51 protein-coding genes (1 of these 51 cut by a window edge) are annotated in these 54,425 nt (G+C 60.4%); 18 read left to right on the forward strand and 33 right to left on the reverse strand.

The features are described 5' to 3' along the window. On the reverse strand, positions 1 to 796 hold the 5' portion of the coding sequence (gene rluD / locus HX815_RS03645; RefSeq protein ID WP_003215899.1) for a 23S rRNA pseudouridine(1911/1915/1917) synthase RluD. Its footprint begins 167 nt before the window's first position; only the first 796 of its 963 coding nucleotides appear in the window; it begins with the start codon at positions 794 to 796; its stop codon lies off the left edge, out of view. Between the two features lie 149 nt (positions 797 to 945). On the opposite strand from rluD, the gene HX815_RS03650 reads away from it, so the two are divergent. After that, positions 946 to 1,971, forward strand: a complete 1,026-nt coding sequence (locus tag HX815_RS03650) for an outer membrane protein assembly factor BamD (protein ID WP_102369923.1) — start codon at positions 946 to 948, stop codon at positions 1,969 to 1,971. A gap of 126 nt (positions 1,972 to 2,097) precedes the next feature. Continuing rightward, complete coding sequence (locus HX815_RS03655) at positions 2,098 to 2,331, forward strand: PP0621 family protein (protein ID WP_026078011.1); 234 nt, start codon at positions 2,098 to 2,100, stop codon at positions 2,329 to 2,331. On the opposite strand, the gene thiO is transcribed toward HX815_RS03655, so the two are convergent. The 5 genes from thiO to pilV form a co-directional block, all read right to left on the reverse strand. Further along, on the reverse strand, positions 2,318 to 3,427 hold the full coding sequence (thiO, locus tag HX815_RS03660) for a glycine oxidase ThiO (RefSeq protein ID WP_003215894.1): 1,110 nt from the start codon (positions 3,425 to 3,427) through the stop codon (positions 2,318 to 2,320). The genes HX815_RS03655 and thiO overlap by 14 nt on opposite strands. A gap of 62 nt (positions 3,428 to 3,489) precedes the next feature. Further along, positions 3,490 to 3,891 (reverse strand): type IV pilin protein, encoded by a 402-nt coding sequence (locus HX815_RS03665; protein WP_003215892.1) that lies wholly within the window; start codon positions 3,889 to 3,891, stop codon positions 3,490 to 3,492. Positions 3,892 to 3,903: 12 nt separating this feature from the next. Then, the gene (locus HX815_RS03670) at positions 3,904 to 4,431 is read right to left on the reverse strand and encodes a PilX N-terminal domain-containing pilus assembly protein (RefSeq protein WP_003215890.1); all 528 of its coding nucleotides are present in this window, start codon (positions 4,429 to 4,431) and stop codon (positions 3,904 to 3,906) included. 7 nt (positions 4,432 to 4,438) lie between these two features. After that, entirely contained in the window at positions 4,439 to 5,146 is a 708-nt protein-coding gene (locus tag HX815_RS03675; RefSeq protein ID WP_177027817.1) for a PilW family protein, read from the reverse strand. Beyond that, positions 5,143 to 5,619, reverse strand: a complete 477-nt coding sequence (gene pilV / locus HX815_RS03680; protein WP_177027818.1) for a type IV pilus modification protein PilV — start codon at positions 5,617 to 5,619, stop codon at positions 5,143 to 5,145. The genes HX815_RS03675 and pilV overlap by 4 nt, the downstream gene beginning before the upstream one ends. A gap of 218 nt (positions 5,620 to 5,837) precedes the next feature. Between pilV and HX815_RS03685 the strand changes: the two genes are divergently transcribed. Continuing rightward, positions 5,838 to 6,419, forward strand: a complete 582-nt coding sequence (locus tag HX815_RS03685; RefSeq protein ID WP_008432843.1) for a GspH/FimT family pseudopilin — start codon at positions 5,838 to 5,840, stop codon at positions 6,417 to 6,419. Here HX815_RS03685 and ispH read toward each other — a convergent pair. From ispH to murJ, 6 genes are all read right to left on the reverse strand, one after another. After that, the gene (gene ispH, locus HX815_RS03690) at positions 6,373 to 7,320 is read right to left on the reverse strand and encodes a 4-hydroxy-3-methylbut-2-enyl diphosphate reductase (protein WP_003215881.1); all 948 of its coding nucleotides are present in this window, start codon (positions 7,318 to 7,320) and stop codon (positions 6,373 to 6,375) included. The two genes, HX815_RS03685 and ispH, sit on opposite strands and share 47 nt — an antisense overlap. Positions 7,321 to 7,436: 116 nt before the next feature. Then, positions 7,437 to 7,874 carry an FKBP-type peptidyl-prolyl cis-trans isomerase gene (fkpB, locus tag HX815_RS03695; protein ID WP_003215879.1) on the reverse strand — a complete coding sequence of 146 codons (438 nt, stop codon included), beginning with the start codon at positions 7,872 to 7,874 and terminating at the stop codon, positions 7,437 to 7,439. A 7-nt stretch (positions 7,875 to 7,881) separates the two neighbouring features. Then, positions 7,882 to 8,391 (reverse strand): signal peptidase II, encoded by a 510-nt coding sequence (gene lspA / locus HX815_RS03700; protein ID WP_003215877.1) that lies wholly within the window; start codon positions 8,389 to 8,391, stop codon positions 7,882 to 7,884. Beyond that, on the reverse strand, positions 8,384 to 11,215 hold the full coding sequence (gene ileS / locus HX815_RS03705; RefSeq protein ID WP_008432838.1) for an isoleucine--tRNA ligase: 2,832 nt from the start codon (positions 11,213 to 11,215) through the stop codon (positions 8,384 to 8,386). Before ileS ends, lspA begins: the two co-directional genes overlap by 8 nt. 13 nt (positions 11,216 to 11,228) lie before the next feature. Continuing rightward, complete coding sequence (ribF, locus tag HX815_RS03710) at positions 11,229 to 12,167, reverse strand: bifunctional riboflavin kinase/FAD synthetase (RefSeq protein WP_003215874.1); 939 nt, start codon at positions 12,165 to 12,167, stop codon at positions 11,229 to 11,231. A 118-nt stretch (positions 12,168 to 12,285) separates the two neighbouring features. Next, positions 12,286 to 13,824: a murein biosynthesis integral membrane protein MurJ gene (gene murJ, locus HX815_RS03715; protein ID WP_008432837.1), complete on the reverse strand. Its 1,539-nt coding sequence runs from the start codon at positions 13,822 to 13,824 to the stop codon at positions 12,286 to 12,288. A 254-nt stretch (positions 13,825 to 14,078) separates the two neighbouring features. On the opposite strand from murJ, the gene rpsT reads away from it, so the two are divergent. Continuing rightward, the gene (rpsT, locus tag HX815_RS03720) at positions 14,079 to 14,357 is read left to right on the forward strand and encodes a 30S ribosomal protein S20 (RefSeq protein ID WP_003215870.1); all 279 of its coding nucleotides are present in this window, start codon (positions 14,079 to 14,081) and stop codon (positions 14,355 to 14,357) included. Between the two features lie 100 nt (positions 14,358 to 14,457). On the opposite strand, the gene HX815_RS03725 is transcribed toward rpsT, so the two are convergent. The 5 genes from HX815_RS03725 to rplU all read right to left on the reverse strand — a co-directional run bounded on the left by HX815_RS03725 (position 14,458) and on the right by rplU (position 18,223). Further along, positions 14,458 to 14,922, reverse strand: a complete 465-nt coding sequence (locus tag HX815_RS03725; RefSeq protein WP_008432835.1) for a CreA family protein — start codon at positions 14,920 to 14,922, stop codon at positions 14,458 to 14,460. Positions 14,923 to 14,939: 17 nt separating this feature from the next. Further along, positions 14,940 to 16,058, reverse strand: a complete 1,119-nt coding sequence (gene proB, locus HX815_RS03730; RefSeq protein ID WP_003215866.1) for a glutamate 5-kinase — start codon at positions 16,056 to 16,058, stop codon at positions 14,940 to 14,942. 123 nt (positions 16,059 to 16,181) lie between these two features. Next, positions 16,182 to 17,405: an Obg family GTPase CgtA gene (gene cgtA / locus HX815_RS03735; protein ID WP_003215864.1), complete on the reverse strand. Its 1,224-nt coding sequence runs from the start codon at positions 17,403 to 17,405 to the stop codon at positions 16,182 to 16,184. A gap of 193 nt (positions 17,406 to 17,598) precedes the next feature. Further along, positions 17,599 to 17,874 carry a 50S ribosomal protein L27 gene (gene rpmA / locus HX815_RS03740; RefSeq protein ID WP_003215862.1) on the reverse strand — a complete coding sequence of 92 codons (276 nt, stop codon included), beginning with the start codon at positions 17,872 to 17,874 and terminating at the stop codon, positions 17,599 to 17,601. Positions 17,875 to 17,908: 34 nt separating this feature from the next. Next, positions 17,909 to 18,223, reverse strand: coding sequence for a 50S ribosomal protein L21 (rplU, locus tag HX815_RS03745; protein ID WP_003176051.1), 315 nt, complete (start codon positions 18,221 to 18,223; stop codon positions 17,909 to 17,911). A gap of 239 nt (positions 18,224 to 18,462) precedes the next feature. Between rplU and HX815_RS03750 the strand changes: the two genes are divergently transcribed. The 3 genes from HX815_RS03750 (at position 18,463) to HX815_RS03760 (ending at position 20,416) form a co-directional block, all read left to right on the forward strand. After that, positions 18,463 to 19,431 carry a polyprenyl synthetase family protein gene (locus tag HX815_RS03750; protein ID WP_003215860.1) on the forward strand — a complete coding sequence of 323 codons (969 nt, stop codon included), beginning with the start codon at positions 18,463 to 18,465 and terminating at the stop codon, positions 19,429 to 19,431. Positions 19,432 to 19,619: 188 nt separating this feature from the next. Beyond that, positions 19,620 to 19,961, forward strand: a complete 342-nt coding sequence (locus tag HX815_RS03755) for a zinc ribbon domain-containing protein YjdM (RefSeq protein WP_177027819.1) — start codon at positions 19,620 to 19,622, stop codon at positions 19,959 to 19,961. A gap of 197 nt (positions 19,962 to 20,158) precedes the next feature. After that, positions 20,159 to 20,416, forward strand: coding sequence for a hypothetical protein (locus tag HX815_RS03760; protein WP_003215856.1), 258 nt, complete (start codon positions 20,159 to 20,161; stop codon positions 20,414 to 20,416). A gap of 54 nt (positions 20,417 to 20,470) precedes the next feature. Here HX815_RS03760 and HX815_RS03765 read toward each other — a convergent pair whose 3' ends face one another. Together HX815_RS03765 and HX815_RS03770 are read right to left on the reverse strand one after the other, a co-directional pair. Next, positions 20,471 to 21,088, reverse strand: coding sequence for an FKBP-type peptidyl-prolyl cis-trans isomerase (locus HX815_RS03765; protein ID WP_003215854.1), 618 nt, complete (start codon positions 21,086 to 21,088; stop codon positions 20,471 to 20,473). 113 nt (positions 21,089 to 21,201) lie between these two features. Continuing rightward, positions 21,202 to 21,690 carry a TIGR00645 family protein gene (locus HX815_RS03770; protein ID WP_003215853.1) on the reverse strand — a complete coding sequence of 163 codons (489 nt, stop codon included), beginning with the start codon at positions 21,688 to 21,690 and terminating at the stop codon, positions 21,202 to 21,204. Between the two features lie 166 nt (positions 21,691 to 21,856). On the opposite strand from HX815_RS03770, the gene HX815_RS03775 reads away from it, so the two are divergent. Then, positions 21,857 to 23,692 (forward strand): hypothetical protein, encoded by a 1,836-nt coding sequence (locus HX815_RS03775; RefSeq protein ID WP_003215851.1) that lies wholly within the window; start codon positions 21,857 to 21,859, stop codon positions 23,690 to 23,692. A gap of 51 nt (positions 23,693 to 23,743) precedes the next feature. Here HX815_RS03775 and HX815_RS03780 read toward each other — a convergent pair whose 3' ends face one another. Together HX815_RS03780 and HX815_RS03785 are read right to left on the reverse strand one after the other, a co-directional pair. Beyond that, positions 23,744 to 24,070 (reverse strand): hypothetical protein, encoded by a 327-nt coding sequence (locus HX815_RS03780; RefSeq protein ID WP_003215849.1) that lies wholly within the window; start codon positions 24,068 to 24,070, stop codon positions 23,744 to 23,746. Positions 24,071 to 24,270: 200 nt separating this feature from the next. Then, a complete protein-coding gene (locus HX815_RS03785; RefSeq protein ID WP_003215847.1) occupies positions 24,271 to 26,709 on the reverse strand; it encodes a Lon protease family protein in 2,439 nt (812 codons plus the stop codon). 267 nt (positions 26,710 to 26,976) lie between these two features. Here HX815_RS03785 and HX815_RS03790 point away from each other — a divergent pair, with 267 nt between their 5' ends. The 4 genes from HX815_RS03790 to HX815_RS03805 all read left to right on the forward strand — a co-directional run bounded on the left by HX815_RS03790 (position 26,977) and on the right by HX815_RS03805 (position 30,726). Next, positions 26,977 to 27,465 carry a DUF3015 domain-containing protein gene (locus tag HX815_RS03790; protein WP_003215845.1) on the forward strand — a complete coding sequence of 163 codons (489 nt, stop codon included), beginning with the start codon at positions 26,977 to 26,979 and terminating at the stop codon, positions 27,463 to 27,465. A 93-nt stretch (positions 27,466 to 27,558) separates the two neighbouring features. After that, positions 27,559 to 29,412: a DUF4105 domain-containing protein gene (locus tag HX815_RS03795; protein WP_177020432.1), complete on the forward strand. Its 1,854-nt coding sequence runs from the start codon at positions 27,559 to 27,561 to the stop codon at positions 29,410 to 29,412. Positions 29,413 to 29,801: 389 nt separating this feature from the next. Continuing rightward, the gene (locus tag HX815_RS03800) at positions 29,802 to 30,158 is read left to right on the forward strand and encodes a hypothetical protein (RefSeq protein ID WP_003215838.1); all 357 of its coding nucleotides are present in this window, start codon (positions 29,802 to 29,804) and stop codon (positions 30,156 to 30,158) included. A 70-nt stretch (positions 30,159 to 30,228) separates the two neighbouring features. Beyond that, the gene (locus HX815_RS03805) at positions 30,229 to 30,726 is read left to right on the forward strand and encodes a GreA/GreB family elongation factor (RefSeq protein WP_003215837.1); all 498 of its coding nucleotides are present in this window, start codon (positions 30,229 to 30,231) and stop codon (positions 30,724 to 30,726) included. Here HX815_RS03805 and gdhA read toward each other — a convergent pair. Further along, a complete protein-coding gene (gene gdhA / locus HX815_RS03810; protein WP_003215835.1) occupies positions 30,723 to 32,060 on the reverse strand; it encodes an NADP-specific glutamate dehydrogenase in 1,338 nt (445 codons plus the stop codon). The genes HX815_RS03805 and gdhA overlap by 4 nt on opposite strands. Before the next feature lie 349 nt (positions 32,061 to 32,409). Continuing rightward, positions 32,410 to 34,074: an energy-dependent translational throttle protein EttA gene (gene ettA / locus HX815_RS03815; RefSeq protein ID WP_003215833.1), complete on the reverse strand. Its 1,665-nt coding sequence runs from the start codon at positions 34,072 to 34,074 to the stop codon at positions 32,410 to 32,412. A 285-nt stretch (positions 34,075 to 34,359) separates the two neighbouring features. Here ettA and HX815_RS03820 point away from each other — a divergent pair, with 285 nt between their 5' ends. Beyond that, the gene (locus HX815_RS03820) at positions 34,360 to 38,211 is read left to right on the forward strand and encodes a bifunctional diguanylate cyclase/phosphodiesterase (RefSeq protein WP_023659180.1); all 3,852 of its coding nucleotides are present in this window, start codon (positions 34,360 to 34,362) and stop codon (positions 38,209 to 38,211) included. A gap of 241 nt (positions 38,212 to 38,452) precedes the next feature. Then, positions 38,453 to 39,706 (forward strand): serine hydroxymethyltransferase, encoded by a 1,254-nt coding sequence (gene glyA / locus HX815_RS03825; protein ID WP_102606011.1) that lies wholly within the window; start codon positions 38,453 to 38,455, stop codon positions 39,704 to 39,706. 197 nt (positions 39,707 to 39,903) lie between these two features. Here the strand turns inward: glyA and yjiA are convergent, their stop codons facing one another. From yjiA to HX815_RS03840, 3 genes are all read right to left on the reverse strand, one after another. Further along, positions 39,904 to 40,863, reverse strand: a complete 960-nt coding sequence (yjiA, locus tag HX815_RS03830) for a GTPase (RefSeq protein ID WP_003215828.1) — start codon at positions 40,861 to 40,863, stop codon at positions 39,904 to 39,906. A gap of 147 nt (positions 40,864 to 41,010) precedes the next feature. After that, positions 41,011 to 41,208 (reverse strand): YbdD/YjiX family protein, encoded by a 198-nt coding sequence (locus tag HX815_RS03835; protein WP_003176208.1) that lies wholly within the window; start codon positions 41,206 to 41,208, stop codon positions 41,011 to 41,013. Positions 41,209 to 41,223: 15 nt separating this feature from the next. Beyond that, positions 41,224 to 43,290, reverse strand: coding sequence for a carbon starvation CstA family protein (locus HX815_RS03840; protein ID WP_003215826.1), 2,067 nt, complete (start codon positions 43,288 to 43,290; stop codon positions 41,224 to 41,226). Between the two features lie 173 nt (positions 43,291 to 43,463). Here HX815_RS03840 and HX815_RS03845 point away from each other — a divergent pair, with 173 nt between their 5' ends. After that, positions 43,464 to 43,832, forward strand: a complete 369-nt coding sequence (locus HX815_RS03845; RefSeq protein WP_008432822.1) for a PilZ domain-containing protein — start codon at positions 43,464 to 43,466, stop codon at positions 43,830 to 43,832. 115 nt (positions 43,833 to 43,947) lie between these two features. Here HX815_RS03845 and radA read toward each other — a convergent pair whose 3' ends face one another. The 3 genes from radA to katB all read right to left on the reverse strand — a co-directional run bounded on the left by radA (position 43,948) and on the right by katB (position 47,537). Beyond that, a complete protein-coding gene (gene radA, locus HX815_RS03850; protein WP_003215821.1) occupies positions 43,948 to 45,315 on the reverse strand; it encodes a DNA repair protein RadA in 1,368 nt (455 codons plus the stop codon). A gap of 35 nt (positions 45,316 to 45,350) precedes the next feature. Continuing rightward, a complete protein-coding gene (locus HX815_RS03855; protein WP_023659179.1) occupies positions 45,351 to 45,890 on the reverse strand; it encodes an ankyrin repeat domain-containing protein in 540 nt (179 codons plus the stop codon). A 105-nt stretch (positions 45,891 to 45,995) separates the two neighbouring features. Then, positions 45,996 to 47,537 carry a catalase KatB gene (gene katB / locus HX815_RS03860; RefSeq protein WP_177027820.1) on the reverse strand — a complete coding sequence of 514 codons (1,542 nt, stop codon included), beginning with the start codon at positions 47,535 to 47,537 and terminating at the stop codon, positions 45,996 to 45,998. 286 nt (positions 47,538 to 47,823) lie between these two features. Here katB and mscL point away from each other — a divergent pair, with 286 nt between their 5' ends. Beyond that, positions 47,824 to 48,240 (forward strand): large-conductance mechanosensitive channel protein MscL, encoded by a 417-nt coding sequence (mscL, locus tag HX815_RS03865; protein WP_003215816.1) that lies wholly within the window; start codon positions 47,824 to 47,826, stop codon positions 48,238 to 48,240. Between the two features lie 40 nt (positions 48,241 to 48,280). On the opposite strand, the gene HX815_RS03870 is transcribed toward mscL, so the two are convergent. Next, the gene (locus HX815_RS03870; protein WP_177027821.1) at positions 48,281 to 49,057 is read right to left on the reverse strand and encodes a ferredoxin--NADP reductase; all 777 of its coding nucleotides are present in this window, start codon (positions 49,055 to 49,057) and stop codon (positions 48,281 to 48,283) included. A gap of 405 nt (positions 49,058 to 49,462) precedes the next feature. Here HX815_RS03870 and HX815_RS03875 point away from each other — a divergent pair, with 405 nt between their 5' ends. Both HX815_RS03875 and HX815_RS03880 read left to right on the forward strand, forming a co-directional pair. Next, entirely contained in the window at positions 49,463 to 50,173 is a 711-nt protein-coding gene (locus tag HX815_RS03875) for a LuxR family transcriptional regulator (protein WP_177027822.1), read from the forward strand. A gap of 128 nt (positions 50,174 to 50,301) precedes the next feature. Then, the gene (locus HX815_RS03880; RefSeq protein ID WP_177027823.1) at positions 50,302 to 51,426 is read left to right on the forward strand and encodes a methyltransferase; all 1,125 of its coding nucleotides are present in this window, start codon (positions 50,302 to 50,304) and stop codon (positions 51,424 to 51,426) included. 41 nt (positions 51,427 to 51,467) lie between these two features. On the opposite strand, the gene HX815_RS03885 is transcribed toward HX815_RS03880, so the two are convergent. From HX815_RS03885 to HX815_RS03895, 3 genes are read right to left on the reverse strand one after another with little or no spacing between them, the layout of a single operon-like run. Beyond that, positions 51,468 to 51,635, reverse strand: coding sequence for a DUF2474 domain-containing protein (locus tag HX815_RS03885; protein WP_003215809.1), 168 nt, complete (start codon positions 51,633 to 51,635; stop codon positions 51,468 to 51,470). 12 nt (positions 51,636 to 51,647) lie between these two features. Next, positions 51,648 to 52,655, reverse strand: a complete 1,008-nt coding sequence (gene cydB, locus HX815_RS03890) for a cytochrome d ubiquinol oxidase subunit II (protein WP_008432810.1) — start codon at positions 52,653 to 52,655, stop codon at positions 51,648 to 51,650. A gap of 3 nt (positions 52,656 to 52,658) precedes the next feature. Then, positions 52,659 to 54,098, reverse strand: a complete 1,440-nt coding sequence (locus HX815_RS03895) for a cytochrome ubiquinol oxidase subunit I (RefSeq protein ID WP_008432808.1) — start codon at positions 54,096 to 54,098, stop codon at positions 52,659 to 52,661. Positions 54,099 to 54,425 lie beyond the last annotated feature (327 nt).

The following is a 54,425-nucleotide window of genomic DNA, read 5'->3' on the forward strand; positions in this document are numbered from 1 at the left end:
TGGTTGCACTGGCCGCCGGCGGAATGCGGAAGCGGCCACCGTAGGCCGGATCTCCGACCAACGGGAAGTTGATGTGCGCCATGTGCACCCGAATCTGGTGGGTACGACCGGTTTCCAGCTTTACCCGCACGTGAGTGTGGGAGCGGAAACGCTCAAGCACGCGGTAGTGGCTGACGGCTTGCTTGCCGCCTTCCATCACCGCCATGCGCTGGCGCTGCTGGCCGTGGCGGCCGATCGGGGCATTGATTTTGCCACCGGCGGTTACCACGCCGATCACGATGCATTCGTAGATCCGGCTGACGCTGCGGCTCTGCAGTTGTGTGACCAGCTGCGTCTGCGCCTGAATGGTCTTGGCTACCACCATGAGGCCGGTGGTGTCCTTGTCCAGGCGGTGCACGATGCCGCAGCGCGGGACATTGATGATGTCCGGCACGTGGTGCAACAAGGCATTGAGCAGCGTGCCATCAGCGTGCCCGGCGGCCGGGTGAACCACCAGGCCGGCAGGTTTGTTGATCACCAGGATGTCGTCGTCTTCATAGACGATGTCCAGTTCAATGTCCTGGGCGATCCATTCTCCCTGGGCTTCCTGCTCGGCAGTCAGCTCAAGAATCGCACCACCATGGACTATGTCTCGCGGGCGGATAACCGCTCCATCCACAGTCAGGCGGCCGTCTTTGATCCAGGCGGAAAGGCGCGAGCGCGAGTGCTCAGCGAATAATTGTGCGGCGACTTGATCGAGGCGTTGGCCGCCCAATTCGGACGGCACCTCTGCGCGAAGTTCAATTTTATCGGACATGCTCAGACTAGGCGTGGCACAGCCTTTGGTTTCGGCTGCGCGCTTGTGGTTAAATACGGCGTCTTTTGCCCCGAGGCTTTCCAAGGGGCGCTCATCATAACAGGACGGCCCCGCCCAAGACAGCGGCCGTCATAGGGACGCAAGCCGCCATGCAAGTGAAACACCTGCTGCTGATCGCCATCCTCGCCATGACTGCTGCTTGCTCGTCAACAAAGGAAGTCGTCGACGAAAACCTGAGCGAGGTCGAGCTGTACCAACAAGCTCAGACCGACCTGAACAACCACAGCTACACCAGCGCCACGGCAAAACTGAAGGCACTGGAGTCGCGGTATCCGTTCGGGCGTTACGCCGACCAGGCCCAGCTCGAGCTGATCTACGCCAACTACAAGAACGCCGAGCCGGAAGCTGCCAAGTCCGCCGCCGAGCGTTTTATCCGCCTGCACCCGCAGCATCCGAACGTGGACTACGCCTACTACCTCAAGGGCCTGACCTCGTTTGACCAGGACGTTGGCCTGCTGGCGCGCTTCCTGCCGCTGGACATGACCAAGCGTGACCCGGGCGCTGCCCGCGACTCCTACAACGAGTTCGCCCAGTTGACCAGCCGCTACCCGAACAGCCGCTACGCGCCGGACGCCAAGCAGCGCATGATCTATCTGCGCAACCTGCTGGCTTCCTACGAGATCCACGTAGCCGACTACTACCTGACCCGCCAGGCGTATGTTGCTGCCGCCAACCGTGGCCGTTACGTAGTGGAAAACTTCCAGGAAACCCCATCGGTGGGTGACGGCCTGGCCGTGATGACCGAGGCTTACCAGCGCCTGCACCTGGACGCCCTGGCGGCCACCAGCCTGGAAACCCTGAAGCTCAACTACCCGGACCACCCAAGCCTGAAGGACGGCCAGTTCGTACCGCAGGTTGCCGAAGCCGACAACCGCTCGTGGTTGAGCAAGTACACCCTGGGCCTGATCGAGTCCCGTCCACCGCTGCCGCCGGGCGAAACCCGCGCCAACCAGGACATCATCAAGCAATACCAGGACGCCAAGGATTCGATTCCATCGGACCTCAAGCCGCGTGACGAAAACGGCGACATCATCGAAGAGCAAGGGCCTCAAGCCCTGGGCAATAACGAAGATCGCTCGTGGTTCAGCTACATGACTTTCGGTATCTTTGACTGATTGTTCGCCGCGATGCAAAAAGGGAGCTCTTCGGAGCTCCCTTTTTTATTGCGCTGCATAATTGCGCTGTGCGCCCATCACGTCCTTGGCTAAACTGCGGGATTCCTTGTCGAGAAGCTGCCCACCATGGTTCGTCTACTGTTCTGGATCGCCGTTATTGCTGCCGCGGTATGGTTTTGGCGCAAATTCAAAAGTCCGGCCGCCAAACAGCAGCGGCCCAGCGAACAGGGCCCGATCCAGATGGTTCGTTGCGCCCACTGTGGCCTTCACCTGCCACAGGATCGAGCCTTGAGCCTGCGCCAGGAATGGTATTGCACCCAGGCGCATCTGGAGCAAGGGCCGAAATCTATCCAGCGTTGATTCGGCCTGCCGGCGCATACGGGGCCGGATCAATGATCGGCTCATGTCCCAGCAACAAATCGGCAAACAGTTGGCAGGACGCCGGCGCCAGCACCAGGCCGTTGCGGTAATGCCCGCAGTTGAGCCACAGCCCGTCGAAACCTGGCACCTTGCCAATATACGGAATGCCCTCCGGCGAGCCGGGCCGCAAACCGGCCCAATGCCCCACCACTTCGGCATCGGCCAGGGCCGGAATCAACTCGACGGCAGAGGCTTTCAGGCTTTCCAGTGCAGAGTCGGTGGGCGTCTTGTCGAACCCCTCGTGCTCCAGCGTGCTACCAATCAGAATGTGCCCATCCCGCCGAGGAATCGCATAACGCCCCTTGGCCAGGACCATGCACGACAAGAAGTCCGACGCACACTTGTACAAGATCATCTGCCCCTTGACCGGCTCCACGGGCAACTCAAGCCCCAGGCGGCCCAGCAACTCACCGCTCCAGGCGCCGGCCGCCAGCACTACCTGATCGCCATGGATCGGCCCGAGCGCCGTATTCACCCCAACAACCTTGCCGCCCTGCTGAATAAACCCATCAACCGCACACTGCTCGTGAATCGTCACGCCCGGCAGGGCCAACAAGGCCGCCTTGAGGGATTTGACCAACCGCGGATTACGCACATTGGCCACATCCGCCATATAGATCGCCTGGGAAAACCCGGCACCCAGCACCGGCACAGCGTCATGGGCAGCTGAAACATCCACCTTGCTCAGCGGGCGCCCTTCGCGGGCTGCCCAGGCAAGCGCCTCGGTTTCATCATCCAGGTCCAGCCAATACAGGCCGGTGGTGTGAACTTCCGGGTCAATGCCAGTAGCCGCGAACAGACGCTCTGCCAGTTGCGGGTAAAAATCCTGGGACCAGTGCGCCAGGGCCGTCACGGCCGGGCTGTAGCGCCACGGGTAGAGCGGGGAGACAATGCCGCCGCCGGCCCAGGAAGACTCCTGACCGACCGCCGAACGATCCAGCAGCACAACCGCTTGCCCTTGGGTCGCCAGGTTGAACGCCGTCAACAACCCGATTACCCCACCACCCACAACCACTACTTGCTGTTGCTTAGCCATTGTTCGATCCAGCCGATAAAAAGAAAAAGGCACGCCCGGCGCCCAATCGTCCAGCTTCCTCATCATTGCCCCCAGCACGCCTTGCGCGTCATATCAGGCGCGGCTCCCGGATTGCTTCGCGCACCGGTACTGCTCAGGCTGAAGGCGGCACAGGGATCGCCCGCCATCACCGAGTCAATTGCCGGCGTGGCAAGCAGAACGAAATCCTGAGGGTTCAATGCAGGGGTGATTCTATAGCGATCATTGCCGGCGATGACGCCAGTTGCATCAATAAAAGTGCCGTTCCTCGCGTAATAGCGCTCAAGGTACTGTGCCTGCTCACTCAGCAACCCGGCAATTTCCGCGCGATAGACCTTTTTCATATGGCTGAGATACCCGGGATAGGCGACGCCCGCCAGGAGTCCGACGATCGCCACGGCGATCAGTAATTCGATCAGGGTGAAGCCTGTGCAATCCTTGCCCATCGTGCTGCTCACCTATTGAAGTTGTCGCCACATGATTCGTCGAAAACGCTCGCCGGGCCCACTGCCCACACGGGCATACACAGACTCCAGGACGGAGCGTGAGTGCCCACTGACGCCCACTGATGTCACGCGATAGACCGTGGCCTGGGCCTCTGCCGGGAGCTGAGCCAAACCCGTTCCCGGCCCCAGGTTTTGAATACCGTAGACGCCATCTTTCATCCCTATCCAGGTCACAGTCGATACGGGATTCGTCCCCGGCCCCACTACCGAAACCGATTCGGCAGGTGGCGCGCACGCAGCCGTCGAGTGGCAAGGGCGCAGGGCGAAACCTGACGCCTGCACCAAAGACTCGCCAAGCCTGAGGCCGCTTTCGGCCTGCTGAAACGACTGGTTGCGCTGCCGAAGGCTGCCGGTAATTTTTTCTTGCGAGATTGCTCCCTGCATCGAAGACACTCCGAGGAGTGCCAACAACAGCAGGAATACCAGGCTGATCAGCAAAACCATGCCTGCCTGCCTCGAACGGGAGAGGTAATAACCCATGGGCACGCTACTCCAGGCGATTACGTAGTGCCGCGACCACGCTGTAGGCCTGGTCTTTCACCAACTCATTTGGATCCTGAAGTGTCAGCAGAATCCGCACGCTGCGGATGAGCGACTCATCGCCGGGGTTGGGGTCATATCGGCTGACAACCGTTGAGCCAGGCTTGTCGGCCACGCCGAAACTGATATCGAATGCCCCCACGTTATCCACCAGCACCGCTTTGCTCGGGGCCGCCAGCGTGCTGAACTTCAGCTGCCCGCCCTCAAAGGTGTAGGTCAGCTTGCGCAGTGGGAAGTGGATTTGCCCGGGCGTCGCTGCCGGCGGGCTTCCAACATAGGCGTGGGCAGAGCCGGTGCAATCGGAAAGCACCGTCCAGTCCGGCTTGCTGCCACCCTCCCCGACGTCGGCGGTCACCAGCGTCAGGGACCGGGAACTGCCGGTGGTACTCCATCCAATGGGACGATCAAAACCTGCGGGAGCGTTGCTGATTGATGCAGCGGACAAGCAACCAAACATGCCCGCCTGGCGTATTTCCTGAATCAGCTTGCCAAGGGCGAACCGTGCATCATCCTGCAACAGCGAAGCCGCACTCTGGCTGGCATAAGTGGTTCGGGAGCTGAGTGCAATCTGGGTCACCCCCAGGATCAACATCAGGCCGAGGGCCAATGCCAGCAGCATCTCCACCAGGCTGAAACCGCACACTGGACCTCTCATGGCAACACCCTCGGGTCGACTGCAACCCGGCTGGTCAGGGTGAATGTTTCCCGGGTGCCTTGAGCCTTCGCTCCACGGGAGTCGTCCCAACTGATGCTGATGGTCACTTCTCGCTGATTGACCGCAACCGACCCCTTGGCGCTTTCCCCGGCGAACCCGGCGATATTCGCTTCAAAGTCGTGCAGGTCCAGATCACGCACACTCGCGACCGAGGTGCTGGAGGGCGCGCGTTCACCCTGGCCCCAGGAGTAATCAGCACCCGAATTGGCGCGGATCCGGTCGAGCATGTCGTAGGCAATGAAACTGGCCTGACTGGTCATCCTGGAACTGTCGGTATATTTCAATGCATTGAGCTGAATGACTGCCGCCCCTAGCAGGCCGACAGCGAGGATCAGCACAGATACCAGGACCTCGATCAGCGTCATTCCGGCCTGGGTCGGTTGCGGGTGGGGCGTTACGGGAAAAGCGTTCATTACCATCGCCATCCATGTCGAAGGTCATCAGAAAGCAGCGCAAACCTGCTGTGCGACGCAAGACTAGCGCCGGTATTGCCTGAGCGCTGCCCCCCGGAACAAAGCGAAATACTTTGGACAGAATGGCCACCATTCGACCCGCCGGACTGGGCGCTATAACTATGTCTGCCATCCGGCACCGACCGAAAAAGCACACCGCGTCCACGGAGGGACGGCCCATGAAACAACGAGGTTTCTCGCTGATTGAACTGATACTCGGCCTGTTCCTGAGCGGCATCCTGGCCAATCTGGCAGTGCCGAGCCTCAAGGGGCTGCTCGAGTCGCAACGACGCCAGAGCGCCGCCGAATCCCTTGCCGGCGGACTGCGTTATGCCCGCACAGAAGCCATCGCACGCAATCGCACGGTGGTTATCCATGCATTGGACGATGACTGGAGCCGGGGTTGGAGGGTGATACTGGACCTGAACGGTCGCGGCCATCTGGACGACAAAAACCCGGTGCTGCTGGAGCGCCAGGACAGTGGGCAGATACCGATTGTGGGGAATACGCCGGTGAGAACCCAGATACGCTTCAGCAGCCTGGGTGAACCGCTGCTGTCAGCAGGGGCATTCAGCGCCGGCACCGTCCACGTGTGTGCGACGGACCAGCAACTGAGCCTGTATCAAATAGTGCTGGCCGCCAGCGGGCGTATCAGCCTGCGCAGTAACAAGACCGAGCAGGCTTTGTGCCGGGGCTATGCCGGCACTCTGGGCCTCAGAGCAGCGAACGAACCCGCAGCTCCTTGGGCATGGAGAAAGTGATGTTCTCTTCACGGCCAGCCAGTTCATCAGCGCCCGTGGCGCCCCAGGCCTGCAGTTGCTGAATAACGCCACGCACCAGGACTTCCGGGGCCGACGCCCCGGCAGTGATGCCAATGCGTTCGACACCGTCGAACCAGCTGCGCTGCATGTCTTCGGCACCATCGATCAGGTAGGCCGGGGTGGCCATGCGCTCGGCCAGTTCGCGCAGGCGGTTGGAGTTGGAGCTGTTGGGGCTCCCCACCACCAGCACAACATCGCATTCGTCGGCCAATTGCTTGACCGCATCCTGGCGGTTCTGGGTGGCGTAGCAGATGTCATCCTTGCGTGGACCGCCGATGGCCGGGAAGCGCGAGCGCAAGGCATCGATGACGCGGCTGGTGTCGTCCATGGACAAGGTGGTCTGGGTAACGAAAGCCAGCTTTTCAGGGTTGTGCACCTGCAATGCAGCGACGTCTTTTTCGTCTTCCACCAGGTAGATCGCCCCACCATTGCTGCCATCGTACTGGCCCATGGTGCCTTCGACTTCCGGGTGACCGGCGTGGCCGATCAGGATGCATTCACGACCATCACGGCTGTAGCGCGCGACCTCGATGTGCACCTTGGTCACCAGCGGGCAGGTGGCGTCGAACACTTTCAGGCCACGGCCTGCTGCTTCGGTGCGTACCGCCTGGGAAACGCCGTGAGCGCTGAAGATGACGATAACGTCGTCCGGCACCTGGTCCAGTTCTTCAACGAAGATGGCCCCGCGGCTGCGCAGGTCTTCGACCACAAACTTGTTGTGGACGACTTCATGGCGCACGTAAATCGGCGGCCCGAAAACTTCCAGGGCGCGGTTGACGATTTCAATCGCCCGGTCCACGCCGGCGCAGAAGCCACGGGGGTTGGCGAGTTTGATTTGCATGCTGTGCCTCGTGTCTTGCCCTGTAGGATCGAGCTTGTGTGGCGAGAGCGCTTGCTCCCGCTGGGCTGCGAAGCAGCCCCAACAAGCTCGCCTCTGCAGTAGGCCGATTTCGTTAGTTACAGCGCTTTAACGTCGATGATTTCAACATCAAAGGTCAAGGTTTTCCCGGCCAACGGGTGGTTGAAGTCGATGGTCACTTGCGCGTCATCAAAGGCCTTCACCACACCCGGCAGTTCAGTATTCGCCGCATCGTTGAAGATCACCAGCAAGCCTTCCGACAGCTCCATGTCCTGGAACTGCGAACGCGGGATGATCTGCACGTTTTGCGGGTTGGGCTGGCCAAAGGCGTTTTCCGGCAGGATCTGCAGGTTGCGCTTGTCGCCGGCCTTGAAACCGAACAGTGCCGCTTCAAAACCCGGCAGCAGGTTGCCGTCGCCGACCTTGAAGGTCGCCGGGGCCTTGTCGAACGTGCTGTCGACCGTGTCGCCATTCTCCAGGCGCAATGCGAAATGCAAGGTGACTTCCGTGTTCTGGCCAATGCGTTGCTCAGCCAATACCTGTTCAGTCATGAACGGTCTCTCCGGTTTTCTTGCTTTTGAACATATCCAACGCCAGCATGATTGCACCGACGGTGATGGCGCTGTCGGCAAAGTTGAACGCCGGGAAGTACCAGCGGTTCTGCCAATGCACCAGAATAAAGTCGATCACATGGCCCAGGGCAATGCGGTCGTAGAGGTTGCCCAATGCGCCACCCAGCACCAGCGCCAACGCAACGGCCAGCCAAGTGTCGTTACGCCCCAGGCGCTTGAGCCAGACTACCAGCACGGCACTGACCACCACGGCGATCAGGGCAAACAGCCAGCGCTGCCAGCCGGAGCTGTCAGCCAGGAAGCTGAACGCAGCGCCGGTGTTGTAGGCCAGGGTCCAGCTGAAGTAGTCGGGAATCACCACGATCTGCTGGTACATCTCCAGGGCGCCTTCGAAGTGAGCCTTGCTGAGCTGGTCAATGACCAGCACCAGCACGCTCAACACGAGCAAGCCCAGGCGTCCAAAACGACTGGCTTCAGGCATAGTGACGAACCTCGCCAGCGCCAGAGATGTTGTCGACACAGCGACCGCAGATTTCCGGATGCTCGGGGTTCACGCCGACATCTTCACGGCAGTGCCAGCAACGGGCGCACTTGGCGAAGGACGACTTGACCACCTTGAGCTTGAGACCCGGGACTTCGGTCGCGACGGCATCCGCAGGCGCTTGGGCAAACGGCGCCAGGCTGGCGGTCGAGGTGATCAGGACGAAGCGCAGTTCGTTGCTCAGCTTGGCCAGGTCAGCGGTCAGGCCTTCTTCGGCAAACAGCGTGACTTCGGCCTGCAGGTTGCCGCCTACGGCCTTCGCCGCGCGCTGCACTTCCAGCTCCTTGTTCACGGCAACCTTGACGGCCATTACGCCTTCCCAGTACTCGCGGCCCAGCTCGAAGTCGGCCGGCAATTCGGTCAGGCCTTCGTACCAGGTGTTGAGCATCACGGACTCGTTCCGCTCGCCCGGCAGGTATTCCCACAGTTCGTCGGCGGTGAATGCCAGGATCGGGGCGATCCAGCGCACCAGCGCTTCAGAGATGTGGTACAGCGCGGTCTGCGCCGAACGGCGGGCCTTGCTGTTGGCGCCGGTGGTGTACTGGCGGTCCTTGATGATGTCGAGGTAGAAACCACCCAGCTCCTGCACGCAGAAGTTGTGGATCTTCGAGTAGACGTTCCAGAAGCGGTATTCGCCGTAGTGCTCTTGCAGCTCGCGCTGCAGCAACAGGGTACGGTCCACGGCCCAACGGTCCAGGGCGAGCATTTCCTCGGCCGGCAGGATGTCGGTGGCCGGGTTGAAACCGGTCAGGTTCGACAGCATGAAGCGTGCGGTATTACGGATCCGGCGGTAGGCATCGGCGCTGCGCTGCAGGATCTGCTCGGAAACGGCCATCTCGCCCGAGTAATCGGTAGAGGCAACCCACAGGCGCATGATGTCGGCGCCCAGGGTGTCGTTGACCTTTTGCGGCGCGATCACGTTGCCCAGGGACTTGGACATCTTGCGACCGTTCTCGTCGACGGTGAAACCGTGGGTCAGCAGCTCGCGGTACGGGGCGTGATCGTCGATCGCGCAACCGGTCAGCAACGAGGAGTGGAACCAGCCACGGTGTTGGTCCGAACCTTCCAGGTACAGGTCGGCACGCGGGCCGGTCTCGTGGCCCATCGGGTGCGAGCCGCGCAGTACGTGCCAGTGGGTGGTACCCGAGTCGAACCAGACGTCGAGGGTGTCGCTGATCTTGTCGTACAGCGGCGCTTCGTCGCCCAACAGCTCGGCGGCGTCCAGCTTGAACCAGGCTTCGATGCCCTCTTGTTCAACGCGCTGGGCAACCTCTTCCATCAGCTCGACGGTACGTGGATGCAGCTCGCCGCTTTCCTTGTTCAGGAAGAACGGGATCGGCACGCCCCAGTTACGCTGGCGGGAGATGCACCAGTCCGGACGGTTGGCGATCATCGAGTGCAGGCGCGCCTGACCCCAGGCCGGAACGAACTTGGTGTCTTCGATCGCCTTGATCGCACGCTTGCGCAGGGTTTCGCCGCTGGTCGGCTCTTTGTCCATGCCGATAAACCACTGCGCAGTGGCGCGGTAGATCAGCGGGGTCTTGTGACGCCAGCAGTGCATGTAGCTGTGGGTGATGGTTTCGGTGTGCAGCAGCGCACCGACTTCAGCCAGCTTGTCGACGATCGCCGGGTTGGCCTTGAAGATGAACTGGCCGCCGAAGAATTCCAGGGACGGCACGTACACGCCGTTGCTTTGCACGGGATTGATGATGTCGTCGTTGACCAGGCCGTACTGCTTGCAGATCACAAAGTCGTCTACGCCATAGGCAGGCGAGCAGTGAACCACGCCGGTGCCGGCGCCCAGTTCGACGTACTCGGCCAGGTAGATTGGCGACAGACGGTCGTAGAACGGGTGACGGAAGTTGATCAGCTCCAGCGCGGACCCGGTAGTGGTCGCGATCACCGAGCCTTGCAGGTTGTAGCGGGCCAGGCACGCCTCCACCAGCTCTTCAGCCAGCACCAGCAGTTTGTCACCGACGTCCACCAGGGCGTAGGTGAATTCCGGGTGCACGTTCAGCGCCTGGTTGGCCGGGATGGTCCACGGGGTGGTGGTCCAGATCACAATAGAGGCTGGCTTGGCCAGGCTCGCCAGACCGAAGGCTTGCGCCAGTTTGGCTTCGTCGGCGATCGGGAAGGCCACGTCGATGGTCGAGGACTTCTTGTCTTCGTACTCGACTTCGGCTTCAGCCAAGGCCGAGCCGCAATCGAAGCACCAGTTCACGGGCTTGAGGCCCTTGAACACGAAACCGCCCTTGACGATTTCGGCCAAGGCGCGGATTTCACCGGCCTCGTTCTTGAAGTTCATGGTCTTGTACGGGTTGGCCCAGTCGCCCAACACACCCAGGCGGATGAATTCGGACTTCTGCCCTTCGATCTGCTCGGTGGCGTAGGCACGGCACAGTTCGCGGGTTTTATCCGCGCCCAGGTTCTTGCCGTAGGTCACTTCGACCTTGTGTTCAATCGGCAAGCCGTGGCAGTCCCAGCCCGGGACATAAGGCGCGTCGAAACCCGAAAGGGTTTTCGAGCGGATGATCATGTCCTTGAGAATCTTGTTCAGCGCATGACCGATGTGAATCGTGCCGTTGGCATAAGGAGGGCCGTCGTGCAGGACGAATTTCGGACGATCCTTGCCAATCTCGCGCAACTTTCCGTACAGGCCAATACTGTCCCAGCGCTGCAGGATCTGCGGTTCGCGCTGTGGCAGGCCGGCCTTCATTGGGAAGGCGGTGTCCGGAAGGTTTAGCGTGGCTTTATAGTCGGTCATTTAAGGCTCTTCATTAGCGATGGGCGCTAGGTGCGGCTAGTGCACGGGCGGCGGCGACATCCGCATTGATCGCCGTTTTCAACGCCTCCAGGGAGGCGAAACGCTGCTCTTCACGCAGCTTTTGGTGGAAAGCCACCGTCAAACGCCGGTCATACAAATCACCGGCAAAATCCAAAAGGTGAACTTCCAGGTGGGCTTTGCCATCACCTGCAACCGTGGGCCTGACGCCTATGTTGGCGACTCCGGGCCACGATTGGCCGTCGATGTCGACACTCACCAGGTAAACCCCGGTCAGTGGCACACGACGGCGCTTGAGCTGCACGTTGGCGGTTGGCGTGCCCAGTTGGCGCGCCAGCTTCTGGCCGTGCAGCACCCGCCCGGCAATCCGGAACGGGCGACCGAGCAAACGCTCGGCCAAGGCGAAGTCGGCAGCGGCCAGGGCGTTACGCACCTGGGTACTGCTCACGCGCAGGCCGTCCAGTTCGACGGTTTGCGCGGCTTCGACGGTAAAACCCTGGGTGACGCCGGCCTGCTGCAGGAAATCGAAATCCCCTACCCGGTCGCAACCGAAACGGAAGTCGTCGCCGACCTCCAGATGCTGCACGCCGAGGCCGTCCACCAGGATACGGTCGACGAACTCGGCGGCGCTGAGGCTGCGCAAGCGCTGGTTGAAAGCCAGGCAGAGGACGCGGTCCACACCTTCTTCAGCCAGCAGTTGCAGCTTGTCCCGCAGGCGGGCCAGACGCGCCGGCGCCGTCTGCGGGGTAAAGAATTCGCGCGGCTGTGGTTCAAAAATCACCACGCAGCTGGGCACGCCCAACTCAACCGCACGCTCACGCAGGCGGGCCAGGATAGCCTGGTGGCCACGGTGAACACCGTCAAAGTTGCCAATAGTGGCGACGCAGCCCCGATGCTGGGGGCGCAGGTTGTGGAGACCTCGAACCAGCTGCATAACGCGCTTCTTGCTCATAAAGTGGTCGATTATAACCACACCCGGCCCCGGACGACAGGCAACAGCGCAGGCCATTTGCGCGAATCGATAAAACAACCGTCTTATCGACGAAAAGTCTCTAGCTCAGCGACTTGCGATTGAAATCCCGCAAGCGGAAGCCCATCAGCAGCAACATGCCGAAGTACACCAGCACACCAGCCGCCACCAACGCTCCCAGGCGCATGAAGCGCTCGAGCATATGGCCCTGCTCCCAGGCCGGCATGAAGTGCATCAGGCCCAGCAGTACCGCGGCCATCGTCCCCACCGCCACCACCAACTTGAGCGCAAACGAGCCCCAGCCCGCCTGAGGCTGGAACATTTTCTGTTTACGCAGCTGATAAAACAGCAGCCCGGCGTTGATGCAGGCCCCCACACTGATCGCCAGCGCCAGCCCGGCATGCTTCAGCGGACCGATGAACGCCAGGTTGAGCAGTTGGGTAACCACCAGGGTGAAGATCGCGATCTTTACCGGGGTACGGATGTTTTGTTGAGCATAAAAGCCGGGGGCCAGCACCTTGATCACGATAATGCCCAGCAGGCCGACGGAATAAGCGATCAGCGCACGCTGGGTCATCGAGGCGTCAAACGCAGTGAACTGGCCGTACTGGAACAGCGCGACCGTCAGCGGCTCGGCGAGCAACCCCAGGGCCACGGCACACGGCAGCACCAGCACGAAGCACAGGCGCAGGCCCCAGTCGAGAATCCGCGAATATTCGTGGCGGTCTTTGCTGGCATAGGTGCGCGACAGCGTTGGCAGCAGGATGGTGCCGAGTGCCACGCCGAGCACGCCGGACGGCAATTCCATCAGACGGTCGGCGTAGTACATCCACGACACCGAACCCGAGACCAGCAGCGAGGCGAAGGCGGTGTTGATGATCAAGGAAATCTGGCTGACGGAAACCCCGAGGATGGCCGGCAGCATGTTGCGCATCACCCGCCAGACGCCGGTGTCCTTGAGATTCAAACGCGGCAGCACGAGCATGCCGATTTTCTTCAGGTGCGGCAGCTGGTACAGCAGTTGTGCCAGGCCACCAGCCAGGACCGCCCAGCCGAGGGCCATCACAGGCGGATCGAAATACGGTGTCAGGAACAGCGCAAAAATAATCATGCTGACGTTAAGCAGGGTCGGCACGAAGGCCGGCACCGAGAAACGGTTCCAGGTATTGAGGATCGCCCCGGCCAGGGACGACAGGGAAATCAGCAATATATAAGGAAAGGTCACCCGCAACAGATCAGTGGTCAGGGCGAATTTTTCCGGTGTATTGGCAAAACCGGGGGCCGTGGCCCAGATCACCCAGGGCGCGGCGAGCATCCCGGCGATCGTCACCAGCGTCAGCACCAACGTCAGCAAACCCGAAACATAGGCAATGAAGGTGCGGGTCGCCTCCTCGCCTTGCTGGGCCTTGTACTCCGCCAGAATCGGCACGAATGCCTGGGAAAAAGCTCCCTCGGCGAAGATCCGCCGCAGCAGGTTGGGCAGTTTAAAGGCAATAAAGAAGGCATCCGTGGCCATGCTGGCGCCAAAAATACGTGCCAGCAGCGTGTCACGCACAAACCCCAGAACCCGGGAAATCATAGTGATAGAGCTGACAGCGGCCAACGATTTGAGCAGATTCATTGAAAGAGTTTTTGCCTATAGATAAAGAGCAGGCGAACAAACGGCCCACATATGCGATACTCCGCGCCTGCAACAAGCACAGAGCCAAAGCTCGCGAGTTTACAGGTCAAGCGCCGGAAATAAATCACCCGCCTCTTAAGATCGACCACTCAGCAGTTCGCATCACACGCCCTTGACAAGACTTCAACTCATCGGCATGATTCGCGGCCTATTTTGTTTGCTATTTCCTAAAAAGTCTTTCGAGGAGCTCGACGGTGGCCAACACACCTTCCGCCAAAAAACGTGCAAAACAGGCTGAGAAGCGTCGCAGCCACAACGCCAGCCTGCGTTCCATGGTTCGTACCTACATCAAGAATGTAGTTAAAGCCATTGACGCAAAAGACGCTGAAAAAGCTCAAGCTGCTTACGTTCTGGCTGTGCCAGTTATCGACCGTATGGCCGATAAAGGCATCATCCACAAGAACAAAGCTGCTCGCCATAAAGGTCGTCTGAATGGCCACATCAAGGCTCTGAACCTTGCTGCTGCAGCCTAAGCGATAAGCTTGTTAAAAAACCGACCCCAGGGTCGGTTTTTTATTGCCTGCGATTTGGGAAAGCCAAAAAAAGAGCCGGCATGCCGGCTCTGCTTCAGATTTATTGCGCTGTGGGCCACGGCAGGATCGGAATCGCCGTCACCGCATTCTGCGGGCTGCCTTCGATCAAGCGGTCGCTGTAGACCAGATACACCAGGGTATTGCGCTTCTTGTCGAGGAAACGCACCACCTGCATGGTCTTGAAGACCAGGGACGTGCGCTCCTTGAACACCTCATCCCCATCCTTCAGCTCGCCCTTGAAGCGAATCGCACCTACCTGGCGACAGGCAATCGACGCCTCGGCGCGATCCTCCGCCAGACCCAACCCACCCTTTACCCCGCCCGTCTTGGCGCGAGACAGGTAGCAGGTCACGCCATCCACCTTCGGGTCATCAAAGGCCTCGACCACGATCCGGTCATTGGGGCCGACAAACTTGAACACCGTCGACACCTGGCCAATCTCTTCGGCCGACGCCAGCAACGGCATCGCCAGCAGCAAACCGAGCAATCCCTTCATTACGCGCATCGAGACTTCCTTTTTACTTAAACCAGAATCAGGTTATCCCGGTGAACCAGCTCCGGCTCAGCCATGTAACCCAACAGACCGACAATCGCCTCAGACGACTGCCCGATGATTTTCTGCGCCTCAAGGGCGCTGTAGTTGGCAAGGCCACGGGCAATCTCACGACCGTCCGGCGCCACACACACCACCATTTCGCCACGGCGGAAGCTGCCCTGGACCAGTTTTACACCCACCGGCAGCAAGCTTTTGTTGCCTTGGGACAACGCTGAAACCGCACCAGCATCCAACACCAGGGTACCGCGCGTCTGAAGATGCCCCGCCAGCCACTGCTTGCGCGCCGCCAGCATGCCACGCTCAGGCGACAGCAGCGTACCGATGCGCTCGCCCGCCTTGAGGCGATCCAGCACCCGCTCAATCCGACCGCCAACGATGATGGTATGTGCGCCGGAACGCGCCGCCAGACGTGCCGCACGCAGCTTGGTCTGCATGCCGCCACGCCCCAGGGCACCGCCGACACTGCCAGCCACCGCATCCAGCGCCGGATCATCGGCACGCGCTTCGTAAATCAGCTGAGCCTCAGGGTTATTGCGCGGGTCAGCGTCGAACATGCCGTCGCGATCCGTGAGGATCACCAGCAAATCAGCCTCAACCAGGTTGGCCACCAGCGCTGCCAGGGTGTCGTTGTCACCGAAGCGAATCTCGTCGGTCACCACGGTGTCATTCTCGTTGATCACCGGGATCACCTTGAGTTCAACCAGGGCACGCAGGGTGCTGCGGGCGTTCAGGTAGCGCTTGCGGTCGGACAAGTCGTCATGGGTCAGCAGAATCTGCGCCGTGTGGCGCCCGTGCTCGGCAAAGCTGGACTCCCAGGCCTGCACCAGGCCCATCTGACCAATGGCAGCAGCGGCTTGCAGCTCGTGCATCGCGCTGGGTCGCGCGGTCCAGCCAAGGCGGCTCATGCCGGCGGCAACCGCCCCGGACGACACCAACACCAACTCGACGCCGGCCTCATGCAAGGCCACCATCTGGTCCACCCAGACACTCATGGCCGCACGATCCAGCCCCTTGCCATCCGCCGTCAGCAGCGCGCTACCGATCTTAACGACCCAACGCTGCGCACCTGTCACCTTGCTCCGCATCATCTTCAACCTTAGATAGAGGGCCGCGCGACCCAGCGCCGCCCATAACGTTATTCGTGACTACCGATTTCCAGATACCAAAACGCCGCTCGATTGAGCGGCGCTTAAGTTTACTGCAACGAATCAGTCGCGCACGTAAATGATTTCCGGACCATCTTCATCATCCACGTCTTCCTCGTCCCAATCATCGTCACCGATATCATGGACCGACTTGACGCCACTGCGACGCAGGGCACGCTGATCATCCAGCGCCTGCAACTGGGCACGAGCCTCGTCTTCGATGCGCTGATCCAGTTCAGCCAGCTCGGCCTTGTAGACAGGGTCGGCGGCCAGGCGATCGGCACGGTCTTCGAGGTAACGCATGATGTCGCGAGTCAGGCGCTCAGTGCCTTCTTTGGCAATGGCCGAGATCACGTAGACCGGACCGGTCCATTCCAGGCGATCAACGATCTCCTTGACGCGCTCTTCGTGCTCTTCCTCGAGGATCTGGTCGCACTTGTTCAGCACCAACCAGCGATCACGCTCAGCCAGGGACGGGCTGAACTTGGTCAGCTCGCTGACGATCACTTCAGCAGCGTCCGGTGCACTGGTGTCATCCAGCGGCGCCATGTCGACGAGGTGCAGCAGCAAACGGGTGCGGGACAAGTGCTTGAGGAAACGGATCCCCAGGCCTGCGCCGTCGGAAGCGCCTTCGATCAGGCCCGGAATGTCCGCAACCACGAAGCTTTTCCAGCGGTCGACGCTAACCACACCCAGGTTCGGCACCAGGGTAGTGAACGGGTAATCGGCGACTTTCGGCTTGGCAGCAGACACCGAGCGAATGAACGTACTTTTGCCGGCATTCGGCAGACCCAGCAGGCCCACGTCAGCCAGCACCTTCATTTCCAGCTTCAGGTCACGCTGCTCGCCTGGCTTGCCCGGCGTGGTCTGGCGTGGCGCACGGTTGGTACTGGACTTGAAACGGGTGTTGCCCAGACCGTGCCAGCCGCCATGAGCCACCAGCAGGCGCTGACCGGCTTTGGTCAGGTCACCAATGACTTCCTGGGTTGCGGAGTCGATCACGGTGGTGCCGACCGGAACCCGCAGTACCAGCTCTTCGCCTTTTTTACCGGTGCAGTCGGTGCTGCCGCCGTTGGAGCCACGCTCGGCATCAAAGTGCCGGGTGTAACGGTAGTCCACCAGGGTGTTGAGGTTTTCGTCGGCGATCATGTAGACCGAGCCGCCATCACCACCATCACCACCGTTAGGACCACCGTTTTCGATGAATTTTTCCCGACGGAAACTCATGCAACCGTTACCGCCGTCGCCAGCTTTTACTCGGATCGAAACTTCATCAACGAACTTCATAACAAAACGCCTCTCGTCGCACGGACGAGCTTAAGAAACCAAGACATAAGACTCTTGCAAAAATGAGCGCAGCGACCTCAAGCAACGACCGCAAATCCACTGCTTTCGCCCATCACAAACAGCTTTGCAAGAGACTCACCCCACAAACGAAAAAGCCCCGTCGCGAGACAGGGCTTTTCCAGCAACTACGTAATTATGCCGCGACGACTTCAGTCTTCGGGACAATGCTCACGTAACGGCGGTTGAAAGCGCCTTTTACTTCAAACTTGATCACGCCGTCGATTTTAGCGAACAGAGTGTGATCTTTACCCATGCCAACACCGTAACCGGCGTGGAATTGGGTGCCGCGCTGACGCACGATGATGTTGCCCGGAATGATAACCTGGCCGCCATACATCTTCACGCCAAGGCGTTTGGCTTCTGAGTCGCGACCGTTACGGGTACTACCACCAGCTTTTTTGTGTGCCATGAGTCAATTCTCCTAGTGAGGAATTAGGCTGAAATTAAGCCTGAATACCGGTGATTTTGATCTCGGTGTACCACTGGCGGTGGCCCATACGCTTCATGTGGTGCTTACGACGACGGAACTTGATGATGCGGACTTTATCGTGACGACCTTGGGAGATCACTTCAGCCACAACGGTAGCGCCTGCAACAACTGGAGCGCCGATGTTCACGTCATCGCCATTGGCGACCAACAGAACGCGATCAAAAGTAACGGATTCGCCAGTAGCGATTTCCAGCTTCTCGATCTTCAGGTATTCACCTGGGGCGACCTTGTATTGCTTGCCACCAGTAACAATTACTGCGTACGACATGGTATTTCTCCGATAATCCTGCTCACCCAGCGCTTTATAAGAAGAGGTATTGGCTGGCATGGCTGCATGGGATGGACGTCCCGAATGCAATTGCGTAAGGCAGGTGCTGCCCAGGAAGTTCAGGGTGCGCGATTGTACGCAAGCTATGGAGGTGTTGCAAGTAGCCGTCTATCGCGCCTTGACACTACGGGACGTGGGTCCTAGCATGCCGCGCAACCCTTCTGGAGCGACTGTCGCTGATGCAACCCCAAGCTTTCTACCGCGCGGTGGCGGACGATTTTAGCGCCGTCGACGGCATCATCAAGAAGCAGCTGACTTCTAAAGTGCCGCTGGTCTCCAAAATTGGCGACTACATTACGTCGGCCGGCGGTAAACGCCTGCGTCCTTTATTAGTGTTGCTGTGTGGCAAGGCCCTGGGCCGCGAAGGCGATGACCTGCGCCTGCTGGCCGCGACCATCGAGTTCCTGCACACCGCCACCCTGCTGCACGACGACGTGGTCGACATGTCCGGCATGCGCCGTGGTCGCGAGACGGCCAACGCGATGTGGGGCAACGCGCCGAGCGTGCTGGTGGGCGACTTCCTGTACTCGCGCTCGTTCGAAATGATGGTCGAGCTGGGCTCGATGCCGGTGATGAAGATTCTTTCACAGGCCACGCGCATCATCGCCGAAGGCGAAGTGTTGCAGCTGTCGAAGGTTCGCGACGCCAGCACCACCGAAGAAACCTACATGGAAGTGATTCGCGGCAAAACCGCGATGCTCTTCGAAGCCTCGACCCACAGCGCCGCCGCCCTGTGCGAAGCGACGCCCGAGCAGAGCGAAGCCCTGCGCACCTTCGGCGATCACCTGGGCGTGGCCTTCCAGCTCGTGGACGACCTGCTGGACTATCGCGGCGACGCCGAAACCCTGGGCAAGAACGTCGGTGACGACCTGGCCGAGGGCAAGCCGACCTTGCCACTGATCTACACCATGCGCGAAGGCACGCCGGAACAGGCCGCCCTGGTGCGCAAGGCGATCCAGAAAGGCGGGATCGAAGACCTGGAAAGCATCCGCGAAGCCGTGGAAGCCTCGGGTTCCCTCGAATACACCGCGCAACTGGCCCGTGACTACGTGGCTCGCGCGATCCAATGCCTGGAAGCCCTTCCAGCCAGCGAATACCGGGACGCCCTGGTTGAGCTGAGTGAGTTCGCGGTCGCCCGTACTCACTGATTCTGCTCTGCTCCATGTAGGAGCTGGCTTGCCTGCGATTGCATCACCGCGGTGTAACAGACAAACCGAGGTGCCTGCATCGCAGGCAAGCCAGCTCCCGCAGCGTTCTCTGGCGTTGCTGCCCCCTGCCCGGCTAAAACCCTATACAATGTGCGCTTTTTAGCCATCCTGAAACCAAAGGAGCTTTAGTGAGCACGTTGCCACCCTGCCCGAAATGCAATTCCGAATACACCTACGAAGATGGCGCCCAGCTGATTTGCCCGGAATGCGCCCATGAGTGGGCCGTCGGCGCCGAAGCCGAGGCGGCCAGCGATGAATCCGTGAAGAAAGACTCTGTGGGCAACGTCCTGCAGGACGGCGACACCATCACCGTGATCAAGGACCTCAAGGTCAAGGGCACGTCCCTGGTGGTCAAGGTCGGCACCAAGGTCAAGAACATCCGCCTGTGCGATGGCGACCACGATATCGACTGCAAGATCGACGGTATCGGCCCGATGAAACTCAAGTCCGAGTTCGTCCGCAAGGTCTGAATATGCTGCCTCCATCCCGTGCCCTGCACGGGATGGCGCTTCACCCTCCCCGCGTCACTTCCGCGCTGGCGGCAAAAGGCCAGGCCTTTTGATCAAAAACAATATCCACACAGAAAAGTCCGGAAATGGCCAATAGGGACTTGCTATTCTACGAATAAGAATTATTCTCATTGAAACCCATCAAGGAGATACTTCCCATGACTTATTTGATCGATGCCTGGCTGGACCGTCCACACCCTTACCTGCGAATCCTCCATCGGGAAACCGGGGAAGTCTGCGCGGTGCTGGAAGAAGAGGCGTTAAGCGAACTGCAGGATCAGGGCGACCTGGACGTCAATGGCCTGAGTTCCAGTGAGCCCGGGGTGCTGAAGGAAGTGGTGAGAAATCTGTTTCTGTTCTGCTATGCCCGAGCGTTGCGCCCGGTGACGGATCTCAATGGCAAGTTTCATCCATGAGCAACCGCGCAAAACACTGCAGGAGCGAGCAGGCTCGCTCCTGCAGGTAAGGTCTTACAGAACGTCGAGCAGCTCGACGTCAAACACCAGAACGCTGTGCGGCGGGATGCTGCCAACGCCTTGAGCGCCGTAAGCCAGTTCGCTCGGCACGTACAGGCGCCATTTGCTGCCGGCATTCATCAGTTGCAGCGCTTCGGTCCAGCCGGCGATCACTCCGCCAACCGGGAATTCCGCAGGCTGGCCGCGCTCGTAGGAGCTGTCGAACACAGTGCCGTCGATCAGGGTGCCGTGGTAGTGAGTACGCACCTGGTCTTCACGGGTCGGCTTGGCGCCGCTACCTGCAGTCAGCACTTCAAATTGCAGGCCGGAAGCCAGGGTGGTGATGCCGTCACGCTTGGCGTTTTCAGCCAGGAAAGCCAGGCCTTCGCCAGCAGCAGCTTCAGCCTTTGCAGCGGCTTCGGCTTGCATGATTTCGCGGATGACCTTGAAGCTGGCGGCCATTTGCTCCTGGTCCACACGGCTAGGCTTGCCGGCAAAAGCGTCGGTCAGGCCAGCCAGGATCGCGTCCAGGCTCACGCCCGGTGGCGGGTTGTCGCGCAGCTGGTCGCCCAACTGACGGCCAATGCCGTAGCTCACGCGGGTTTCGTCGGTGGACAGATTAACTTCGGACATAGAAAGGCTCCGCTGTAGGACGACACAGGTGCCGTCCAAACTAAAAGGGCGAGCAGACTAGCACACAAGCCACGCCCTTGATGAGCCCCGCGCAGGAGAGCGCCAGGGGCTGATTAATGCTTGGTAACCTTGTCCAGGTAGCCCATGGCAAACGCCGACACCACGAAGGTCATGTGAATGATCACGTACCATTTCAGGTGCTCGGGATCGACGTTCTTGGCGTCCATGAACACCCGCAGCAGATGGATCGACGAAATCGCTACGATGGACGCCGCGACCTTCATCTTCAGCGACGAGGAGTCCATGGTCCCCAGCCAGTTGAGCTTCTCCTTGCTTTCGTCGATGTCCAGCTGGGAGACGAAGTTCTCGTAGCCGCTGATCATCACCATCACCAGCAGGCCGCCCACCAGGGCCATGTCGATCAACGACAGCAGCACCAGGATCACATCCGACTCGCTCATGGTGAACACGATGGGAATCACATGAAACACTTCCTGGAAGAACTTCAGGCCCAGCGCCAGCAGCCCCAGGGACAGCCCGAAATAGATCGGCGCCAACAGCCAGCGTGAGGCATACATTGCATTTTCGATAAAGCGTTCCATTGAATCTCACACAGCTTGGCTAAAAATGGCGGCGAGTATACCAGCCGCACCCAAACCCCAGAAACCGTCGAGAAAACTGATCTGTACGGCATCTGTTAAGGAATTTTTCTGCTAGTGTCGAGCTCATCAACTCGGCTCGATGATGTCGGACAGGAAAACTCAGATAATGGATGTGCGATCCCCTTTGGCCAGCCTTGGCCTGTGTGCGGCGTTGCTGATGGGCAGCGGTTGTTCCCCAAGCGATGAACACAAGCAAGCCAGTCTCGAAGAGAAAACCGCCAAGTTCGAACAATCCCTGGACGCCATCCAGGACCCCAAGCTCAAGGACGCCGTGTCCGAGCTCGGAGGCTCGCTGCTGTTGCTGGAACGGGCGCGCGCCAAGCTCGCCACCAAGCCCATCGAGGCCGAGTACAGCGAAGACGCCCTGGCGCTGCTCAAGCATTACCCTACGCCGCAGGCCCTGGTCGATACCTACATCAATGGCCTGTTTGTCCTGCGCAAGGCGTCCCATTCGGACTACCTGACGGACCTGCAGCCGATCTTCCCGTTCAACTTCAACATGCCCGACCAGTTCCCCTTCCCACACGGCCTGGAATGGCAGTCGGTGACCCTGAGCAACAACAAGGTCATCCCGTTCCAGCCGGAATGGTCGGAAACCGACCCGGGCATCCAGTTGAGCCCCACCAGTTCCAACCTGACCAACCCCGATGACCTGACGGTGACCTACCCGTTCGTCGAAGGCGTCGAGACGGAGAACAAAAGCCAGCCGCAGCCCGTCACCCTCAAGGGCAAGGTGGAAGTGATTGCCCCGCGTAAAGTCTTCACCTTCGACTTGTCGAAAAAGGACGTGGGCCGCAAGCGCACCGAAGAAAACGTCACGGTCACCCTGCTGGCCCTGGAAAAGAACTACGCCGAGATCGAACTGACCAACAGCGCCCCGCTGGCGCCGGAAGTCGCGGACGAATCGCCGAACCCGTTGCTGGTGCAGGCTCGTGACACCACCGGGCAATTTCTCTCGCGCTCGGGCTCGATCAACGAAAACGCCGCGCAACTGGCGTTCTACGAGAAGCAACTGGCCGAAATGCAGAAGCAGAAGGCCTGGTCCGACGCCTTCGAGAAACAGCTGGAAGACGAGCAGAAAGCCTTCGAGCTCAAGCAGAACAGCCACTACACCAAGGTGTACTTCAATGGCCTGATCGACAATGTGCAAGTCAGCGTGCTCGACTTTTCCCAGGCCACGGTGACCCGCAAGGACCTGGACCTGCCCGTACGGCGCTTCGACAAGAACAGCCTGGAAAAAACCGTACAGCCGTTGCCGATGCCCGTCACCGTGTATGACGACCAGGCCGCGGATTGGCTCAAGGACGCCACCCTGTCCGAAGACCAACTGAAGAAAAGCGTCACCATCAACCAGTCGGTGGATGACGCCAGTGCGGCGCACGTTGAGTTCGATCACCCATACACCTTCAACGACGACCTGCTGGGCGAGGACCGCGGCGGCGGCGATGCCCCGGTGACGTTCCTCACCGCCAACGACGAAGGCAAGCTTGGCGAGCCGATCGAACTGCCCGCCGAAGCCTACGAGGTCGACCCCGGGCGCGGCACCATCACCTATGACTTGAACCTGTTTCCTGAAAACCCGGGGTTTGCCGTCGGATCGATGCCGCTGTTCCTGGCGACCATCGAGAAAGGCAGCCTCACTGCCGGGCAACTGCCCAAGGGCCTGGAGCTGAAGGACAACGCGCTGATTGTCGACCAGAAGCTGTTTCCCTCTGACAGCTGGCGGTTCTATGCCAAGGACGCCAGCGGCAACTACCTGAAGGAAATTCTCGGCGTCAGCCACCGCGCCGAGGAATACGGCACGGCGCTGTTCGACGTGCATTACTTCTACGGCCAGCCGACTACATTGGAAACCTACCAGCGCACCGGCCTGGACACGGTGCAGTATGGGTTTGAGGTGAAGCTGGACAAACCCGAGGCGGCCCCTGCCCCCAAGCCATAGCCCCTCCCCCGTAGCAGCTGTCGAGCGCCAGCTGCTACGGGGGGAGTGCGGTCAGCGGATATCGCTTAGCACCGTCTGCCGCCCACCGTTGAGTTGTCGCAAGTGCGCCTGCAGGTGCAGGCACCAGATCTGCGGGTCGTCAGCCAGCTCGTAGCCGTGCAGGGTCAGGCTTTCAACAATCGAATCGAGGATGGTTTGTGCCACGAAAGGTCCGTGGAACGGGCCTTGGGACTTGATGGTGGAGGGTTGTTCGCCGGTCATTCCGGCGGCAAACAACAAGGTCCACATCCCGGTATCCCCCGCGAGAGGGCGAATGGAACATTCGATACGGGTGACCAGGCCCAGGCACTGGCGGGTGAGGCAGAGGTTGCGCGACATGGCGGCGACCCTCGGTAGATCCGGTATTCAGCCTCGCAAGGCAAGACTGTTTCTATCCAGCGACTCCTGTGGCTATCCCTTGAGCTGAGAATAGAAGAAACCCGGTACAAACCAAGGCTGGGGGACCAACGGACGACTGCCGTCACGACGGCGTCAAAAATATGCCGAAGGGACCTGGAACCAGGCCCCTTCGGCATTGATTACACCGGCTTGGTCTCAGCCAGTGCTTCCTGCGCCAACTCCTTCTCGGCTTCCTTCAGGTCATCTTCACTGATCATCTCGGCGATCGCCCGCAGACGCTCCACCACCCGCGCATTGACGCTGCCTTCGGGGAATTGCCCCTCTTCGTCGGGCGAACCCGCAGGCTCACCCACCAGCAGGCTCAAGGCCTCGTCGGCCTGACGCACGGCATAGACGTGGAATTGCCCCTGCCGCACGGCCTGCAACACCTTCTCATCGAGCATCAGTGTCGCGACGTTGGCCTGGGGAATGATCGCCCCCTGCTCGCCGGTCAGCCCGCGGGCCTCGCAAAGACGGAAGAAACCTTCGATCTTCTCGTTGACCCCGCCGACCGCCTGCACCTCACCAAACTGGTTGATCGAGCCGGTGATGGCAAAGCACTGCTTGAGCGGCGTCTTCGACAGGGCCGAGATCAAGGTGCAGGCTTCGCCCAGGGACGCGCTGTCGCCGTCGACATAGCCGTAGGACTGCTCAAGGGCGATACTCGCCGATATCGCCAACGGGAATTCCTGGGCATAACGGCTGCCCAGGTAACCGGTGAGGATCATCACGCCCTTGGAGTGAATCGGCTGGCCGAGGTTAACTTCACGCTCGATATCGACGATGCCGCTGCCGCCCGGGTACACCGTGGCAGAAATCCGCGCCGGCACACCAAACGCCGAGTCACCCACCTCCAGCACCGTCAGCCCGTTGCACTTGCCCACCGCCGCGCCGGCGGTGTCAATCAGGATCACCCCGGCGAGCATGTCGTCGAGAATCCGCGCCGACACCCGCCCGGTGCGCGTGGCCTTGGCCTTGAGTGCGCGCTCGATGTGCCCGGAGTCGGTGCGCTCATCACCGGCCAGGTGACGAATGAAGTCCGCCTCGCTGACCAGCTGGAACAAATCACCGATACGCGCCGACAAGCGGCCCTGGTTCTCCGCCAACCGCGCGCTGTAGGTCGCCAGCCGCGCCACCGCATCGGAGGTCAACGGCGCCATGCCTTCTTCCGAGGTGCGGGTTTTCAGCAACTGGGCGAACTGCTCCAGGCTTTCATCCACCATCGGGATGTCTTCGTCAAAATCCACCAGTACCCGGAACATCTCCTGGAAGTCCGGATCCGCGTCCTGCAACGCGTAGTACAACTGGCGGGAGCCGATGATGATCACCTTGAGCTGCAACGGGATCACTTGCGGGTTGAGGGTCACCGTGGCCAGGCGGCCCAGTTCGCCCAGCGGTGATTCCATCTTCAGCTTGCGCGATTGCAAGGCACGCTTGAGGGCGTCCCATACAAACGGCTCGCTGAGCATCTTCTCGGCTTCAAGGATCAGGAAACCACCGTTGGCACGGTGCAGCGCACCCGGGCGCAATTGGCGATAGGTGGTGTAGAGCGCGCCCTGGTCGGTGCTGTATTCAATACGACCGAACAGGTTGTCGTAGGTCGGATGCGGCTCGAAGACCACCGGGGCGCCACCGTTGATCGGATGCCCCACCACCAGGCTCGGGCAGTACTGTTCTTCCAGCAACTTGCGGGCCTGGGCGTCGGTTTTCGCATCGTCCACCAGTTGCTCGACCACGGTTTTCAGCAGGTAGACCTGCATCGCCTGCAAGTAGCCGCAGACGGCCGCGTTCTCCGCATATTTTTCGGACAACGGCGCCAGCAGTGGCTGCAAGGCCAGCGTGATGGTTTCTTCGTTGAACTGGCGCATCTGGTTATTGGACTCGCGCTTCCACTGGGGCAGGCTGGCGAGTTCTTCGTTGAGGCGTTCTTCCAGTTCGGAAATATCGGTGTGGAAACGCTCGCGGTCGGCTTCGGGCAACTGCGAGAACTCGGCCTCGTCCAGGGCCTTGCCGTCGAGCATCGGGGTAAACGCAATGTTGGTGCTGTCACGGTACAGCGCCACGTCTTTTTCCAGGGCCAGGCGCTCGATGACGTCCAGGGCACGGTCGTAACGCTGGTTGAAGGCACGGTCGATGGCGCTTTTGCGCTGTTGATACGTCGGGTGTTCAAACACCGCCGGGAAGGTCGCGACCAGGTTGTCGATCAGGCCGTTGATATCGGAGATGAACGCGGCAGCACCGCCCGCAGGCAGTTCCAGCGCGCGGGGTTCGCGAGGCTCATCGAAATTATTGACGTAGACCCAGTCGGCCGGGGTCTGCAGGCGCTTGCCTTCGGCCTTGAGGTAGCGTTTGACGAACGAAAAGCGCCCGGTACCGGGCTCGCCCATCACAAATACGTTGTAACCGGGGCGTGGCATGGCCACACCGAACTGCAAGGCTTCGACCGCACGTTCCTGGCCAAGCACACCGCGAAAGGGCTCCAAATCATTGGTGGTCGAGAAGCTGAACTGTTCAGCGGAAAAAGGACGAGTCAGCGCTTCGGGCGCTAGACGCAAGCTGGCAGCAACAGGATCAGGCATCGGGCTTCCTTACATCAGGCGGGGCAGATGACGGCATTCTGGCGCCGGGTTGGGCCGGCTGGCAAGGACGGCTTGGGGAAAGCATAGACCCGTGTTCGGGGCTGTAAAAAAACCGAGTGTTTCCGGCTTGTTTCATAAAAAGTCACGGAACCCTTGGATCATGCCTAAACTCCAACCTGCTGCGGGTTGGACTAATAACCGACCCCTAGGGTGCTGTCAGGCACCTGAACCCTTGTCCATTGGTTTGCACACAAAGAGAACAAAGCTATGAAACGGATCCTTCTCGGTACTCTCTTCACCGTCGTCTCCCTCAATGCAATGGCAGAAGCGCCAGGTGGCCCGAACTGCGGTTGGGGCAACATGTTGTTCGAAGGCCAACGCGGCACTCCGGCTCACTTCCTGGCCTCCACCACCAACGGTACCTCGGGTAACGCCACGTTCGGCATGACCTCGGGCACCAACGGCTGCAGCACCAACAGCGCACTGACCTACGGTGGCAAATCGTGGATTGCCATGAATGGCATGATGAACGAGCTGTCCGAAGACATGGCCAAGGGTAACGGCGAAGCGCTGACTACCTACGCTGTAGTACTGGGCGTTGCTCCTGAAGATCGCGAGCACTTTGCCGCTGTGACTCACGAGCACTTCCAGCAAATCTTCAGCAAGGCTGACGTAACCGCTGATGACGTGCACAACAACACCCTGGCTGTACTGAAAAGCGACACCCGTCTGGCGAAATACGCTACCCAGGCTTAAGCTCGACCCGCCCGTGCCTTTCGAGGCACGGGTTTTATTATTTTTGGACCTGCCTCCCCTTTGGGTCTTTTTATCTCGACTTAAGTTGCCCACATGCTCAAACGCCTTGCCTACCTGGCACTCTTCGCCTGCGCCCCGCTGTATGCGGCGCCGCACCTTGATGATCAACGTTTGCAGCAACTGGCCAACGACCCGTTCTGGCTTTCGCTGGGGCACTACGAATCCGGCAAGTTCAAAGGCTGGCGCAGCTATGTCAGCGACAAGAAATTCTTCCTCGCCCCCGATGGCGCCCACCATCCGGACCAGGAGCTGAAGGCCACTGTCGAGGCGCTGTATGCCCCGGCCAGCCTCGGCGAAAAGCACGCCCAATGCGTTTACCCGGCACGTACACGCTGGCTCAAGGACCAGTTGCACCTGACGGACTTGCCGACGCTGGACTGCAAGGAGTTCAAGCAATGGTTCAAGGACGTCGCCCCCCACAGCGCGGTGATGATCTTCCCGGCGGCCTACCTCAACAGCCCGTCATCAATGTTCGGCCATACCCTGCTGCGCATCGACCAGGCTGACGTGCAGAGCAACAACACCGCCCTGCTCAGCTACGCGATCAACTTCGGTGCCTATATCGAAGGCTCGGACAACAGCATCCTCTACGCCTGGAAGGGCCTGATGGGCGGCTACCCGGGCCTGTTCGCGCTGGTGCCCTACCAGGAAAAACTCTCGGAATACCGTAGCCTGGAGAACCGCGACCTGTGGGAATACCGCCTGAACCTGACCCAGGTCGAGACCGAGCGCATGGTCGAGCACGTGTGGGAACTCAAGCAGATCCAGTTCGACTACTTCTTCTTCGACGAAAACTGCTCCTATCGCCTGCTGGAACTGCTGCAAGTGGCCCGCCCAAGCCTGCGGTTGACCGAACAATTCCCGCTGACCGCGATCCCTACCGACACGGTAAAAGCCGTGAAAGAAGCCGGCCTGGTGGAGAAAATCGATTACCGCCCTTCCCGTGAACGGGAGCTGCTGGAACGCGCCAAGCCGCTGGACAGCGACGAGCAGCAATGGGTGCTGAAGATCAGCGACGACCAGAAACAACTGCAGGACCCGGCGTTCAAGGCCATCGCCAAAGACCGCCAGGCCCTGATCATCGACGCCGCCTACCGCCTTGGCCGCTACCGCGCCAACGGCCTGGAGCGCGACACCGAACGCTCCCAGCGCAGCTTCGAACTGCTGCGGGCGATCAACCAGAACCCGGCGCCGGATCTGAAGATCGAACGCCCCGGCCTGCCCGAAGACGGCCACGAATCCCGCACCTGGCAAGCCGGCATCGGCACCCGGGGCGACAAGGCTTTCGGCGAATACGGCCTGCGCATGGCCTACCACGACCTGAACGACAACGCCGAAGGCTTCCCCTTGGGCGCGCAGATTGAAATCCTGCAAATGAAACTGCGCCAGTACGAAGGCAACCACTGGCAATTGCAGCAACTGGATCTGGCAACCATCCGCTCACTGACCCCACGCAACGAGCTGCTGCAGCCGTGGTCGTGGCAAGTCACCGGCGGCCTGGAGCGCGTACCGGGCAAGCATGACGACGAGACACTCGTCAGCCACGTCAACGGTGGCGCGGGCGGCACCTGGCAACTGCGCGACGACATGCTTGGCTTCGCCCTCGGCACCGTGCGCGTGGAGCACAACAGCGACTTCGGTGAAGCCATCTCCCCGGCTGCCGGGTTCAATACAGGTGTGTTGTGGCGCAACCCGCTGGGCAACCTGAGCCTGGAAGCCAAGGGTGACTTCTTCACCAATGGCGAGGTGCGGCGCAGTATCAGCCTGAATCAACAGTGGGAATTGTCGCGCAACCTGGGGCTGAGACTGAGTGCGCAGCGGGAATACAGCCACCTCGCGACACCGGTGAACGAAGTGATGCTGGAAGTGAAGTGGTATCACTATTAATCCCTGAGCCGTAGATCGTTCCCACGCTCCGCGTGGGAATGCATCCTGTGACGCTCTGCGTCACGACCTTTAAAAGCGGACGCAGAGCGTCCAGAGCGGCATGCCCACGCAGAGCGTGGGAACGATCTCTAATTAGTCCATAAGGAGCTTGCTCCCGCGGGGCTGCGCAGCAGCCCCAAAACCAGACACCTCACCCTCTCTGGAATATCTCAATACCCTGAACAGGGGCCGCTTCGCGCCCCAGCGGGAGCAAGCTCCCTCGCCACAGGGCGCGCGTGATCGCCCGAAGCCGCAGCGTCACACGGATTTCTCACATCCGTTTCACATACCCCGAACGAATCCACTCCTACACTTCCCCCATCAGCCGTTCAACGGCCAGGGAGCAAGCGATGTGGCGGTACGCTGTAGTGCTGGGCCTGTTGGCCCTGCTGTCGGGTTGCCAATCAACCCATGAGGATTTGCTGGCCAAGGGTTATCCACCCGCCTTCGCCGATGGCTATGACGACGGTTGCAGCAGCGGCCGCCAGGCCGCCGGGGTGATCACCGGGGAATTTCGCAAGAACGTCCCGCGCTACCTGAAAGACCGCACCTACGCCGAAGGCTGGGATGATGGCTTTCGCCAATGCAAGGCCATGCGCGAGAACGAAGACCTGAACGACTACAAGAATCGCCACTGGGACGACCGCGAACGCGCCTGGCAACAGGAAAAAGACCGCGACGCTGCCAGGGCCTTTCGCTCGCAATAGGTCGCTTCCAGACATCCAGCGAAACTTAACCCCTGCGACCATGGCCCAAACTCCATAGCAGGAGAACGTCATGAGTCGAGCTTTCGTCAACGAAGACAGCGCCGCTGCCCAGGCCAGCCAACCGGTGGAACGCCAGGTCAGCGCGCAACCCAATCACCTCACTGCCCGCGGACTTGCACAATTGCAGGCCAGGGTCGCGCAGTTGCAGCATGAGCACAGCGAAGAATCCGCCAAGGGCGAGCAGGCCGATAAACAGCGCCAGGCCGACCTTGAGCGGGATTTGCGTTACTTCAACCAGCGCCTGCAAAGCGCACAGGTGGTGGCGCCGGCAACCTCCACCGACAAGGTGCAAATCGGCAGCTGGGTGACCTTTGCCAACGAACAGGACGAAGAGCAGCGCATTCAGTTAGTGGGCGAAGACCAGGCCGACGCCACGGTGGGCCTGATCAACTGGGGTTCGCCCCTGGGCCGCGCGCTGCTGGGTGCACAGGTGGGCGACGAGGTGCTGTGGAGGCGCCCCGTCGGTGATCAGTTGATCGAAATCCTGCGCATCGAACCCGAGGGTTAAACGATGCCCTGGGCCAGCATTGCATCCGCAACCTTCACGAAGCCTGCAATGTTGGCGCCCTTCACGTAGTTGACCCGGCCGTTCTCTTCGCCGTAGTGCACGCACGCATGGTGGATCGACTGCATGATGTTGTGCAGCTTGCTGTCCACTTCACCGGCGGTCCACAGCAGGCGCATGGCGTTCTGCGACATCTCCAGCCCGCTCACCGCCACCCCGCCGGCATTGGACGCCTTGCCTGGCGCGAACAGGATGCCGGCCTCGATAAAGATATCCACCGCCTCCAGGGTGGTCGGCATGTTGGCGCCTTCGGCCACGCAGACGCAGCCATTGCGCAACAGGGTGCGCGCCGCTTCGGCGTCCAGTTCATTCTGAGTGGCGCAGGGCAACGCGATGTCGCAGGCCAGCTCCCATGGTGCTTTGCCGGCGCGGAATTCCAGGCCAAAACGCGATGCCAGCTCGCTGATGCGCCCGCGCTGTACGTTTTTCAGTTCAAGCAGTGCCGACCATTGTTCTTCGGTCAAACCGCTTTCGCAGTACAGAGTGCCTTCGGAGTCGGACAAGGAAATCACCTTGCCGCCCAGGTCCATGACCTTGCGCGCCGCGTACTGGGCGACGTTGCCGGAGCCGGAGATGGCCACGCGCTTGCCTTCGACCCGCTCGCCGTTGCGCTTGAGCATTTCTTCAGCGAAGTACACGCAGCCAAAACCGGTGGCCTCCGGGCGAATCAGGCTGCCGCCGTAGCTCATGCCCTTGCCGGTCAGCACCGAGGTGAACTGGTTGCTCAGGCGCTTGTACTGGCCGAACAGGAAGCCGATCTCCCGGGCGCCCACGCCAATATCACCGGCGGGCACATCCACGTCCGAGCCGATATGGCGATACAGCTCGCTCATGAACGCCTGGCAGAAACGCATCACCTCGGCGTCGCTCTTGCCTTTGGGATCGAAGTCCGAGCCGCCCTTGCCGCCGCCCATGGGCAGCGAGGTCAGGGAGTTCTTGAAGGTTTGTTCGAAGGCGAGAAATTTCAGCACGCCCAGGTTCACCGACGGGTGGAAGCGCAGGCCTCCTTTGTAGGGGCCTATGGCGCTGTTCATCTGGATCCGGAACCCGCGGTTGACCCGTACTTTGCCTTGGTCATCTTCCCACGACACCCGGAACACAATCGCACGCTCCGGCTCGCAGATGCGCTCCAGGATGCCCGAGTTCAGGTAGTGGGGATTGGCTTCAAGAAACGGCCACAAACTGCGCAGGACTTCTTCCACGGCCTGGTGGAATTCCGGCTGGTCGGGGTCGCGTTTCTTGAGGCGGGCAAGGAAGGATTCAACGGATTCGATCATGAAAAGTCTCGGCAAATTTATTGTCGTTAAAGGAGATTTGTCCCGGACTTTATCAATTCATGTCGCACCGCGACAGGGCAAAATGTCGCTTTTGTGAATTTAAATGGTGCATTAGATATAAATACAGGCGTTTTTTGCACCTTAATGAGGATTTCAATCCAGGCCTTGCACCAACAGTTAATCCGCTATCACAGGCAAGCCAGCTCCTACATTTGATCCAGTACATCCATGACAATGCGGTCAACTGTGGGAGCTGGCTTGCCTGCGATGCAGACGACGCGGTCCACCTGAAAACACGCAAAAAAAAGCGGAACCCGAAGGCTCCGCTTGTTCAAACCACCAACCCGAATCAGGCCAGTTTCTTGTGCCGTACACGATGCGGCTGGGCAGCAGCTTCGCCGAGGCGTTTCTTGCGATCGGCTTCGTATTCGGTGTAGTTGCCTTCGAAGAACACCGCCTGGGAGTCGTCTTCGTACGCCAGGATGTGAGTGGCCACGCGGTCAAGGAACCACCGATCGTGAGAGATCACAATGGCGGCGCCCGGGAAGTCCAGCAGGGCTTCTTCCAGGGAACGCAGGGTTTCAACGTCGAGGTCGTTGGACGGTTCGTCGAGCAGCAATACGTTGCCGCCTTCTTTCAGGGTCAGGGCCAGGTGCAAGCGACCGCGCTCACCACCGGACAGGTCCTTGACGAACTTCTGCTGGTCGCCGCCCTTGAAGTTGAAGCGACCCACGTAGGTGCGCGACGGGATTTCGTAGTTGCCGATACGGATCTGGTCGGAACCGTCGGAAATCTGCTGGAACACCGTCTTGCTGCCGTCGAGGTCGTCGCGGCTCTGGTCAACGCAAGCCAGCTGCACGGTTTCGCCGACTTCGATGGTGCCCGAGTCCGGTTGCTCCTTGCCCATCAGCATGCGGAACAGTGTGGATTTACCCGCACCGTTACCGCCGATCACGCCAACGATGGCGCCTTTTGGCATGGAGAACGACAGGTTGTCGATCAACACGCGGTCGCCGTAGCCCTTGCAGACGTTCTTGAACTCGATGACCTTGTCACCCAGGCGCGGACCGGCCGGGATGTAGATTTCGTTGGTCTCGGAACGCTTCTGGAATTCCTGGGACTGCATCTCTTCGAAACGCGCCAGACGGGCCTTGGATTTCGACTGACGCGCCTTGGCGCCTTTACGCACCCATTCCAGCTCGTCTTTCATGGCCTTTTCATGGGCCGACTGTTGCTTGGATTCGGCGGCCAGACGGTCGGACTTGGCTTCCAGCCAACCGGAGTAGTTGCCCTCGTAAGGGATACCGGCGCCACGGTCGAGCTCGAGGATCCAGCCAGCAACGTTGTCCAGGAAGTACCGGTCGTGCGTGATCGCAACCACGGTGCCCGGGAAGTCGTGCAGGAAATGCTCCAGCCAGGCGACGGAATCGGCGTCCAGGTGGTTGGTCGGTTCGTCGAGCAGCAGCATGTCGGGGGCCGACAGCAGCAGGCGGCACAGGGCCACACGACGCTTTTCACCACCGGACAGGTGTTCAACCTTGGCGTCCCACGCCGGCAGGCGCAGCGCGTCGGCGGCGACTTCCAGCTGGCGGTCCAGGTTGTGACCGTCGGCGGCTTGCAGGATGGCTTCGAGCTTGGCCTGTTCTGCCGCCAGTTTGTCGAAGTCGGCGTCTTCTTCAGCGTAGGCCGCGTAGACCTCGTCCAGGCGGGCCTGGGCGTTCTTGATCACGCTGACCGCTTCCTCGACCACTTCACGCACGGTCTTGGTCGGGTCCAGGATAGGTTCCTGTGGCAGGTAGCCGATGTTCAGGTCGGGCATCGGGCGGGCTTCGCCGTCGAACTCGGTGTCGACGCCGGCCATGATTTTCAACAGGGTGGATTTACCCGAACCGTTGAGGCCGAGCACGCCGATCTTGGCGCCCGGGAAGAAGGACAGAGAAATGTTTTTCAGGATTTCCCGCTTCGGCGGAACAACTTTTCCCAGCCGATGCATGGTGAAGACGTATTGAGCCATGGTGAACCTAGCGTCAGTGACTGATGAATTAAGCGGGCGAAACCCGTGCCAGGCCATGCGCCGCGCGGGCCGTTGATGTCTATCAATGCCTGCGTGCGGTAGATGCCTGATTGTCTGGGGCTGGAACGCCCTCGCGTAACCGGCAAAGCTACCTGAATGCGGGTGGGCAGTCCAGCCAGGCGGGGCTGGCACTTTGCCACAACACAAGGCATGCTAGCCGCCCTCCGGGCGTCCGGCTTATAGTGCACGTCGCGCGCCAGTCCAGCCAAACCGCAGGATCACAGTTTGTCCAACGTAACGCCGCCAACTCCCCTGCGCGCCGCTCATATAGCGCCGGGAGCGCCCCTGCACGGAACCCTGAAGGGCGCATTGGCGACGCTGGTCCTGTTGCTGCTCGCATTATTGTTCTGGCAACTGCTGGACCAGTTGCAGCAAAACCAGAAAAACCAGCAGCAATACACCATCGACTACAGCGCCGACCTGGCCGAACAGATCAGCCTGAACATGGCCCTCAGTGCGCAGATCGCGCTGAACCTGCTGCCGATCGTCGAACCGCCGCGGGACGCCGAACAGCAACAAATCCTGATGCGCACCTTGCAACGCTCCTTGCCGGAGTTGCGCAGCGTCGCCCTGCTCGCCCCCAGCGGCGCGATGATCAGTGACAGCGCCAGCGACAGCCAGGACAGCGCCTGGCTCGAAGAACTGGTCAAGCGCAGCCACGCCCAGTCCTATTACCTGAGCAACAACAACGACGGCACCGTCATCTACCTGCTGCTGCACCAGCCCAGCGGCGGCACCAAGATGTACTGGGCCTTGCGCCTGGCCCCCAATTACCTGGCCAACCTGACCCGCCAGGACGGCCAGGGCCAGCGCCCGATGTGGGTCATCGAAAACCGCCTGAACCACCGGGTGGTCAGCCGTGACAGCGGGATGCCGGCCCAATGGGCCACCGCGTTGACCCCGGACGAGTTGAACAAAAGTGTACTGGTCACGCCCCTGAGCAAGAGCGACTGGCAACTGCGCGGCCTGTTCGACCGCGCCGCCGTGCTGGAGCAACTGCTGCCAGCCTTTATCGGCAAATGCCTGTTGGGCCTGGCCTTCTCGCTGATCCCGGTGATCGTGCTGCTGAACATGCGCCGCCGCCAGCGCCAGGTGCACGAGGGGCGCCGGCGCTACCAGGATATTTTCGAAGGCACCGGCGTGGCGCTGTGCGTGCTCGACCTGTCGGGCCTGCGCGCGTTCTTCGATAGAGCCCGACTGCAAACCCGCGAGCAGTTGCAACAGTTGCTGCAAGACAACCCGGAACAGCGCCAGCAACTGCTCAAGGAACTGCGCATCACCGAGGTCAACCAGGTGGCGGTGCGCTTGCTGAATGTTGCCTCTTGCGAGCAGGCCTGGGAACGCCTGATCGACGCCTGCCCGTCGAGCCCGACCGCCATCGGCAACCAGGTGATCGACGCGGTGCTGACCCAGCAGAAGCAGCTTGAACTGGAAATCCAGCTCAGCGATATCGAAGGCAACGACCAATACCTGTGGCTGGTGATGCGCCTGCCGGAACAGCAGGACGACTTCAAGGCCGTGATCCTGAGCATCAGCGACATCACCAGCCGCAAGCTGATCGAGTTGTCACTGGTGGAGCGCGAGAGTTTCTGGTCGGACGTGGTGCGCACCGTGCCCGATCACCTGTATGTGCAGGACGTGATCAGCCAGCGGATGATTTTCAGCAACCACCACCTGGGCCACACCCTGGGCTACAACAAGCCCGAGCTGCAGCAGATGGGCGAGTACTTCTGGGAGATCCTGCTGCACCCCGAAGACGCCGAGCGCTACCACGACCTGCGCCTGCAACAGCGCCAGGCCGGCTACCTGAGCCAGTTGCAGTGCCAGTTGCGCTTTCGCCACCGCAACAACCAATGGCGGCGCTTCGACATCCGCGAACAGGCCCTGGCCCGTGACAAGACTGACCAGGTGACGCGCATCATCGGCGTCGCCAAGGACATCACCGACCAGATCGAAGCCAGTGAATCCCTGCGTGACAGCGAACAGCGCTACCGCATGCTGGCGGAAAGCATCAGCGACGTAATCTTCTCCACCGACAGCAAGCTGGCCCTAAACTACGTCAGCCCTTCGGTGAACGCGGTGCTGGGCTATGACGTCGACTGGATCTTCGAAAACGGCTGGCAATCGACCATCGCCAACCCGCAGCAACTGACCGGTATCTACTCCCTGGTGGAGCAAGTCAGCCGAGCCCTGGACCAACCCGAATCCCTCGCGGCCTTGCGCAACGACGTGCAGACCCAGCTGTTCCTGTTCGACTGCCTGCGGGCCGACGGGCGCAAGATCCCCATCGAACTGCGCCTGGTGCTGGTGTGGGACGAACACGGCGCGTTCGAGGGCATCCTTGGCGTGGGTCGCGATATCAGCCAGCAGCGCCGTGCGGAAAAAGACCTGCGCATGGCGGCCACGGTATTCGAACACTCCACCTCGGCGATCCTGATCACCGACCCGGCCGGCTACATCGTGCAGGCCAACGAGGCGTTCAGCCGGGTCAGCGGTTATGCGGTGGCGGACGTGCTCGACCAGTTGCCGAACATGCTCACCGTCGACGAACAGCAGGAAGCCCACCTGCGCTACGTGCTCAAGCAATTGCACCAGCACAGCACCTGGGAAGGCGAAGTGTGGCTCAAGCGCCGCAACGGCGAGCATTACCCGGCCTGGGTCGGAATTACTGCCGTGTTCGATGACGAAGGCGACCTGGCCAGCTACGTGTGCTTCTTCAGCGACATCAGCGAACGCAAGGCCAGCGAGCAGCGCATCCACCGCCTGGCCTACTACGACGCCCTGACCCACCTGCCCAACCGCACGCTGTTCCAGGACCGCCTGCACACCGCGCTGCAATCGGCGGAACGGCAGAAGTCGTGGGTGGTGTTGATGTTCCTCGACCTCGACCGCTTCAAGCCGATCAACGACTCCCTGGGCCACGCCGCCGGCGACCGCATGCTCAAGGAAATGGCCACCCGCCTGCTGGGCTGCGTCGCCGAAGACGACACCGTGGCGCGCATGGGTGGCGACGAGTTCACCTTGCTGCTGCAACCGCGGGTCAACCGTGAGATGGCGCTGAACCGGGCGATTCACGTGGCCGAGCAGATTCTGGCCAGCCTGGTGAAGCCGTTTGTGCTGGAGGGCCGCGAGTTCTTCGTCACCGCCAGTATCGGCATCGCCCTGAGCCCGCAGGACGGCAACGAACTCAGCCAGTTGATGAAAAACGCCGACACGGCGATGTACCACGCCAAGGAGCGGGGCAAGAACAACTTCCAGTTCTACCAGGCCGACATGAACGCCAGCGCCCTGGAACGCCTGGAGCTGGAAAGCGACCTGCGCCACGCCCTGGAACAGAACGAATTCGTGCTGTATTACCAGCCGCAGTTCAGCGGCGACGGCAAACGTTTGACCGGCGCCGAAGCCCTGCTGCGCTGGCGCCATCCGCGTCGCGGGCTAGTGCCGCCGGGGGACTTCATCCCGGTGTTGGAGGAGTTGGGGCTGGTGGTGGACGTGGGTGACTGGGTGATCAGCGAAGCCTGCCGCCAACTCAAGACCTGGCACCAGAACAAGGTGCGGGTACCCAAGGTCTCGGTCAACATTTCGGCCCGGCAGTTCTCCGACGGGCAACTGGGCGAGCGCATCGCCACCATCCTCAAGGACACCGGCCTGCCGCCGGCGTGCCTGGAGCTGGAGCTGACCGAAAGTATCCTGATGCGCGAGGTCAACGAAGCGATGCAGATCCTCGCCAGCCTGAAAAACCTCGGCCTGAGCATCGCGGTAGATGACTTCGGCACCGGTTATTCATCGCTGAACTACCTCAAGCAGTTCCCCATCGACGTGCTGAAGATCGACCGCACCTTTGTCGACGGCCTGCCGTCGGGCGAGCAGGATGCGCAGATTGCCCGGGCGATTATCGCCATGGCCCACAGCCTGAACCTGGCGGTGATCGCCGAGGGTGTGGAAACCCATGAGCAGCTGGACTTCCTGCGGGAGCACGGTTGCGATGAGGTGCAGGGCTACCTGTTCGGGCGACCGATGCCGGCGAACCGGTTTGAGGCGCAGTTCAGCAATGATGCGCTGTTCATGTTCGACTGAAATCCTCAGGTGATGCGGATGGCCTCTTCGCGAGCAAGCCCGCTCCCACATTCGACCGTATTCCACCTGAAGGAACCCGATTGAATGTGGGAGCAGGCTTGCTCGCGAAGGGGCCCGAACAAACACCACCTATCCCCAGATGAGCCCCGCTTGTCCGCGACATGATGTCCTTTCATATGCCATCTAAAACCCATTGGGTTAGAATGCGCTTCTTTTCTGCCCCCGATCCTTGAGGACCGCCATGTTCAGCCGTGATTTGACTATTGCCAAGTACGACGCCGATCTCTTTGCCGCCATGGAGCAAGAAGCTCAGCGCCAGGAAGAGCACATTGAGCTGATCGCTTCGGAAAACTACACCAGCCCCGCCGTGATGGAGGCTCAAGGTTCGGTTCTGACCAACAAGTACGCCGAAGGCTATCCGGGCAAGCGCTACTACGGCGGTTGCGAGTTCGTCGACATCGTTGAGCAACTGGCCATCGACCGCGCCAAGGAACTGTTCGGCGCCGATTACGCCAACGTCCAGCCACACGCCGGCTCCCAAGCCAACAGCGCCGTGTACCTGGCCCTGCTGCAAGCGGGCGACACCATCCTGGGCATGAGCCTGGCCCACGGCGGTCACCTGACCCACGGCGCCAGCGTTTCCTCCTCCGGCAAGCTGTACAACGCCGTTCAGTACGGCATCGACGGCAACGGCCTGATCGACTACGACGAAGTCGAGCGCCTGGCCATTGAGCACAAGCCAAAAATGATCGTGGCCGGTTTCTCTGCCTACTCGCAGATCCTGGATTTCCCACGCTTCCGCGAAATCGCTGACAAGGTCGGCGCCTATCTGTTCGTCGACATGGCCCACGTGGCCGGTCTGGTCGCCGCTGGCGTCTACCCGAACCCGGTGCCGTTCGCTGACGTCGTGACCACCACCACCCACAAGACCCTGCGCGGTCCACGTGGCGGCCTGATCCTGGCTCGCGCCAACGCCGAGATCGAGAAGAAGCTGAACTCCGCCGTATTCCCAGGCGGCCAGGGTGGCCCGCTGGAGCACGTGATCGCCGCCAAAGCAATCTGCTTCAAGGAAGCGCTGCAGCCTGAGTTCAAGACCTACCAGCAGCAAGTGGTGAAAAACGCCAAGGCCATGGCCGGCGTGTTCATCGAGCGTGGTTTTGACGTGGTGTCCGGCGGTACTGAGAACCACCTGTTCCTGCTGTCGCTGATCAAGCAGGACATCTCCGGTAAAGACGCTGACGCCGCTCTGGGCAAAGCCTTCATCACCGTGAACAAGAACTCGGTGCCGAACGACCCACGTTCGCCGTTCGTCACCTCCGGCCTGCGCTTCGGCACCCCGGCTGTGACCACTCGTGGCTTCAAGGAAGCAGAGTGCAAGGAACTGGCTGGCTGGATCTGCGACATCCTGGCTGACCTGAACAACGAAGCAGTGATTGATTCTGTTCGTGAGAAGGTCAAGGCCATCTGCAAGAAGCTGCCGGTATACGGCGCTTGATTGCAGTTGCTTGAATGAAAAGCCCGGCTCTTGAGCCGGGCTTTTTTATGCCTGAAAACGCTGCTTTCTCAATTTGAAATGACATCAAATGTGGGAGCGGGCTTGCTCGCGAAAGCGCTGTGTCAGTTGATGCATGGGCTGACTGATACACCGCTTTCGCGAGCAAGCCCGCTCCCACATTTTGACTGCGTTTCAAGTCAGGATTGGTAAACCCGCGCAAAGCCTTCGCGAATCTTCTCTTCCGGCAACTCGTCAGCAATAAACACAATCACACTTTCCCGCGCTTCGCCTTCGGCCCATTCGGTGTCCCAATCGAACCCGTAGAGCTTCAGCACGCCCTGGAACACCATGCGCCGGTCTTCCCCGGCAATGTTCAGCACGCCTTTGTAGCGCAGCAATTGCTTGCCGTGGTCTTCCAGCAGCTCGTTCATGAACTCGCTGAGTTTGTCGATATCCAGCGGCTGGTCAGTGCGCAGCACCAGGCTGGAAATACGGTCGATGGACGGCGCCTGGCTCACCGGGCGCAGGCTCATGCCGGCGTTGAGGTTGAAGCCGCGCACATCCAGCAGTTCGGCGAGGTCGATCTTGCCATGTTCCACCACACGAATCGGCGCCCGGCGGTTGATACGAGTCAGGCGCTCGCTGAGGGCGTCGAAGGTGGCATCGTCCACCAGGTCGCGCTTGCTCACCAGCAGGCGGTCGGCAAACCCGATCTGCGCCTGGGCGATGGTCTGGGTCAGGTGGTGCTCGGCGTGGGCCGCGTCCACCAGGGTGATGATGCCGTCGAGGATGTAGCGCTCGCGCAGTTCTTCATCGATGAAAAAGGTCTGGGCCACGGGGGCCGGGTCGGCCAGGCCGGTGCACTCGATCACCAGGCGGTCGAACGCGATCTCGCCGCTGTCCAGGCGCTCCAGCAACAGGTACAGGGCCTTGGTCAGGTCAGTGTGGATGGTGCAGCACACGCAGCCATTGGACAGGGTCATGACTTGCACCGGCTCGCTGCCCAGCAATTGGGTGTCGATACCGGCGTCGCTGAATTCATTTTCGATCACGGCGATTTTCAAGCCGTGCTCGGCCTTGAGCAGGTGACGCAACAAGGTGGTCTTGCCAGCGCCGAGGAAGCCGCTGAGGACGGTGACGGGAATGGGAGAGGACAAAGAATTCTCCTTGAAGAAACACAAAACAAATGTGGGAGCGGGCTTGCTCGCGAAGGCGGCGTGTCAGTCAGCACATGCATCACTGAAAGACCGCCTTCGCGAGCAAGCCCGCTCCCACAAGGTATCACCGCAGCCCGAACTACCGGGCTAGCAGCACTTGGGCCCACCCTTGCCGCCGTAACGGGCCTCCTGGCGTTCCCGGAAGAACGCCTTGTAGTCCATCATCGGTTTGTCCGGGTGTTTGGTTTGCATATGCTCGACGTAGGTGTCGTAGTCGGGCATGCCGACCATCAGGCGCGCGGCCTGACCGAGGTATTTACCGAGGCGACTGATGTCATTGAACATGACTGCAATCCTCTATCAAGCGTCCGGGATGGCCTGGTATGGCGCTTCTTTATCCGTACGTTCCTTTTTGCCCCAGGCAGCAATGCCGACCTTGAGCGCATAGAACAGGATGCTGAAGACCACGAACAGGAACAGCGCCGTCAGCGTTGCGTTGGTGTAGGCGTTCCAGATCACGTGTTGCATCTGGTCGATGCTCTTGGCCGGTGCGAGGATCTGGCCGCCGGCCAGGGCATCGCTGTATTTCTTGGCCAGCGACAGGAAGCCGATCGCCGGGTTGGCGTCGAACAGCTTGATGAAGCCTGCGGTCACGGTGCAGATCAGCAGCCATACGGCTGGCAGCATGGTCACCCAGATGTAGCGCTGGCGTTTCATTTTGATCAGCACAACGGTGGCGAGCATCAGCGCGATACCGGCCAGCATCTGGTTGGAGATACCGAACAGCGGCCACAAGGTGTTGATGCCGCCCAGTGGGTCGATCACGCCCTGGTACAGCAGGTAACCCCACATCGCCACACAACCTGCGGTAGCGATCAGGTTGGCCGTCCAGGACTCGGTACGCTTGAGCGCCGGCACGAAGGAGCCGAGCAAATCCTGCAGCATGAAGCGACCGGCACGGGTACCGGCGTCGACTGCGGTCAGGATGAACAGCGCTTCGAACAGGATCGCAAAGTGGTACCAGAACGCCATGGTGTTTTCACCCGGCAGGACGCTGTGCAGGATCTGCGCGATACCCACCGCCAGGGTTGGCGCACCGCCGGCACGGGCCAGGATGGTGGACTCACCAATGTCATGGGCCACCGCCTGCAACGCTTCCGGGGTAATTGCAAAACCCCAGCTGCTGACGGTTTGCGCCACAGCCACCACGTCACCGCCGACAATCGCGGCCGGGCTGTTCATGGCGAAGTACACCCCTGGCTCGATCACCGAAGCGGCAACCATCGCCATGATGGCCACGAACGACTCCATCAACATGCCGCCGTAGCCGATGTAACGGGCGTGCCCTTCACTGGCCAGCAACTTGGGCGTGGTGCCCGAGGAGATCAGTGCGTGGAAACCCGAGACCGCGCCACAGGCGATGGTGATGAACAGGAACGGGAACAGGCCGCCCTTCCACACCGGGCCGGTGCCATCGATGAACTGGGTCAGCGCCGGCATTTTCAGGTCGGGCATGGTCACCAGGATGCCAATCGCCAGGGCGATGATGGTGCCGATTTTCAGGAAAGTAGACAGGTAGTCCCGTGGTGCGAGGATCAGCCACACTGGCAACACGGCAGCCACGAAGCCATAACCCACCAGCATCCAGGTGATCTGGATGCCGGTGAAGCTGAAGGCCTTGGCCCACACTGGGTCAGCGGCAATCTGCCCGCCCAGCCAGATCGAACCCAGCAGCAACAGCACGCCGACAATCGAGATTTCACCGATGCGGCCCGGGCGGATGTAGCGCATGTAGATGCCCATGAACATCGCGATCGGGATGGTTGCCATCACCGTGAAGATGCCCCACGGGCTTTCGGCCAGGGCCTTGACCACGATCAGCGCCAGCACCGCGAGGATGATGATCATGATCAGGAAGCAGCCGAACAGCGCGATGGTCCCGGGCACACGGCCCATTTCTTCGCGGACCATGTCCCCCAGGGAACGCCCGTTGCGACGAGTGGACAGGAACAGGACCATGAAGTCCTGCACCGCCCCGGCCAGCACCACGCCGGCGATCAGCCACAACGTGCCGGGCAGGTAGCCCATCTGCGCCGCCAGTACCGGGCCGACCAAAGGCCCTGCGCCGGCGATTGCCGCGAAGTGGTGACCAAAAAGGATGTGTTTGTTGGTCGGCACATAGTCCAGACCGTCGTTGTTCAGCACAGCGGGGGTAGCCCGCAGTGGATCGAGCTGCATCACATGGTTAGCGATGAACAGACTGTAGTAACGGTAAGCAACCAGATAAATGGCCACTGCTGCGACCACGATCCACAAGGCGTTGATCGCCTCGCCGCGGCGCAAGGCCACTACGCCCAGGGCGCACGCTCCTACGATTGCCAGCAGCAGCCAGGGTAGATGGCGTAGCAGGCTATTATTATTTTTCATTTTTATATTCCAGCCAGGGTGGACAGAAAGACAGCCATCCCGAGTTTAGCGCTACTGGCCTCAAAGGCCACCCCCCTACGTTGGTCTAGAGCCTTGCCGGGGCAAAAAAAGCAGAAAAAACCGCCCCATGATGGCGCACGGCTACAATTCCTTTATCCACAGAGGGTTTCACCATGAGCGAACAGCCTTCAGACCGACGCCGTTTCCGACGCATTGCCTTCGACGCCAGGACCGAGCTCACGCAAGACGGCCGTGTCTGGCCGGTGCAATTGGTAGATTTGTCGCTCAAGGGCTTGCTGGTGCAACGGCCGCAAGAATGGCACGGCCATCGCTACGAATCGTTCGATGTGGACATTCATCTCGACGCCGAGACCGACGTGAAGATGCAGGTGCGGCTGACCCACGACGATCATGGGCAGCTCGGCTTTGTGTGCGAACACATCGACCTCGACTCCATAAGCCACCTGCGGCGGATAATCGAGCTGAACCTGGGCGATCAGGAAGAACTGGAGCGGGAATTCGCCGCCTTGCTGGAGATCTGAGCATGTGGGAGCTGGCTTGCCTGTGATGGCGGTGTGTCAGTTTGCATATCAATCAGCTGATACACCGCCATCGCGGGCAAGCCCGGCTCCCACAAGGGGGATGTGTGGCTGGCGACTATTCGAACAGGGCATCCAGCGCCTGCTCCAGGCGCGTTACCCCGATCACTTGCAGCCCCGGTGGCATTTCTTTCGGCGCATTGCCCTTGGGCACGATGGCGCGCTTGAAGCCATGCTTGGCCGCTTCCTTCAGGCGCTCCTGGCCGCTGGGCACCGGGCGCACTTCACCCGACAGGCCCACTTCGCCAAACACCAGCAAGTCATGGGGCAACGGCCGGTTGCGCAGGCTGGACATCACCGCCGCCATCAACGCCAGGTCAGACGCGGTTTCCAGCACCTTGACCCCGCCCACCACGTTGAGGAATACATCCTGGTCATGGGTGGGAATGCCGCCGTGGCGGTGCAATACCGCCAGCAACATCGCCAGCCGGTTCTGGTCCAGGCCCAGGGTGACACGACGCGGGTTGGCCAAGTGGCTGTCGTCCACCAGCGCCTGGACTTCCACCAGCATCGGTCGGGTCCCTTCCCACGTTGCCATCACCACACTGCCTGGGACTTCTTCCTGGGCGCGGGTAAGAAAAATCGCTGACGGGTTGGAGACCTCTTTCAAGCCCCGGTCAGTCATGGCGAACACACCCAGCTCGTTGACCGCGCCAAACCGGTTCTTCACCGCCCGCAGCAAGCGCAACCGCCCGTCGGACTCACCTTCGAAATACAGCACGGTGTCGACCATGTGTTCCAGCACCCGTGGGCCGGCCAGTGCGCCTTCTTTCGTCACGTGGCCCACCAGGAAAATCGCCGTGCCGCTCTGTTTTGCATAGCGCACCAGCAGCGCGGCACTTTCCCGCACCTGGGACACGCCACCCGGTGCCGATTGCAGTTGCTCGGTGAAAATCGTCTGGATCGAGTCGATCACCATCACCTTGGGCTTTTCCAGGCGCGCGGTGGCGATGATGCTTTCGATGCAGGTTTCGGTCATCACCCGCAGTTGGTCCTGAGGCAAGCCCAGGCGGCGCGCACGCATGGCCACCTGCTGCTGGGATTCTTCGCCGGTGACATACAACGCCGGCATGCGGCTGGCGATGCTGCACAGGGTTTGCAGCAGGATCGTGGATTTACCGATGCCCGGGTCACCGCCGATCAGTACCACCGAACCATCCACCAGGCCGCCGCCCAGCACCCGGTCCAGTTCACCGGAAGCGGTGGAGAAACGCGGGATTTCTTCGACGCTGACTTCGGCCAGGGTCTTGATCTGGGTTTGTTGCCCGGTCCAGCCGGAACGGCCACTGGGGGCCACGGCGCCGCCGCTCTCGATCATGGTTTCGGTCAGGGTGTTCCACGCACCGCATTCCGTGCACTGGCCGGCCCACTTGGGAAAGGTCGCGCCGCACTCCGTGCAGCCATACATGCGCTTGGCCTTTGCCATTTGAGAACCTCCAACCGAAAAACCGCGATGATAGCTCAGCGCGGCGCCGGGGTACGGATTTCACCGCTGGCCAAACGTGAAGCGCTGTTACCGATCGGGTCTTCGGCATTCAGATCGGCGCCCTTGGCTTTCAGTTCATCCAGCAGCTCCACGCGCTTGAACAGCCCGGCATACATGGCCGCCGTTTGTCCGGCGCCGTTGCGCTGGTCGGGGTTGCAGTCGGTGGCGAGCAGGCGCTGGGCGATTTTCAGCTCACCCTTGAAGATCGCGCCCATCAAGGCGGTGTTGCCGCGTTTGTCCTGCACGCAGGCATCGGCGCCGGCGGCGAGCAATCGGTCCACGTAGGCACTTTCACCGTGATAGGCGGCGAGAATCAGCGCCGTGTAGCCTTTTTCATCCTGGGTGTTCAGCGAATAGCCGGATTCGATGAAGGTGTTGAGCATGTCCACGTCGCCACGGCGGGCGGCGTCGAAGTAGTAATCCTGCAGTTGTGCCTTAAGCGCGGCCGGGTCAGCTTGTTCGGCCAATACGCTGAACGACAAACACGCAAGGACAGCGCCTATAAAGATTCGCATGGCAAATTCTCAGTGATGTGCCACCTGTAGGAGCCGGCTTGCCGGCGATGGCGTACTTGTGGGCGTTATCGCCGGCAAGCCAGCTCCTACAGGGAGCGTGGGCGGTTAGTCGGTCAGCTTTTCGGCCAGTGCTTTAACGCGGGCCAGGTCGCCCTTGGCCACTTTGGTCACGCCGGTGCCGTACTCCGGATCAGCCTTGTAGAGGAACGACAGGATGATGTGCTTGCTCTCGTCATCGGTGGTGGCCAGGGAGCCGCCGAAGTTGTCGATCAAGTCCTGGCGTTCTTTCTTGTTGAACGAGCGGTACAGGTCGCCGGCCTGCTTGAAGTTCTGCTCACGCTGGATCTTCGCTTGCTGGGTACTGCCCGACAGGGCCGACTGGCTGTACCGCGCGGTTTGCGGCTCTTCCCGTGGCAGCAGGCGGCTTGGCTGGTAGTTCACGCCAGTGGTGGTCTTGCCGAAGTTCATCGCGCCGTCCTGGTTACCGTTGTTGACGGTCACCCGGGGTGCGTTGATCGGCAGTTGCAGGGCGTTTGGCCCCAGGCGATACATTTGCGTATCGGCGTAGGAGAACACCCGGCCTTGCAGCAGGCGGTCTTCCGACGGCTCGATGCCCGGCACCAGGTTGGCCGGCGCCATGGCGACTTGCTCGGTTTCCTGGAAGACGTTGGCCGGGTTGCGGTTCAGCACCATCTGCCCGACTTTGCGCTCCGGTACGTCCGGCCAGATCTTGGTGGCATCCAACGGGTCGAAATCAAACTTGGCCAAGTCTTCCGGTTTCAGCACTTGCACATACAGGTCCCACTTGGGGAAGTCGCCCTTATTGATGTGCGTGACCAAATCATTGGTCATATGGCTGTAGTCACGGCCCTGTACTTCAGTCACTTGTTTAGGATCGAGGTTCTTGATGCCTTGCAGGCTCTTCCAGTGGAACTTGACGTAGTGCACTTCGCCCTTGGCGTTAATCAACTTGTAGGCATGTACACCGTTACCGTCCATTTCCCGGTAACTGGCTGGAGTGCCGGAGTCCGAGTACAACTCGGTCAACGTACGAGTGGACTCCGGAACATGGGAGAAGAAGTCAAAGCGACGGGAATCATCGTCCAGGTTAGTGCGCGGATCGGGTTTAAAGGCGTGAACCATGTCCGGAAACTTGATCGCATCGCGAATAAAGAATGTCGGGAAGTTATTACCGACCAGGTCCCAATTACCTTCGGCGGTGTAGAACTTGGTGGCGAAGCCGCGCGGGTCACGCAGGGTTTCCGGCGAATGGTTGCCGTGAACGACCGCAGAGAAGCGCACAAATACCGGCGTGGCTTCGCCGGCGGCAAACACCTTGGCCTTGGTCAGGTCGCTGAGGTTATCGGTGACGGTGAAAGTACCGTGAGCGCCGGTGCCACGGGCGTGCACAACGCGCTCCGGAATACGCTCGCGATCAAAGCGCTGCAACTTCTGGATCAGTTGCACGTCTTGCAACAGGACCGGGCCATTCGCACCGGCGGTTTGCGAGTTCTGATTGTCACCGACCGCCGCGCCATTATCGCGCGTGAGGTTGGCGGCGTGTACGGACAGCGAAAGAAGACTGGCGCTCACTGCAAACAGCACCAGTCGCGCAGAAATAGGCCCGCGGCTAATAGGGTTTTTCATCGAGGTATCCTCTGGTTTTTTTAGTGCACATTGAGTTGTGCTTGCCAGAGGCTAGTGAGCCGCGAGTCAGAAGATAAGTAGAAAAGTCTTACCATGGCGATTGAAAAAATAGTGTGGTAACCCACTGAAATAGCGGGTATTCCGCGCGCGATTGGTGGCACTTTGCAAACTATTTGCGATTTAATGTGTCGATAAAAACGGACACTGTTAGCAGTTGTGTCGAGCAAGCCTCGCCACACTGTCTTACACTGGCTTCTACCTCCTCATCTGTAACAAGGAATAACCTATGGGCGTGTTAAGTGAGTTCAAGGCCTTCGCGGTCAAAGGTAATGTGGTCGACATGGCGGTCGGTATTATCATCGGCGCCGCCTTCGGCAAAATTGTTTCATCCTTTGTAGGCGACGTGGTGATGCCACCTATCGGCCTGTTGATCGGGGGTGTCGACTTCGGCGACCTGGCCGTAACGCTTAAAGCCGCCCAGGGCGATGCGCCGGCCGTCGTACTGGCGTACGGCAAGTTCATCCAGAGCGTGATCGACTTTGTGATCGTTGCGTTTGCGATCTTCATGGGCGTGAAGGCCATCAACCGCCTGAAGCGTGAAGAGGCCGTGGCACCTAGCCTGCCGCCGGTCCCGACCAAGGAAGAAGTGCTGCTGGGGGAGATCCGCGATCTGCTCAAGGCACAGAACAGCAAGCCCGAGTAAGCTCGGCAAAAAGTAAAGGCGCCTGCAGGGCGCCTTTGTTTTACCAGTAGTTTTCTACCGCGACCTGCCCCGGACGGCGGGTCAGGCTCAGTTGCATGTCGCGCTGTTTCAGCAACTGACGCGTGTCGTCGATCATCTGCGGGTTACCGCAAATCATCACCCTGGAATGCTCGGGGGTCAGCTCGATGCCTGCGGCGCGCTCCAATTCGCCGTTCTCGATCAGGGTGGTAATCCGCCCATTCAGCGCGCCCGGATGTTGCTCGCGGGTGACAATGGGAATGTAGGTGAGCTTGTGGGCGTATTCTGCCAGGTACTCACGTTCGGCCAGTTCATGGATCAACGACTGGTAAGCCAGCTCCCTTGCTTCGCGGGCACTATAGACGAGGATAATCCGCTCGAATTTCTCCCACACTTCGAAGTCCTGCAGGATCGAGAGAAACGGCGCAATACCGGTCCCGGTGCCCAGCAGCCACAGATCGCGACCATCCACAAACCGGTCCAGGGTCAGAAAGCCCGTGGCCTGGCGTTCTACCAGCAGGGTATCGCCTTCCCGCAGGCGGCTCAGCTCACTGGTGAACTCACCGCCCGGCACCACGATGGAAAAGAAGTCCAAGTATTCATCAAAGGGCGAGGACACCACCGAATAAGCACGCCACACAATGCCGCCATCGGCCTTGGTCACCCCAAGACGCACGAATTGTCCGGCGCGAAAACGAAAACCAGGGTCTCGGGTAGTGCGCAGGGTAAACAGGCTGGGAGTCAGCGATTTCACGTCGAGCAGGGTCTGGCGGGTGTATTTTTCAGCACTGGCCGTCATGGGAAACTCCATTTGCAGAGGCCCCTAGTGTCCCCCAAAGCGCCGCCTGGAAACACCGATGGTTTGTGCTGGCATTGCCGCTGCCCATTGTGGCAACCGCTGGGCGGTACTAAATATTTGGCTATTAGTCGCCTTCCAACAAGCCATTAGATGAGGGAGTGCAACTAAATATTAACAAGGCGCATTTAGAGCAAGTTCTTAAAACTAATGGAAAAAAATCTTATCGAACGCCTGAAACCTGTACACCGTAGCCAGGTTGTACAAATGTTATTGGCCTAACGCCCGCTTGAACATAACCAAATTTTTATTTCGAGCTGTAGCCGTTGTCCTACACTATTTTTTCACGTTGTAACCGGGGGCCTTGGAAGTACCCCATGTAAAAACCGTTCGCATGGAGAGTTACCGATGGTCAACTGGCACAACACTCGCCTGCCCAAACTCGAAGGGGAAAGCGAAATAACCAGTATGTACGAAGCTGCCCTCAACCTTACCTACGAGCTTGGCTTCCAATACTGCGCATTCACCCTTAGTTCCCATCTACCCAACAACCAAACGAAAACTATCAACCTCAACAACTATTCCAATGAATGGAATACGCTGTACAGACAAGAGCACTACTTTGATCTCGACCCTGTGGTTGCGCATTGCAAACGCTCGGTTCTACCGATCGTATGGGAAGAGAAAACCTTTTCTTCGGTACCGGACTTATGGGCCCATGCCCAGTCCAACGGACTGAATTTCGGATGGACCCAATCGGTTCATGACTTCCAGGGTGTTTTCAGCATGTTGAGCCTGGGGCGTGCCACCGGCCCAGTGGGCCCTGAAGAACTCTATGAAAAAGCCGGGCAAGTGCTCTGGATTTGCCACGCCATGCACGCGGTGGTGGCCAAAAAATACGCAGACAATCCCAGCCCGCAAGCGCCCAGCAAATTGACCCCGCGGGAAACCGAAATCCTGCAATGGTCGGCCTTGGGCAAGACCGCCTCGGACATCGCCACCATCCTGTGCCTGTCCGAACGCACGGTCGGCTTCCATATCAGCAGTGCGATGAAGAAACTGGGGGTCAGTAACAAGATTGCCGCAGTGATCACGGCAGTCAAATGCGGGTTGTTTTAAACACCGCATGTAATCCAGGGGAAAAAAACGTAACATTTGCGGCCAGTTCCGGGTGATGACGCGAGCCCCTGATGCGCCTCGCGTCGCCGCTCACCCCGATGGTTCGCTTACCCAGAGTCTCCCCCGCCATGCCCCTGCTCGACAGCCCCTTCGCCCAACTCGACCTGATCCGTCAGCCAGAACAGCACAACGACCCGCTGCAAGCGTTTGATGCAGCCGATGAGTATTTGCTCAGCTACCTAGCGGAACAACAGCTGACGACGGCGACCCGCGTACTCGTGCTCAACGACAGTTTCGGCGCCCTGGCGGCCAGCCTCGAAGGACATGTGCAGGTCACCTCCAGTGGTGACTCGTTCCTCGGCGCCCTGGGCCTGGAGAAAAACCTGGCGCGCAACGGCAAGGCTTTCGACGCGGTAACGTTCCTGCCCGCCAGCCAGACGCCGACAGGGCCGTTCGACCGTGTACTGATCCGCGTGCCGAAAACCCTGGCGCTGCTCGAAGAACAACTGATTCGCCTGCAAGGCCAGCTGGCACCCGGCGCCGAAGTGATTGCCGGGGCGATGGTCAAGCACCTGCCACGGGCTGCCGGCGAACTGCTGGAGCGCTATGTCGGCCCGATGCACGCCTCACTGGCGGTAAAAAAGGCCCGATTGCTGATCGCCACCCTGGCCGATCGGCCACACGCCGTATCGCCCTACCCTACGCGCTACAGCCTGGAAACCCCGGCCATCGAACTGCTCAACCACGCCAACGTGTTCTGCCGCGAAGGCCTGGATATCGGCACCCGGGCCTTCCTGCCGCACCTGCCACAAAACCTGGGCGGCGCCCGCGTAGCCGACCTGGGTTGCGGTAATGGCGTCCTGGCGATTGCCAGCGCGCTGCAAAACCCCGAGGCGCAGTACACGCTGGTCGACGAGTCTTATATGGCGGTGCAATCGGCGGCCGAGAACTGGCGTGCGGCGCTGGGCGAACGTGACGTGCTGATTCGCCCCGGCGACGGCCTGGCCGATCAGGAAGCGCAGTCACTGGATGTGGTGCTGTGCAACCCGCCGTTCCACCAGCAGCAAGTGGTGGGAGACTTCCTCGCCTGGCGCATGTTCCAGCAAGCGCGGGAAGCGTTGGTGGTGGGCGGCGCCCTGTACATCGTCGGCAACCGTCACTTGGGTTATCACACCAAGTTGGCGCGGTTGTTCCGTGGCGTCGAGCAAGTGGCGACCACGCCGAAGTTCGTGGTCCTCAAGGCGCGCAAATAAAAAAGCCCTCCATAAAGGAGGGCAATAGTTACAACGGGATGTCAGTGGGTGGTCAGGCCCGCGGCATTCATGAACATGCGCATCAGGCTGGCCACCACGAACAGGGCCAGGACGCTGCCGGTCCAGATCATCGCCAGCCAGCCCAGGCGCTGCCAGAGCGGCTTTTTCTCGGCCTGTTCGATGTCGTGCAACGAAGGTTTGCCGGACATGAGTCAATCCTCCTAGTGATAACCGTCTTCGTGGGTGACCTTGCCGCGGAACACGTAGTAGCTCCAGAAGGTGTAGCCCAGGATGAACGGAATGATGAACAAGGTGCCCACCAGCATGAAGCCCTGGCTTTGCGGCGGTGCGGCGGCGTCCCAGATCGAAACTGACGGCGGGATGATGTTCGGCCACAGGCTGATCCCCAAGCCACTGTAGCCAAGGAAGATCAGCACCAGCGTCAGCAGGAACGGCGTGTAGTGCGCATTGCGGGCCACGGCGCGAATCAGGCCGTACATGGTCACCAACACCAGGATCGGCACAGGCAGGAACCAGAACAGGTTCGGCAGGGTGAACCAGCGCGAGGCGATTTCCGGGTGGGCCAGCGGCGTCCAGAGGCTGACGATACCGATCACCGCCAGCACCACGAAGGCCAGGGGCCGAGCCAGGTTGTGCATCTTCTCCTGCAAGCTGCCTTCGGTCTTCATGATCAGCCAGGTGCAGCCCAGCAGCGCATACGCCACGATCAGGGCCACGCCGCAGAACATCGTGAACGGCGTCAGCCAGTCCAGGGAGCCACCGGCAAACTGCCGGTCGACCACCGGGATGCCATCAATGAACGCCCCCAGCGCCACGCCCTGGAAGAACGTCGCTGCCAGCGAGCCGCCGATGAAGGCCTTGTCCCACAGGTGACGCTTGTCGTCCTTGGCCTTGAAGCGGAACTCAAACGCCACGCCGCGAAAGATCAGCCCGATCAGCATCAGCATCAGTGGCAGGTACAGCGCCGAGAGCACCACCGAATAGGCCAGCGGGAACGCGCCAAACAACGCCGCGCCGCCGAGTACCAGCCAGGTTTCGTTGCCGTCCCACACGGGGGCGACGGTGTTCATCATCACGTCACGGTCGGTCTTGCCCGGGATGAACGGGAAGAGAATGCCGATCCCCAGGTCAAAGCCATCCATGACCACGTACATCATGATGCCGAAGATGATGATCACGGCCCAGATCAGCGGAAGATCAATACCCATGGCTCAGTTCCCCTTGTTCAAGGTGTCGCCGTGATCGGCATCGGCACTGTCATCAGCCGCCGACAACGGACGGGCCGGTGTGCGTTTCTGCCCAGGACCACCGTGAGTAGGCTCGGTGCTTTCGTGGGTCACAGGCCCTTTGCGCACCAGGCGCATCATGTAGCCCAGGCCCGCGCCGAACAGCGCGAAGTACACCACCACAAACAACACCAACGTAATGCTCATCTGCGCAAAACTGTGGTTGGACGAAGCGTCTGCCGTGCGCATCAGCCCGTAGACCACCCACGGCTGACGGCCGATCTCGGTGGTGAACCAGCCGGCGAGAATCGCGATCAGGCCGGACGGGCCCATCCACAGCGCCAGGTACAGGAACGGCTTGGATGTGTACATTTTGTCGCCACGGCGCAGCCAGAGGCTGAACAGGCCGGTGAAGATCATCAGGAAGCCCAGGCCCACCATGACCCGGAACGACCAGAACACGATGGTCGAGTTGGGACGGTCCTCAGGCGGGAACTCCTTGAGAGCCGGCACCTGCTTGTCCAGGGAGTGGGTCAGGATCAGGCTGCCCAGGTACGGAATTTCTACTGCGAACTTGGTTTTTTCAGCCTTCATGTCCGGCCAGCCGAACAGGATCAGCGGCGTGGGCTCGTTGCCGATATTTTCCCAGTGGCCTTCAATCGCGGCGATCTTCGCCGGCTGATGCTTGAGGGTATTCAGGCCGTGGAAGTCACCGATGACCGCCTGGATCGGCGCAACGATCAGCGCCATCCACATCGCCATCGACAGCATGGTGCGGATCGCCGGGTTGTCCTTGCCGCGCAGCAAGTGCCAGGCTGCCGAAGAACCGACGAAGAACGCGGTCGCGACGAACGCAGCCGTGGCCATGTGCATCAGGCGGTAGGGGAACGACGGGTTGAAGATCACGGCCAGCCAGTCGGTTGGAATCACCCGGCCATCAATGATTTCAAAGCCCTGTGGCGTCTGCATCCAGCTGTTGGAGGCAAGAATCCAGAAAGTCGAGATCAGCGTGCCGACGGCCACCATCACCGTGGCAAAGAAGTGCAGCTTGCGCCCGACCTTGTTCCAGCCGAACAGCATGACCCCAAGGAAGCCGGCTTCGAGGAAGAACGCCGTGAGCACCTCATAAGTCAGCAACGGCCCGGTGACGGCACCGGCGAAGTCCGAGAAGCGGCTCCAGTTGGTGCCGAACTGATAGGCCATGACCAGGCCGGAGACCACGCCCATGCCGAAGTTGACGGCAAAGATCTTCGACCAGAAATGGTAGAGGTCACGGTAGGTGTCGTTGTGGGTCTTGAGCCACAGGCCTTCCAGCACCGCAAGGTAACTGGCCAGGCCGATGGTGATGGCCGGGAACAGGATATGGAATGAGATGGTGAACGCGAATTGAATTCGGGCGAGATCTAGCGCCTCCAAACCGAACATAAGTCTTCCTCTGTCAGGTAATACCGAATGCTGGCTGGAGGCCTGCACCCACTGCCCCCACGGATATGGAGTGTGGCGAATTCAAATTCGTTTCTTTTTATAACCAACCACGCAGGGATTCTGGCCTTGCGGCCGCCAGAGCAATCCCGGCGAAGGTTTTGATCTGGGTCAAGCATTGCTGAAAGAGTAGTCCCATTTTCGCGAGAGCAAGGCGTGGTCTTTTGCCGCGTGACAGGTTGCCTCAGTGGTTACTGGGTGTTGTCTTTGGTGAGATTGGGCGTGTTTTGGGTGTATATCCGTTATTTGGGTGATGGCTGGTATTGGTTC

The sequence above is a fragment of the Pseudomonas sp. E6002 genome, from assembly GCF_013385565.1.
Taxonomy (GTDB): domain Bacteria; phylum Pseudomonadota; class Gammaproteobacteria; order Pseudomonadales; family Pseudomonadaceae; genus Aquipseudomonas.

Excerpts from the sequence above, each read along its gene's own strand:
- HX815_RS03650 (WP_102369923.1), top strand. The coding sequence starts at position 946 with ATGCAAGTGAAACACCTGCTGCTGATCGCCATCCTCGCCATGACTGCT.
- HX815_RS03655 (WP_026078011.1), top strand. The coding sequence starts at position 2,098 with ATGGTTCGTCTACTGTTCTGGATCGCCGTTATTGCTGCCGCGGTATGG.
- thiO (WP_003215894.1), bottom strand. The coding sequence starts at position 3,427 with ATGGCTAAGCAACAGCAAGTAGTGGTTGTGGGTGGTGGGGTAATCGGG.
- HX815_RS03665 (WP_003215892.1), bottom strand. The coding sequence starts at position 3,891 with ATGGGCAAGGATTGCACAGGCTTCACCCTGATCGAATTACTGATCGCC.
- HX815_RS03670 (WP_003215890.1), bottom strand. The coding sequence starts at position 4,431 with ATGGGTTATTACCTCTCCCGTTCGAGGCAGGCAGGCATGGTTTTGCTG.
- HX815_RS03675 (WP_177027817.1), bottom strand. The coding sequence starts at position 5,146 with ATGAGAGGTCCAGTGTGCGGTTTCAGCCTGGTGGAGATGCTGCTGGCA.
- pilV (WP_177027818.1), bottom strand. The coding sequence starts at position 5,619 with ATGAACGCTTTTCCCGTAACGCCCCACCCGCAACCGACCCAGGCCGGA.
- HX815_RS03685 (WP_008432843.1), top strand. The coding sequence starts at position 5,838 with ATGAAACAACGAGGTTTCTCGCTGATTGAACTGATACTCGGCCTGTTC.
- ispH (WP_003215881.1), bottom strand. The coding sequence starts at position 7,320 with ATGCAAATCAAACTCGCCAACCCCCGTGGCTTCTGCGCCGGCGTGGAC.
- lspA (WP_003215877.1), bottom strand. The coding sequence starts at position 8,391 with ATGCCTGAAGCCAGTCGTTTTGGACGCCTGGGCTTGCTCGTGTTGAGC.
- ileS (WP_008432838.1), bottom strand. The coding sequence starts at position 11,215 with ATGACCGACTATAAAGCCACGCTAAACCTTCCGGACACCGCCTTCCCA.
- ribF (WP_003215874.1), bottom strand. The coding sequence starts at position 12,167 with ATGCAGCTGGTTCGAGGTCTCCACAACCTGCGCCCCCAGCATCGGGGC.
- murJ (WP_008432837.1), bottom strand. The coding sequence starts at position 13,824 with ATGAATCTGCTCAAATCGTTGGCCGCTGTCAGCTCTATCACTATGATT.
- HX815_RS03725 (WP_008432835.1), bottom strand. The coding sequence starts at position 14,922 with ATGCGCGTAATGAAGGGATTGCTCGGTTTGCTGCTGGCGATGCCGTTG.
- proB (WP_003215866.1), bottom strand. The coding sequence starts at position 16,058 with ATGCGGAGCAAGGTGACAGGTGCGCAGCGTTGGGTCGTTAAGATCGGT.
- cgtA (WP_003215864.1), bottom strand. The coding sequence starts at position 17,405 with ATGAAGTTCGTTGATGAAGTTTCGATCCGAGTAAAAGCTGGCGACGGC.
- rpmA (WP_003215862.1), bottom strand. The coding sequence starts at position 17,874 with ATGGCACACAAAAAAGCTGGTGGTAGTACCCGTAACGGTCGCGACTCA.
- rplU (WP_003176051.1), bottom strand. The coding sequence starts at position 18,223 with ATGTCGTACGCAGTAATTGTTACTGGTGGCAAGCAATACAAGGTCGCC.
- HX815_RS03750 (WP_003215860.1), top strand. The coding sequence starts at position 18,463 with ATGCAACCCCAAGCTTTCTACCGCGCGGTGGCGGACGATTTTAGCGCC.
- HX815_RS03760 (WP_003215856.1), top strand. The coding sequence starts at position 20,159 with ATGACTTATTTGATCGATGCCTGGCTGGACCGTCCACACCCTTACCTG.
- HX815_RS03765 (WP_003215854.1), bottom strand. The coding sequence starts at position 21,088 with ATGTCCGAAGTTAATCTGTCCACCGACGAAACCCGCGTGAGCTACGGC.
- HX815_RS03770 (WP_003215853.1), bottom strand. The coding sequence starts at position 21,690 with ATGGAACGCTTTATCGAAAATGCAATGTATGCCTCACGCTGGCTGTTG.
- HX815_RS03775 (WP_003215851.1), top strand. The coding sequence starts at position 21,857 with ATGGATGTGCGATCCCCTTTGGCCAGCCTTGGCCTGTGTGCGGCGTTG.
- HX815_RS03780 (WP_003215849.1), bottom strand. The coding sequence starts at position 24,070 with ATGTCGCGCAACCTCTGCCTCACCCGCCAGTGCCTGGGCCTGGTCACC.
- HX815_RS03785 (WP_003215847.1), bottom strand. The coding sequence starts at position 26,709 with ATGCCTGATCCTGTTGCTGCCAGCTTGCGTCTAGCGCCCGAAGCGCTG.
- HX815_RS03790 (WP_003215845.1), top strand. The coding sequence starts at position 26,977 with ATGAAACGGATCCTTCTCGGTACTCTCTTCACCGTCGTCTCCCTCAAT.
- HX815_RS03795 (WP_177020432.1), top strand. The coding sequence starts at position 27,559 with ATGCTCAAACGCCTTGCCTACCTGGCACTCTTCGCCTGCGCCCCGCTG.
- HX815_RS03800 (WP_003215838.1), top strand. The coding sequence starts at position 29,802 with ATGTGGCGGTACGCTGTAGTGCTGGGCCTGTTGGCCCTGCTGTCGGGT.
- HX815_RS03805 (WP_003215837.1), top strand. The coding sequence starts at position 30,229 with ATGAGTCGAGCTTTCGTCAACGAAGACAGCGCCGCTGCCCAGGCCAGC.
- gdhA (WP_003215835.1), bottom strand. The coding sequence starts at position 32,060 with ATGATCGAATCCGTTGAATCCTTCCTTGCCCGCCTCAAGAAACGCGAC.
- ettA (WP_003215833.1), bottom strand. The coding sequence starts at position 34,074 with ATGGCTCAATACGTCTTCACCATGCATCGGCTGGGAAAAGTTGTTCCG.
- glyA (WP_102606011.1), top strand. The coding sequence starts at position 38,453 with ATGTTCAGCCGTGATTTGACTATTGCCAAGTACGACGCCGATCTCTTT.
- HX815_RS03835 (WP_003176208.1), bottom strand. The coding sequence starts at position 41,208 with ATGTTCAATGACATCAGTCGCCTCGGTAAATACCTCGGTCAGGCCGCG.
- HX815_RS03840 (WP_003215826.1), bottom strand. The coding sequence starts at position 43,290 with ATGAAAAATAATAATAGCCTGCTACGCCATCTACCCTGGCTGCTGCTG.
- HX815_RS03845 (WP_008432822.1), top strand. The coding sequence starts at position 43,464 with ATGAGCGAACAGCCTTCAGACCGACGCCGTTTCCGACGCATTGCCTTC.
- radA (WP_003215821.1), bottom strand. The coding sequence starts at position 45,315 with ATGGCAAAGGCCAAGCGCATGTATGGCTGCACGGAGTGCGGCGCGACC.
- HX815_RS03855 (WP_023659179.1), bottom strand. The coding sequence starts at position 45,890 with ATGCGAATCTTTATAGGCGCTGTCCTTGCGTGTTTGTCGTTCAGCGTA.
- katB (WP_177027820.1), bottom strand. The coding sequence starts at position 47,537 with ATGAAAAACCCTATTAGCCGCGGGCCTATTTCTGCGCGACTGGTGCTG.
- mscL (WP_003215816.1), top strand. The coding sequence starts at position 47,824 with ATGGGCGTGTTAAGTGAGTTCAAGGCCTTCGCGGTCAAAGGTAATGTG.
- HX815_RS03870 (WP_177027821.1), bottom strand. The coding sequence starts at position 49,057 with ATGACGGCCAGTGCTGAAAAATACACCCGCCAGACCCTGCTCGACGTG.
- HX815_RS03875 (WP_177027822.1), top strand. The coding sequence starts at position 49,463 with ATGGTCAACTGGCACAACACTCGCCTGCCCAAACTCGAAGGGGAAAGC.
- HX815_RS03880 (WP_177027823.1), top strand. The coding sequence starts at position 50,302 with ATGCCCCTGCTCGACAGCCCCTTCGCCCAACTCGACCTGATCCGTCAG.
- HX815_RS03885 (WP_003215809.1), bottom strand. The coding sequence starts at position 51,635 with ATGTCCGGCAAACCTTCGTTGCACGACATCGAACAGGCCGAGAAAAAG.
- cydB (WP_008432810.1), bottom strand. The coding sequence starts at position 52,655 with ATGGGTATTGATCTTCCGCTGATCTGGGCCGTGATCATCATCTTCGGC.
- HX815_RS03895 (WP_008432808.1), bottom strand. The coding sequence starts at position 54,098 with ATGTTCGGTTTGGAGGCGCTAGATCTCGCCCGAATTCAATTCGCGTTC.